Source organism: Beduinella massiliensis (assembly GCF_900199405.1).
GTDB classification, from domain to species: domain Bacteria; phylum Bacillota; class Clostridia; order Christensenellales; family Aristaeellaceae; genus Beduinella; species Beduinella massiliensis.
The window spans coordinates 3,535,475-3,592,221 of sequence record NZ_LT963430.1 but is presented as its reverse complement, the minus strand read 5'-3'; the positions used below and the strand labels follow the sequence as shown (position 1 = coordinate 3,592,221).

At 63.4% G+C, this 56,747-nt stretch carries 52 protein-coding genes and 1 riboswitch (2 of these 53 running past the window's edge); of the genes, 18 read left to right on the top strand and 34 right to left on the bottom strand.

The window, feature by feature from the left end:
• The 15 genes from C1725_RS17225 to C1725_RS17155 all read right to left on the bottom strand — a co-directional run.
• Positions 1–849: the 5' portion of a GNAT family N-acetyltransferase gene (locus tag C1725_RS17225; protein ID WP_346026791.1), read on the bottom strand. It extends 339 nt beyond the left edge of the window; only the first 849 of its 1,188 coding nucleotides appear in the window; its start codon is at positions 847–849; the stop codon falls past the left edge of the window.
• Positions 850–1,021: 172 nt separating this feature from the next.
• Positions 1,022–1,483: a deaminase gene (locus C1725_RS17220; RefSeq protein ID WP_102412919.1), complete on the bottom strand. Its 462-nt coding sequence runs from the start codon at positions 1,481–1,483 to the stop codon at positions 1,022–1,024.
• Positions 1,480–2,355: a DegV family protein gene (locus tag C1725_RS17215; RefSeq protein WP_102412918.1), complete on the bottom strand. Its 876-nt coding sequence runs from the start codon at positions 2,353–2,355 to the stop codon at positions 1,480–1,482. Before C1725_RS17215 ends, C1725_RS17220 begins: the two co-directional genes overlap by 4 nt.
• A gap of 179 nt (positions 2,356–2,534) precedes the next feature.
• Entirely contained in the window at positions 2,535–2,783 is a 249-nt protein-coding gene (gene rpsR / locus C1725_RS17210; RefSeq protein ID WP_102412917.1) for a 30S ribosomal protein S18, read from the bottom strand.
• A 33-nt stretch (positions 2,784–2,816) separates the two neighbouring features.
• Complete coding sequence (locus C1725_RS17205) at positions 2,817–3,257, bottom strand: single-stranded DNA-binding protein (RefSeq protein ID WP_102412916.1); 441 nt, start codon at positions 3,255–3,257, stop codon at positions 2,817–2,819.
• Positions 3,258–3,290: 33 nt separating this feature from the next.
• On the bottom strand, positions 3,291–3,710 hold the full coding sequence (gene rpsF, locus C1725_RS17200; protein ID WP_102412915.1) for a 30S ribosomal protein S6: 420 nt from the start codon (positions 3,708–3,710) through the stop codon (positions 3,291–3,293).
• Between the two features lie 139 nt (positions 3,711–3,849).
• Positions 3,850–4,884, bottom strand: coding sequence for a DUF2087 domain-containing protein (locus C1725_RS17195; protein WP_346026790.1), 1,035 nt, complete (start codon positions 4,882–4,884; stop codon positions 3,850–3,852).
• Positions 4,885–4,979: 95 nt separating this feature from the next.
• Positions 4,980–5,825, bottom strand: coding sequence for a tocopherol cyclase family protein (locus C1725_RS17190; protein ID WP_346026789.1), 846 nt, complete (start codon positions 5,823–5,825; stop codon positions 4,980–4,982).
• 155 nt (positions 5,826–5,980) lie between these two features.
• Positions 5,981–7,096: an N-acetylglucosamine-6-phosphate deacetylase gene (nagA, locus tag C1725_RS17185; RefSeq protein WP_102412912.1), complete on the bottom strand. Its 1,116-nt coding sequence runs from the start codon at positions 7,094–7,096 to the stop codon at positions 5,981–5,983.
• 72 nt (positions 7,097–7,168) lie between these two features.
• A complete protein-coding gene (gene nagB / locus C1725_RS17180) occupies positions 7,169–7,897 on the bottom strand; it encodes a glucosamine-6-phosphate deaminase (protein ID WP_102412911.1) in 729 nt (242 codons plus the stop codon).
• 39 nt (positions 7,898–7,936) lie between these two features.
• Entirely contained in the window at positions 7,937–8,695 is a 759-nt protein-coding gene (locus C1725_RS17175; RefSeq protein WP_102412910.1) for a response regulator, read from the bottom strand.
• A 136-nt stretch (positions 8,696–8,831) separates the two neighbouring features.
• A complete protein-coding gene (locus C1725_RS17170) occupies positions 8,832–10,067 on the bottom strand; it encodes an extracellular solute-binding protein (RefSeq protein ID WP_102412909.1) in 1,236 nt (411 codons plus the stop codon).
• The gene (locus tag C1725_RS17165) at positions 10,064–11,797 is read right to left on the bottom strand and encodes a sensor histidine kinase (RefSeq protein WP_346026788.1); all 1,734 of its coding nucleotides are present in this window, start codon (positions 11,795–11,797) and stop codon (positions 10,064–10,066) included. The genes C1725_RS17170 and C1725_RS17165 overlap by 4 nt, the downstream gene beginning before the upstream one ends.
• A gap of 26 nt (positions 11,798–11,823) precedes the next feature.
• Positions 11,824–12,843 (bottom strand): aldo/keto reductase, encoded by a 1,020-nt coding sequence (locus C1725_RS17160; protein WP_102412907.1) that lies wholly within the window; start codon positions 12,841–12,843, stop codon positions 11,824–11,826.
• A gap of 136 nt (positions 12,844–12,979) precedes the next feature.
• Entirely contained in the window at positions 12,980–14,104 is a 1,125-nt protein-coding gene (locus C1725_RS17155; protein WP_346026787.1) for an aldo/keto reductase, read from the bottom strand.
• 266 nt (positions 14,105–14,370) lie between these two features.
• Here C1725_RS17155 and C1725_RS17150 point away from each other — a divergent pair, with 266 nt between their 5' ends.
• Together C1725_RS17150 and C1725_RS17145 are read left to right on the top strand one after the other, a co-directional pair.
• A complete protein-coding gene (locus tag C1725_RS17150) occupies positions 14,371–15,792 on the top strand; it encodes a hypothetical protein (protein WP_102412906.1) in 1,422 nt (473 codons plus the stop codon).
• Entirely contained in the window at positions 15,789–17,186 is a 1,398-nt protein-coding gene (locus C1725_RS17145) for a glycosyltransferase 87 family protein (RefSeq protein ID WP_102412905.1), read from the top strand. The genes C1725_RS17150 and C1725_RS17145 overlap by 4 nt, the downstream gene beginning before the upstream one ends.
• Positions 17,187–17,272: 86 nt before the next feature.
• Here the strand turns inward: C1725_RS17145 and C1725_RS17140 are convergent, their stop codons facing one another.
• The 5 genes from C1725_RS17140 to C1725_RS17120 form a co-directional block, all read right to left on the bottom strand.
• The gene (locus C1725_RS17140; RefSeq protein ID WP_102412904.1) at positions 17,273–19,204 is read right to left on the bottom strand and encodes an ATP-binding protein; all 1,932 of its coding nucleotides are present in this window, start codon (positions 19,202–19,204) and stop codon (positions 17,273–17,275) included.
• Complete coding sequence (locus C1725_RS17135; RefSeq protein WP_102412903.1) at positions 19,201–19,908, bottom strand: response regulator; 708 nt, start codon at positions 19,906–19,908, stop codon at positions 19,201–19,203. The genes C1725_RS17140 and C1725_RS17135 overlap by 4 nt, the downstream gene beginning before the upstream one ends.
• A gap of 140 nt (positions 19,909–20,048) precedes the next feature.
• Positions 20,049–21,011, bottom strand: coding sequence for a calcium/sodium antiporter (locus tag C1725_RS17130; RefSeq protein ID WP_102412902.1), 963 nt, complete (start codon positions 21,009–21,011; stop codon positions 20,049–20,051).
• A gap of 53 nt (positions 21,012–21,064) precedes the next feature.
• On the bottom strand, positions 21,065–21,460 hold the full coding sequence (locus tag C1725_RS17125; RefSeq protein WP_102412901.1) for an iron dependent repressor, metal binding and dimerization domain protein: 396 nt from the start codon (positions 21,458–21,460) through the stop codon (positions 21,065–21,067).
• A gap of 41 nt (positions 21,461–21,501) precedes the next feature.
• Positions 21,502–23,412, bottom strand: a complete 1,911-nt coding sequence (locus tag C1725_RS17120; RefSeq protein ID WP_346026786.1) for a beta-L-arabinofuranosidase domain-containing protein — start codon at positions 23,410–23,412, stop codon at positions 21,502–21,504.
• Positions 23,413–23,668: 256 nt separating this feature from the next.
• Positions 23,669–23,757: riboswitch (cyclic di-GMP riboswitch) on the top strand.
• Positions 23,758–23,880: 123 nt separating this feature from the next.
• Between C1725_RS17120 and C1725_RS17115 the strand changes: the two genes are divergently transcribed.
• The 9 genes from C1725_RS17115 (at position 23,881) to C1725_RS17080 (ending at position 32,605) form a co-directional block, all read left to right on the top strand.
• Positions 23,881–25,029: a hypothetical protein gene (locus C1725_RS17115; protein ID WP_102412899.1), complete on the top strand. Its 1,149-nt coding sequence runs from the start codon at positions 23,881–23,883 to the stop codon at positions 25,027–25,029.
• Between the two features lie 276 nt (positions 25,030–25,305).
• Positions 25,306–25,824: a hypothetical protein gene (locus C1725_RS19065; RefSeq protein WP_146009287.1), complete on the top strand. Its 519-nt coding sequence runs from the start codon at positions 25,306–25,308 to the stop codon at positions 25,822–25,824.
• Positions 25,825–25,901: 77 nt separating this feature from the next.
• Positions 25,902–26,429, top strand: coding sequence for a hypothetical protein (locus C1725_RS17110; protein ID WP_102412898.1), 528 nt, complete (start codon positions 25,902–25,904; stop codon positions 26,427–26,429).
• 40 nt (positions 26,430–26,469) lie between these two features.
• The gene (locus C1725_RS17105; protein ID WP_102412897.1) at positions 26,470–27,015 is read left to right on the top strand and encodes a hypothetical protein; all 546 of its coding nucleotides are present in this window, start codon (positions 26,470–26,472) and stop codon (positions 27,013–27,015) included.
• Complete coding sequence (locus tag C1725_RS17100; RefSeq protein WP_102412896.1) at positions 27,012–27,464, top strand: hypothetical protein; 453 nt, start codon at positions 27,012–27,014, stop codon at positions 27,462–27,464. Before C1725_RS17105 ends, C1725_RS17100 begins: the two co-directional genes overlap by 4 nt.
• Entirely contained in the window at positions 27,461–29,521 is a 2,061-nt protein-coding gene (locus C1725_RS17095) for an SH3 domain-containing protein (protein ID WP_102412895.1), read from the top strand. The genes C1725_RS17100 and C1725_RS17095 overlap by 4 nt, the downstream gene beginning before the upstream one ends.
• Before the next feature lie 554 nt (positions 29,522–30,075).
• A complete protein-coding gene (locus C1725_RS17090) occupies positions 30,076–31,116 on the top strand; it encodes an ROK family protein (RefSeq protein ID WP_102412894.1) in 1,041 nt (346 codons plus the stop codon).
• A 98-nt stretch (positions 31,117–31,214) separates the two neighbouring features.
• Complete coding sequence (locus C1725_RS17085; RefSeq protein ID WP_102412893.1) at positions 31,215–31,541, top strand: DUF6506 family protein; 327 nt, start codon at positions 31,215–31,217, stop codon at positions 31,539–31,541.
• Positions 31,538–32,605 (top strand): leucine-rich repeat domain-containing protein, encoded by a 1,068-nt coding sequence (locus C1725_RS17080; RefSeq protein WP_346026785.1) that lies wholly within the window; start codon positions 31,538–31,540, stop codon positions 32,603–32,605. Before C1725_RS17085 ends, C1725_RS17080 begins: the two co-directional genes overlap by 4 nt.
• A gap of 47 nt (positions 32,606–32,652) precedes the next feature.
• On the opposite strand, the gene C1725_RS17075 is transcribed toward C1725_RS17080, so the two are convergent.
• The 5 genes from C1725_RS17075 to C1725_RS17055 all read right to left on the bottom strand — a co-directional run bounded on the left by C1725_RS17075 (position 32,653) and on the right by C1725_RS17055 (position 38,237).
• Complete coding sequence (locus tag C1725_RS17075; protein WP_102412891.1) at positions 32,653–33,702, bottom strand: extracellular solute-binding protein; 1,050 nt, start codon at positions 33,700–33,702, stop codon at positions 32,653–32,655.
• Positions 33,699–34,769 (bottom strand): ATP-binding cassette domain-containing protein, encoded by a 1,071-nt coding sequence (locus tag C1725_RS17070; protein WP_102412890.1) that lies wholly within the window; start codon positions 34,767–34,769, stop codon positions 33,699–33,701. Before C1725_RS17070 ends, C1725_RS17075 begins: the two co-directional genes overlap by 4 nt.
• A 105-nt stretch (positions 34,770–34,874) precedes the next feature.
• The gene (locus C1725_RS17065) at positions 34,875–35,675 is read right to left on the bottom strand and encodes an ABC transporter permease subunit (RefSeq protein ID WP_102412889.1); all 801 of its coding nucleotides are present in this window, start codon (positions 35,673–35,675) and stop codon (positions 34,875–34,877) included.
• On the bottom strand, positions 35,668–36,501 hold the full coding sequence (locus C1725_RS17060; RefSeq protein WP_102412888.1) for an ABC transporter permease subunit: 834 nt from the start codon (positions 36,499–36,501) through the stop codon (positions 35,668–35,670). The genes C1725_RS17065 and C1725_RS17060 overlap by 8 nt, the downstream gene beginning before the upstream one ends.
• Positions 36,501–38,237 carry an adenine deaminase C-terminal domain-containing protein gene (locus C1725_RS17055; RefSeq protein WP_102412887.1) on the bottom strand — a complete coding sequence of 579 codons (1,737 nt, stop codon included), beginning with the start codon at positions 38,235–38,237 and terminating at the stop codon, positions 36,501–36,503. The genes C1725_RS17060 and C1725_RS17055 overlap by 1 nt, the downstream gene beginning before the upstream one ends.
• A gap of 229 nt (positions 38,238–38,466) precedes the next feature.
• On the opposite strand from C1725_RS17055, the gene C1725_RS17050 reads away from it, so the two are divergent.
• The gene (locus C1725_RS17050; protein ID WP_102412886.1) at positions 38,467–39,777 is read left to right on the top strand and encodes an amidohydrolase; all 1,311 of its coding nucleotides are present in this window, start codon (positions 38,467–38,469) and stop codon (positions 39,775–39,777) included.
• 246 nt (positions 39,778–40,023) lie between these two features.
• Entirely contained in the window at positions 40,024–41,898 is a 1,875-nt protein-coding gene (gene htpG, locus C1725_RS17045; protein WP_102412885.1) for a molecular chaperone HtpG, read from the top strand.
• 252 nt (positions 41,899–42,150) lie between these two features.
• On the opposite strand, the gene C1725_RS19520 is transcribed toward htpG, so the two are convergent.
• Entirely contained in the window at positions 42,151–42,312 is a 162-nt protein-coding gene (locus tag C1725_RS19520; RefSeq protein ID WP_346026784.1) for a hypothetical protein, read from the bottom strand.
• On the opposite strand from C1725_RS19520, the gene C1725_RS17040 reads away from it, so the two are divergent.
• The 5 genes from C1725_RS17040 to C1725_RS17020 all read left to right on the top strand — a co-directional run bounded on the left by C1725_RS17040 (position 42,311) and on the right by C1725_RS17020 (position 47,279).
• Positions 42,311–43,378 carry a substrate-binding domain-containing protein gene (locus C1725_RS17040; protein ID WP_102412884.1) on the top strand — a complete coding sequence of 356 codons (1,068 nt, stop codon included), beginning with the start codon at positions 42,311–42,313 and terminating at the stop codon, positions 43,376–43,378. The two genes, C1725_RS19520 and C1725_RS17040, sit on opposite strands and share 2 nt — an antisense overlap.
• A 124-nt stretch (positions 43,379–43,502) precedes the next feature.
• The gene (locus C1725_RS17035) at positions 43,503–45,020 is read left to right on the top strand and encodes an ATP-binding cassette domain-containing protein (RefSeq protein ID WP_102412883.1); all 1,518 of its coding nucleotides are present in this window, start codon (positions 43,503–43,505) and stop codon (positions 45,018–45,020) included.
• A gap of 16 nt (positions 45,021–45,036) precedes the next feature.
• Positions 45,037–46,113 (top strand): ABC transporter permease subunit, encoded by a 1,077-nt coding sequence (locus C1725_RS17030; protein WP_102412882.1) that lies wholly within the window; start codon positions 45,037–45,039, stop codon positions 46,111–46,113.
• Between the two features lie 4 nt (positions 46,114–46,117).
• Complete coding sequence (locus C1725_RS17025; protein WP_102412881.1) at positions 46,118–46,345, top strand: hypothetical protein; 228 nt, start codon at positions 46,118–46,120, stop codon at positions 46,343–46,345.
• A gap of 139 nt (positions 46,346–46,484) precedes the next feature.
• Positions 46,485–47,279 (top strand): HAD-IIB family hydrolase, encoded by a 795-nt coding sequence (locus C1725_RS17020; RefSeq protein WP_102412880.1) that lies wholly within the window; start codon positions 46,485–46,487, stop codon positions 47,277–47,279.
• 139 nt (positions 47,280–47,418) lie between these two features.
• On the opposite strand, the gene C1725_RS17015 is transcribed toward C1725_RS17020, so the two are convergent.
• The 8 genes from C1725_RS17015 to C1725_RS16980 form a co-directional block, all read right to left on the bottom strand.
• Positions 47,419–48,060 (bottom strand): hypothetical protein, encoded by a 642-nt coding sequence (locus C1725_RS17015; RefSeq protein WP_102412879.1) that lies wholly within the window; start codon positions 48,058–48,060, stop codon positions 47,419–47,421.
• 88 nt (positions 48,061–48,148) lie between these two features.
• Positions 48,149–50,245 (bottom strand): aldehyde ferredoxin oxidoreductase, encoded by a 2,097-nt coding sequence (locus C1725_RS17010; protein ID WP_102412878.1) that lies wholly within the window; start codon positions 50,243–50,245, stop codon positions 48,149–48,151.
• Positions 50,246–50,279: 34 nt separating this feature from the next.
• Positions 50,280–50,906: a ferredoxin-like protein gene (locus tag C1725_RS17005; RefSeq protein ID WP_102412877.1), complete on the bottom strand. Its 627-nt coding sequence runs from the start codon at positions 50,904–50,906 to the stop codon at positions 50,280–50,282.
• 335 nt (positions 50,907–51,241) lie between these two features.
• Positions 51,242–52,726: an ATP-binding protein gene (locus tag C1725_RS17000; RefSeq protein WP_102412876.1), complete on the bottom strand. Its 1,485-nt coding sequence runs from the start codon at positions 52,724–52,726 to the stop codon at positions 51,242–51,244.
• On the bottom strand, positions 52,716–53,405 hold the full coding sequence (locus C1725_RS16995; RefSeq protein WP_102412875.1) for a response regulator: 690 nt from the start codon (positions 53,403–53,405) through the stop codon (positions 52,716–52,718). Before C1725_RS16995 ends, C1725_RS17000 begins: the two co-directional genes overlap by 11 nt.
• A 23-nt stretch (positions 53,406–53,428) precedes the next feature.
• A complete protein-coding gene (locus tag C1725_RS16990; RefSeq protein ID WP_102412874.1) occupies positions 53,429–54,202 on the bottom strand; it encodes a UBA domain-containing protein in 774 nt (257 codons plus the stop codon).
• A gap of 108 nt (positions 54,203–54,310) precedes the next feature.
• Entirely contained in the window at positions 54,311–55,777 is a 1,467-nt protein-coding gene (locus tag C1725_RS16985; protein ID WP_102412873.1) for a hypothetical protein, read from the bottom strand.
• Between the two features lie 18 nt (positions 55,778–55,795).
• On the bottom strand, positions 55,796–56,747 hold the 3' portion of the coding sequence (locus tag C1725_RS16980) for a glycosyltransferase 87 family protein (RefSeq protein WP_102412872.1). Its footprint extends 545 nt past the window's final position; only the last 952 of its 1,497 coding nucleotides appear in the window; the start codon falls outside the window, past its right edge; it ends in the stop codon at positions 55,796–55,798.

The window sequence follows — 56,747 nt, the reverse complement described above, 5'->3', positions numbered from 1 at the left end:
GCGGATGCCGGCCTTCACGTCGTAGCTTTCGGGCAGCAGCGCAGGCAGCGGGACGCCGTCCAGCAGGGGGATGCGCAGCTTTCCGTATTGCGCAGACAGGCGGTACAAGAATCCCAGCGCATCCGTCAGTCCACGCGGGCGGACGTAGGCGATTTCGCGCACGTTGCCGTTCTTTTCAAACGGACCGGCGTCCTCGGCGGCCAGCACGACGTAGGCGCTGGGGCCGTTTTCGTCCTCGAGCAGATAAGTATATACGCGTTCCTTGTACGCGTCCTTGCCCAAGAGCCGCGTCCAGTGACGGTCCTCGCGCTGAATCGCCAGGTTGCTGTCAAGAAAGTGCGCGTCGAAGACCGCCTTCAGGCCGTCGAGCGATTCGCCCGGGCGAATCATGCGAACCTTTCCGTCATAGCGGAACGCGGACAGCGCCTGGACGGGCAGTTCGTATCCCGTCGTCGTCTGGCAGAGCTCGTAGCCAAACTTGCGATAGTATGCGTGCGAAAAGGGGTACAGGGCTGAAAAGACGACGCCGCTTTCGACCATGCGCCGGAAAGCAGCCTGAAAGATCTGCCGGATTGCGCCGCCAAAGCGGTATTCCGGCAGCGAGGCCACGCCGCCGATGCCCACCATCGGCACCCAATGTCCTTCGTAGCGCATGCGGTATTCCGGCAGCACCATACACGCCGTGAGCACGCCATCATCGTTGAAGTGGCCGATGCAGGGCTCCTGGGGTTCGGAATCCTTTTCGAGCCGCTTTTCCGTCTCTGCGGTGTCCATGGGATAGACGAAGGCCACGCTTTCAAGTCTTTCAAATTCCAGCAGTTCTTCCCGTTGAATCATGCGAACCGGCAAATGATATCCCCTCCATCCTGTATTGATCGATAAGAACACAATACAGGATTGCGTGAGGCGTGTCAATCGGTCTTTGGGATTTTCGGGCGAAAAGAAGCCGCCGTGTAGGCGCATAAAAGCCCCTCGCGACGGCAAAAGCCCTGCCGGATCGCCTTGACGCAGGCAGCCGGCGCTATCTTCTCTTTTCAAAAAAGCGCTTCAATACGTCCGCGCATTCCTCCGCGAGCAGCCCGCCGTAAGCGGGCACCACCGGTCCCGCGAGCGCCGGATCCTCCGTCAGGCGGTAAACCGTGCCCGTACAGCCCGCGGCCGGATCGTCCGCCCCGTACCAGATGAAATCGGGCCGGGCGGCACGGATCGCCCCCGCGCACATGGGGCAGGGCTCCAGCGTGACGTACAGCGCGCAGCCCGTGAGCCGCCAGCTACCCGCCTCGGCTGCCGCGCGGCGCAGCGCCAGAATTTCAGCGTGCGCGGTGGGATCGTTCAGGCCCTCGCGCGCGTTGTGCGCCCGCGCGACGATCCTTTCGCCCCGCGCGACGACGGCGCCCACCGGGATTTCCCCCGCGCGCAGGGCAGCCTCGGCCTCCTTAAGCGCCTCGCGCATCAGCGCCTCGTGCAGTGCCCATTCGTTCATCCGCGGTCGGTGCCCAGGAAGAACAGCGCGACCGTGCCGGGGCCGGAGTGGCTGCCGATGACCGGGCCGATGTCGCTGATGTGGATGGATTCCGCGGGCGTGCCCAAGCGGCTCGTGATCTGCGCGGCGACGAACTTCGCGTCCTCCATGCAGTCGCCATGGCTGATGAAGACCGTCTGCTCCGCGGGCCTTACGGCCAGCTTTTCCATGTGATCGACGAGCGCCTTGAGCGCGCTCTTGCGCCCGCGCACCTTTTCGCGCGCGATGAGGTGCCCCTCGTCGTCCACGTGCAAAACGGGTTTGATGTTCACCAGCGTGCCAAAGAAGGCGGCGGCGGGCGAGCAGCGGCCGCCGCGCTTTAAGAAGTGCAGGTCGTCCACGGTGAACCAGTGCACGAGATGCAGGCGGTTCTGCTCGACCCAGGCGGCGTTTTCCTCGAGGCTCATGCCGTTTTTCCGGTTTTCCAGCGCGTGATAGCAAAGAAGCCCCTGACCGGCGCTGGCGGCCAGCGAGTCCACGACGAAGAGCTTGCCGTCCGGGAACTCCTCGAGCACGGTGTCGCGCGCGATGCGGGCGGAGTTGTACGTGCCGCTCAGCCCTGAGGAGAATGCGATGTACAGCGCCTCCCGGCCCTCCGAGAGAAGACGGCGGAAGACTTCGATGAATCGCTCGGGGGAAATCTGCGAGGTGGTGGACATCGAGCCCGAACGCAGCTTGTCGTAGAATTGCTTGCTGGAGATTTCGCAGTCCGGTACGTTCTCGTAGGTATTCCCGTCCAGGGTAAATTCGAGCGGCAGGACGAGAAAATCCTCGTAGTCCTTATGATAGGCGGGCAGCAGGTCGCTGCAGGAATCGGTGATGATCGTGTACATGGGGAACCCCTCCTTCTAGAGATCGGCGCGGCTACGCCGGAAGCGTAGATGTTAAGTCCCTTATATCATTCGCGATGCAGACGAAAAATCCTGCACACGGGCCGAATCGTTTGGATTGCGAAGCATTGAACGCCGCCGGGCGAACAAAAAAACGCCCTCCCGAGGGAGGGCGCGCGCGATCAGTCGACCGTGTAGGGCATCAGCGCGATGGCACGTGCGCGCTTGATGGCTTCGGACAGCTGACGCTGATGTTTTGCGCAGTTGCCGGACATACGGCGGGGCAGGATCTTGCCGCGCTCGTTCGTGAAGCGGCGAAGGCGATTGATATCCTTGTAATCGATGTACTCGATCTTGTCTACACAGAAACTGCACACCTTGCGGCGCGGCTTGCGGCCGCGCGGACGGCGTGCGCCACGATCTTCAGACATTGCTCATGTCCTCCTTTCCAATTCGTAGGTTCGTCAGAACGGTAGCTCGTCGTCGTCCACCTGCGTGAAGCCGGACTCGCTGGGCGTAAACGCCGGAGCAGAGGGCGCGGCCACGGGCGGCGGAGCGGGACGGTAATCGCCCCCCTCTTGCTGCTGGGGCGAATTGAGAAATTCGACCTCGTCCGCAACGACCTCGAAGGCGCTGCGCTTGGAGCCATCCTGCGCTTCATAGGTGCGCGTCTGAATGGAGCCGCACACGGCGACCTTCCGGCCCTTTGTCAGGTAACGGGAGCAGAGTTCAGCCAGCTGGCGCCACGCGACGATGTTGATAAAGTCCGTCTCCTGCTGGCCGGTCTGCTGATTGCGAAACCGCCTGTTGATCGCGATGGAGAAGGAGCAAACCGAGATGCCGGATTGCGTGGTGCGCAGTTCCGGATCGCGCGTGAGATTGCCAATCAAAAATGCTTTATTCATGCTATCACCCTACCTTCTTTTGCGACGGATGCCTTATTCCTCGACGGGCGCTGCCTCGGGAGCGGCGGGCGCTTCCACGGCGGCCTCCTGCACGGGAGCGACGGGGGCCTCGACGGCCGGCGCCACGAAAGCGGGGCGCACGGGACGCGGCTTGACGCTGCTCTTCTTCTGCAGGAGCTTGACGACCTGCGAACGGATGACGTTCTCGCTGATCTGGAGATTGCGCTCCAGCTCCTTGGGAACGTCGGGACCGGCGTTGAACTGCATGAGCACGTAGTAGCCCTCTACCTTGTAGTCGATGGCGTAGGCCAGACGGCGCTTACCCCATTCGTCCACCTTTTCGATGCTACCACCGTTGGCCACCACCAGGTCGGAGAACTTCTGGATGAGATCCTTGCGGGCGTTCTCCTCCATCGTGGTGTCGATGATGTAGATCACTTCGTACTTATTCATTGTACCTTTCACCTCCTTTTGGACTATGGCCCTGCATCCTTTTGTGCAGAGCAAGGATGTGCCAATTAGGAATTATAACAGAACGACGCGAAAAATGCAACCGTAAGTTCGAGAAAACGCGGAAGAAAAAGGGGGGATTTCAGGCGCGGGACGCGTACTGCGGCGCATCTGCGAAGCGCATCCGCACCGCGTCTTCCAGCTCGTCCAGCTTTTGAAGGGCCTCCTCGCGGCTTTCACACTTCGTGAGGTCCACGGTTTCCACGACCTCCACGGTGAAGTCATCCGGGTGATCCGCGAAGTCGGCCTGCAGCTGCGGGTCGCTGAAGGGGCCGATGGGGCTGTTGCCCCAGCGCATGACGAAGAAGAAATGGTTCTTGACGCTGACCACGTTGGGGCTCTTGCCCAGCAGCAGGCGTCCGGTTCGGCTGTCGCGCACGCAGTAAATGCCCATGGGCGTCTGCGCCTGCTTGTAGGCCAACTTGGCGGCCTTTCTGTCGATAGACATGGGTTCCTCGCTTTCCGGCGCTTCGCGCCAATAGGTGCGGCCGTCCGCCGTGCGGCGAAGCAGCCCGTTGTCCACGAGATAACGGCGTACCAGCGCGTAATCCGGCCAGATGGGTTCGATGATGGCGCGCACCTCGCCGTCGCTGTATTGCCGTCCGGGCGCAAACAGCCCCGCAAAGTGCAGCATCACCTTCGCGCGCTGCGCGTCCTTGGTGGGCATGGAGACGAGACGCCCCTCCTGAAAGTAACGCGAGACGTCGGACTTGAAGTCCTTGGCGCGCGGGGGACGCTGCAGGGTGCTCAGGCCCGCGAGGCGCAGCGCGCACAGGAACAGCCGCGCCTCGCGCTCGCGCTGGCGAAGCTGAAAGCGCTGGTTTCGGAGCGTCGATTCGCTGCAGCCCGTGACGCCCGCCAGCTCCGCGTCGCTCGCGCCGTCGTGCCACAGGCCGATCAACGCGCGCTGCTTGTCCGTCAGGCCGGTAAACGACTTGTCCAGCGAGAGCAGCGCGTGCAGCACGCCGCCGTGCGCCGCCTCTACATGGCGCTGGCTGAGCAGCGCGCTGTCAAATTTTTCGTTGCAGAAGAGACAGGCGTTTCCGTCTCGCAGATATCCCCTGCGCAGCTCGTCGTCGTCTGCGCGGTAGAGCCGCTCCTGCCATTCATGCCGCATAAAATCACATCCGTCTATTAAAATCATAGACATTATAACGCGATAAAAAGGAAATGTCAAGAGATGTCTATGAAAATGATAGACAAATAGAACTGTTAATCCCATGCGCCCTCAAAGCTGGCCTGATCGCTCACGAGGGAAAAGCGCTCGTGGCCGTCCTCGGTGAGGCGGTAAAAGACCCGGCAAGCGGCGCTTTCGCGAATTACGCGGCGCATCACGCCGCCCTGCGGAGCTTGAAGAGGCGCGTCCTGCGCGCGCAGCAGCCGCGCCGTGAGGCACAGTCGTCCCTGCTTAAGGACGACTGCGTGGTTGTCCACCGCTTCTGCGCGCGCGCCGAGGTAGGTTGCCAGCCGGTATTCGCGTCCGTGCAGGTAGACGAAGGCGATGCATCCGGTGAAGCCCAGGCCCAGATAGGGAATGTGGGCGACGGAGAGCATGACGCTTCCGCCCTCAAAGCTGCACTGCGTCCACACGTAGCGCCGTGGAAAGGAGACGCCGCGGTCGCCCTCGATGTACCCCGGGGCAGAACAAAAGCGGTAGGCGCGTCCGTTGAGGGTAAGGCCGCCGTTCACTCGATGCGCCATGCTGATGACCGTGTGGCGGCACTGCATGCGGGGAAAAAAGCGAAAGGGCCCCATGATGTCGTAGCGCGGCGGGGTGACGCTTTGAAAGGAGAGACGGCCTTCGAGGTCGACGCCCTTCGCGTGCGCGCAAAGCGTGCAGCCTTCCCGCGTGAACGTGTTTTCTCCGATGCGAAGCGAGAGGCGGCCCGCGCCCAGCTCCATGTCAGGATAGGGGACGCAGTAGGACGCGCCCGGCGTGACGATCTGCAGGGAAGCGGCCTTTTGTCCGTCCGGGGTCGTATGCAGGGCCGGAATAAAGGCGATAACCGAGTCCTCGCTTTGCTGCTTGACGTACCAGCCTTCAAAATACGCGCGCATCTTCAGCCTCCGCTTTTTTCTTTTAGCTTGACCGTGCGTGCGCGAGGCTATGCGGCGGACGGGAAAACGGGAAATAAAAAAGCCACACGGGCGGCGAGGCGGCTTTGGGTTTTCAAAGCTGCTTCGCCGTGCCCCGCATGGCAGAAGGGAAAGGGTCAGCCGACGGCCCTGAGGAAGTTCCATCCCGCGTCCATCAGCGCGAACCTGGCCGCTTTGCCTGCGGCAATTTCGCCGTATGCGTCGGCGCCTACGCTGCGGGCAGGGGTCGACGTCGCCATGGGGATGACAGCCTCCGGGTCAAGGCCACAGCGGGTGATCATGTTTCGGACAGCCGCGTGCATCGTAAGGGTGGAACCAGCCAGCGCGCCGTTTTCGAGGCGCGCCGCGCCGTCCTGCACGAAGACGTCCTGCCCGCCGAGGCTGTACTTGCCGTCGGGCATGCCGGCAGCCATCATGGCGTCGGTGATGAGGGCCGCCCCGTCCGCCCCTTTGCACAGCGCCGCGATGCGCAGCACGTCCGGGTGCAGGTGGATGCAGTCCGCGATGATCTGCACGAGGATGCGCGGGTCGGAGAGCCCCGCGCCGGGAACGCCCGGTTCGCGGTGGTGCAGCGGAGACTGCGCGTTGAACAGGTGGGTGATCTGCGTCAGCCCGGCGTCCGCCGCGGCATGCACGTCCGCGGCCTTGGCGTCGGAGTGCGCGCAGCAGGAGACGACGCCGAGGCGCTTGAAGTGCGCGATGAGCGAAAGCGCGCCGTCGAGCTCCGGGGCGAGCGTCATCATGCGCACGCAGGAAAAGCCCTCGGTGAGCGCGTCGTACGCCTCGGGCGAGGGGGCCTGCATGTACTCTGCCACCTGCGCCCCCTTGAATCTGGGGCTCAGGTAAGGCGCCTCCATGTGCGCGCCGAGCACCGCCGCGCCGCGAAGCTCCGGGCGCCGCATCACCTTTTCGATGCCCGCCAGCGCGGCGCGGGTATCCTCGCGCCCAGCGCTCATGGTCGTCGGCACGAAGGCCGCCACGCCGGTTTCGCCCAGGTCCCGGCTCATGGCGCGCACCGCCTCCTCGCCCTCCATGCAGTCGTGCGCTTTATATCCGTGAATGTGAATGTCCACAAAGCCGGGCAGCACGTAAGCGCCGCCTGCATCGAGCACCTCTTCGCCCGCACGGGGGGAAAGCGCGCCGGCTTCACAGATCACGCCTTCCGCCGTGCGCACGCTGACGTCCTTGCGCAGCCTGCCCTGTGTGAAGACGATGCCGTTTTGGATGAGCATGTTTTAAACTCCTTTCCCAGGGGCGATATCCCTGAAAGGGATTTTCGGAACAGGGGATCGTCCCGTCCCGCGTTACAGCCTCGCCGCCGCCGCCTCGTCGAGCAGGAACAGGACGGAGGGGTGCGTGCGCAGGATGGAGGCGGGAACCTGCGGATCGACGGGCCCGCGGACCGACCGATAGACCGCGTCCGCCTTGTTTTCGCCGGTCGCGATGAGCACTACCGAACGGCAGGCCATGATGTTGCCGATGCCCATGCTGATGGCCTTGCGCGGCACCTCCGCCTCGCTCTTGAAGAAGCGCGCGTTCGCCTGAATGGTGTTTTCCGCGAGGTCGACGATGTGCGTGCCGTAGGTGAAGTCGCTGGCGGGCTCGTTAAAGCCGATGTGCCCGTTGCAGCCGATGCCGAGCAGCTGCAGATCGATGCCGCCCGCGGCCTCAATGGCCGCGTCGTAGGCCCTGCCCGCCGCGCCGCCGTCGCCCGCGCCGGCCGCGTCCGGCAGGTGAATTGCCTCGCGGCGCACGTTTACGTGGTGAAAGAGGTTTTCGTCCATGAAGGCGTGGTAGCTGCACGGGTTAGCGTAGTCGATGCCGCAGTACTCGTCCAGATTAAAGGTGGTGACCTTTGAAAAGTCGAGCAGCCCCTGTTGGTGCATCGCGACCAGGTCGCGGTAACAGGGCACGGGACTTGACCCCGTCGCCAGTCCCAATACGCTGTCCGGCTTTTTCGTGATCTGCGCGGCGAACAGCATGGCCGCCGCGCGGCACGCCTTTTCGGCGGTTTTGTAAACCTGTACCTGCATATGAATGCTCCTCTCCCGGCCTTGTCCGCCGGATATGAATTACGAATGAATGCCCGACTGGCGGAACTGCGCGGGGGATTTGCCCGTCAGGCGCTTAAACGTCTTGGAAAAATGCGCCACGTCGGAAAAGCCGACGAGCTCCGCGATTTCGTGGATTTTGAGCGACGGCTCCGCGAGCAGCTCCTTGGCGCGCTGCACGCGCAGGGCGTTAAGGATGTCGAAGAACGTCTTGTCCAGGTGCTTGTTGATGAGCTTGCTCAGATGCCACTGGCTGACGTAGACGTTGTCCGCCACGTCGGAAAGGCGGATGTGCTCGGTAAAGTGCGCCCGGATGTACTCCATGGCGGACTGCACCACGAAGCTGCTCGCCTCGTCGCCCGGCGCTTCCTCCGGCGCGGCGGGTTCCTCCGCAGGGGGCGAAAGCTCGCGCAGGCGCTCGGTCATGCACAGGATCGCCTCTTCCAGTTCGTTCATCTTGCTGGGCTTGAGCAGGTAGCGCGTAACGCCCAGGTGGATGGCGCGCTGGGCGTATTCAAAATCGCGGAAGGCCGTCAGCACGGCGATCTGCATGTGCGGGAACTCGCTCTTGAGCGCGGCGATCATCGTGAGGCCGTCCATGTTCGGCATCTTGATGTCGGTCAGCAGGATGTCCGGACGCTCGCGGCGGACGACGTGCACGCCCTCCAGCCCGTCCATCGCCGTTGCCGCGACCTCGCATCCGTACTTTTCCCATGCGATGACACGCTGAAGACCGCTCAGAATGATCTGTTCGTCGTCCACGAGCACGACCTTGAACATTCGCTACGCCTCCTCTCGCGCCGGGGGCAGACCGCCGGACGCGTTTCCCCCTCTAGTTTAGCGCCTGATGGCATGTTCTGTCAAATCTTTCGTGCGTTTATTTCGCATTTACGCCAAAGACGATGGCCCTGTCAGCTTATGGGAAGGGGTTCGCTTCCATGACTTTCTCCCACGCTTCCCGGGCAGAGACCGTCCCATCCGCGACGGAGGGAATCATGGAAAACCAGATCGAGCGCGCCTGGGGGTCCATGCGGTCCTGAATCGGCTTGAACTTGTGGCCTTCCCCAGCCTCGATCATGCGCAGGGACGAGGCGTAGAGCTCCCCGCCGAAGGCGAAGTCGGAGAGGGCGGCCGCGTTTTCGCCGGTCGTCAGGTGAGCGAGCAGGTCTACGGCCGCATCTCGCTTGCCCGGATCGTTCCACGCCTTGCGCGAGACATAAAACCCCATGGACGCGCCGCCCAGAAAGGCGAGCGGGTCCGCGCGCTCGCCGGTTGTCGGGAAGGGGATGACGACGGTGGAATCCCAATTCGCCTCCGGAATGCCGTTGGCAAACCAGGAGCCGTCCACCTGCATGGCGGCCTCCTTGTCGCGGAAGCGCTGCGAGGTGACCGCCTCGGAGGTTGCATTGACGTCCGCGGGGAACGCGCCCATCGCGTAGAGGCGGGCGATGAGCTCCGTGCCCCGTATCCAGGATTCCGGCAGCTCCGCCATACTGCCCGGACTGGCGGTATACTCCTCGGGGCTGGACGCGCTCAGAATCGCCGCGTCCGCAATGTAATGAGGAATGTCCGAGAAGGAAGCGGAGATCGGCGTGATGCCGGCGGCCTTAAACTTGCGGACGGCCTCCTCCAGCTTCGCCCAATCGGTGGGAAGCTCGGCGCCGACCTGGGCAAAGAGGTCGGTATTGCAGAAGAGCCCCTCCCAATAAGGGCGCGTGGAAATCGCGTAGACCTTCCCGTCACGCTCCCTGAGCAGGGGGTCTTCGGGCAGGTTCACGCCGGGATAGGCCGCGTTGATTTCCCCGATGGGGACGACCTTGCCGAGAATCGGCAGGCTGTCGCTCGTGCAGGAGAAGAAAAACAGCACGTCCGCCTCGTTGCCCGCGGCGAAGTCGTTGAGCACCCCGGCCTTGAAGACCTCCGCGCCGCTGGAGGAGCTGTCCTCGACCTTGTTGCCCGTCGCCTCTTCCCAGGACTTGAGCAGGTTTACATACGTCTCAGCCGCCGCGTCGATGCCGGTGAACGTGCTGACGGTTCTGAGCGTGACGCCCTCCCCGTGCGCGGGAAGGGGAAGCGCGGCGAGCAGGGCGCATGCGCAGAGCAGGAGGCGCGCGGCGAACAGGGCGCCCGCCGCAGACTTCTTTCCTATCATGGCTTTTCCTCCTTTGGGTCTTTTGCCAGGGGAATGACGATGCGTGCCAGCGTGTCCCCATGCTCGTCCGGCGAGAGGGTGAGGCGCGCGGAAGGGCCGTAGATGAGCGTGAGGCGCTGGCTGACGTTGCGGATGCCTAGGTGCTCGCTGTGGATGTCCCGGTCGTCGTACGTAAGAAGCGTGCGGATGCGCTCCTGATCCTCCTTCGTGACGCGCCGGCCGTTGTTGGTCACGTCGATGTAAAGAAAGCCGTTTAACGCGTAGACGCCGAGGCGAATCCAACCGCCGCCCGCGGGGCTCAGCCCGTGCTCGACCGCGTTTTCCAGCAGCGCCTGCACCACCATGCGCGGCACGGGAATGGAAAGCAGCGAGGTGTCGATTTCCTTTTGAGCGGTGAGCTTTGGGCCGAAGCGCTGTTGGATGAAGTAAAAGTACGCGTCCGCGACGTTCAGTTCGTCGCTTAAGGGGACGACGCGGTCGCCCGACCTGTCCATGCTGGCGTTGAGCAGCACGCTCAGGGCTTCGATCATGGCGCTGATCGTCTCGCTGCCCTCCATGCGCGACTGCCAGTTGATCATCTCCAGGGCGTTGTTGAGGAAGTGGGGGTTGATGCGGCTTTGCATGGCCTCGATGCGCGCGTCGCGGAGGATGATTTCTTCCTTGTAAGACTTTTCGATCAACTCATGGATGCGAAGGCTCATAGCGTTGAAGGAGTGCGCGAGCTGGCCGATCTCGTCCGAGCCCTGCATGGGTACGGTGACGCCGAGTTCGCCCGCCTCCATGCGGCCGGTGGCCTGGGAAAGCAGGGCCATGGGCCGGGTGATACGCCGGTGCGCGAAGAGCAGAATCGCCCCCGCGATGGGCACGAGCAGCAGCAGAAGCGCCGTCATCAGGCGGCTGAACTGCTCGACCTCGCTGTAGACCACCGACTTGGCGACGCTGACCCGGTAGCCGAACGTGTAATCGTATTGCTGCACGGCGTCCGCACAGTAGATGTACCCCTGCTGCTCGTAGAGGCCTTCGCCCTGCTGCACGGTGACGGCAGGCAGCTCCCCGTCGTAGACGTAGGTGTAGTCGCCGAGCTGCAGGTCAAGCCGCGTGCCGGACCACATCTGCTCGCCCTCCAGGAATGCGGAGAGCAGGCGGTCCATGTTGACGCCCAGCACCAGCATGCCGAAGCGCTCCATGCGCTTGTTGTAGAGGTTGCGCACGAGGTAAGGGACGCCGCCTATATAGGCGAAGTGGCAGCGCGTGTCGAGCGTCTCCCCCAGCGCGAGGACCTCCTCCTGCGCGTTGGCGAGGAATTCCTGCGTGCTGCTGAGCGAATCCGAGGTAGACATGAGCCTGTCCGGGGCGCTGAGCAGAAAGAACGTGGCGAACGTGACCGTGCGCTCCCGCGTGAACTTCTGCTGAATGTAGGAACGGCCTTTGTTGTAAAAGTCCGTAAAATCTCCGCTCGACCGATAGAGGCTCTCGGCATTTTCCAGCGTGTTGTCGTACGTCACGTCGCGGGCGAGCGCCAGCAGCCGGTCGATTTCCTGCAGGCACATGAGCTGCGCGTGCCCTGCGGAAGAGGAGAGCAGCGCTTCCGTCTCCCTGCGCAGGGCGCTGAAAAAGACGCTGCCGAGGTAGGCGCCTAGCACGAGCGTGGGGACGAGCCAGCAGAGCACTGCGATGGCGATGATACGAAAGCGCAATGTCTTGCAGAAAGCGCGAAAGCGCGTAAACATGAAGGGCATCCTCTCTGCCGGGCGGCTTATTTTTGCTGCGCGTACAGCTCGCGGTAATAGCTGAGGTGTCCGGGCAGCGTGTCAAAGGGCTTCAGGCCGTACGGACAGCGCGTCGCGCAGACGCCGCAGTGGACGCAGTCTTCGACGCGCTCCATCCGCTCCTTCCACTCCGGCGTGAGCCATTGGGCGGTGGGGGAACGCTGCAAGAGCTGCGTGATGCGGTTGGCCGTGTCGATGGGAATGTTCGCGGGACAGGGCAGGCAGTACCCACAGCCGCGGCAGAAGGAGCCGGAAAGCGCATGGCGGTCCTCTTCAATGCGCGTACGGAGCGCATGGTCCCAAACGGGCGGCTCCTTTTCCAGCGCCAGAAACTGCGCGAGCTCGCTTTCACGCTGAATGCCCCAGATCGGAACGACGTGGGGGTACGTGCGCAGGAAGGAGAACGGAAGCGCCGCGTCCGTGATGAGACCGCCGGAAAGCCCCTTCATGGCGATAAAGCCCATGCCCACTGCACCGCACTTTTGCACGAGGGCGATGTCGCCCTCCGTGGCCAGGTGGTTGAAGGGGTATTGCAGCGTGTCGTACAGCCCGGAATCGACGGCCTCGTTTGCGCGCTCCAGGCTGTGCTGGGTGATGCCGATGAAGCGGATTTTGCCCTCCGCCCTCGCCTTGAGCGCGGCGTCGTAAAGGCCGTCCTCCCCGCCGGGACGCGGGACGAAGCCCGGGTTGTGGAACTGGTAGACGTCAATGTAGGACGTGTTCAGCGTGCGCAGGCTCGTGTCCAGATCCTTCCAAAATGCGTCCGCCGTCTTCGCGGCGGTCTTGGTCGCAAGGACGACGCGGTCCCGAACGTCGCCGAGCGCCAGCGAAACCTTGTGCTCGCTGTCGCTGTAGGCGCGGGCGGTATCAAAGAACGTGACGCCGGCGTCGTACGCCATGCGGACGAGGCGAGCCGCGTCGCCTGTCTCGAGCCGCTGGATGGGCAGACAGCCAAAGCCCATACGGGTGACGGTCAGATTTGCGCGCTTCCAGGTGATTTTTTCCACCGTAATCAGACTCCTCTTCTTATGAATACAATGATTATACCATGATTGTGGACAAAGGGGGAGCGGGGAAACTTACCGGTTTTACAGATAAAGCGGCCGCCGCAACAATGCGTTGCGGCGGCATATCCCATTTCCTTTACAGGCTTTGCGCAACCTCGTGGATCTTTCGCAGCATGGCGGGGATGTCGATGCCCTGCGGGCAGTTGCGCCTGCACTTGCCGCAGGCGACGCAGTGCGTCTCGCGCGCCGCCTCGTCCAGCTTTGCAAGGCTCTCTTTGTAGGCCTTTGCGTCTCCGTACATGGCGTACAGGTTGTAGCGGGAGAACGCGCCGGGGATGTCCACCCCCTTAGGGCAGTCCATACAATAGCGGCAGGAGGTGCAGGGGATGAGATTCGAGACGTTAAAGGCCTCGGTCGCGCGCGAAAGCGCCGCGCGTTCGTCGTCGCTCAGCGGCGCGAAATCGCTCAGGGTTGCGAGATTGTCCGCCACCTGCTCTTCGGTGGACATGCCGCTGAGCACCGTCATGACGCCGTCCAGCGAGGCGGCGTAGCGAACGGCCCAGGAGGCCATGGAGCGCTGCGGGGCGGCTTTCTTCAAAATCTCCTGCGCTGCGTCGCAGGGCTTGGCGAGCAGGCCACCGCGCACCGGCTCCATGACGATCACCGGCATGCCGCGGCGGCGCAGCACCTCGTAGCTTTCGCCCGCCCGCTGCATCGTCCAGTCCAGATAGTTGAGCTGAATCTGTGCAAATTCAAAGGCCGGGTACTCCTCGCAGAAGGCATCGATGTATTCCGGCGTGTCGTGGCAGGAAAAGCCGAGGTGGCGGATGACGCCCTCGCGCTTCTTTTGCAGCAGGAAGTCGTAGACGCCGTTCGCCTCGAACATCGGCTTGTGTTCGTGGCTGATGTTGTGCACGAGGTAGAAGTCGAAGTACGAAACCCGCAGGTTTTTAAGCTGGTTTTCAAAGATGGCCTCGACATCTTCCCGACTTTTCGCTATCCAGACGGGCATCTTGGTGGCGACGTGGAAGCTCTCACGCGGATAGGCGCTGAGCGCTTCGCCCACAAAGCGCTCGGATTCGCCGTCGTGGTACATGTAGGCAGTGTCGAAATAGTTGACGTCGCCGCAGTATGCCCGGTCGATCAGCTCTCCGGCGCGCGTCCAGTCGATGGCGGGCTTTTCAGGCTCAAGCCGGGGCAGGCGCATGCACCCCATGCCCAGCAGCGAAATTTCTTCACCCAGAAACGAACGTTTTTGCAAAGCAGGTTCCTCGCTTTCTGACAAATTGTATTGGCTTTGAAATATGGCACGCCGCAGCCGCGTGCGCAGGCGCGCGGGGAAGCGTCCGTTTGGAAAGGGAGGCGGGCACAGCCCGCTTTTTACTGTAAACGTCCGCAGCGCGGATGTCAAGCGAAAAGAATGCGCAATTTTTCGGGCTCTTTTCGCAGGAGGCAGGGATTTTGAGGAAGGAACGCGAAAAAAGCAAGCGGCTGTAATCGAATGAAAGAGCAAAGGATGAACGGACGATGACGCTGAAAAAGGACTGGCTGGACGATAAGCTGCGCGGCGGTGTGGACGCAAAGCCGTGCCGGTGGACGATCGCCGTGCTGTTTGCGCTGGCGACGGCGGTGTTCGCCTATTTTGCCTATCACGCGCGCTACGCGACGTTTGACGCTTATAACGAGCGCGACCTGCCTTATCTGCTGCGCACGGTGACGTGCATGTTTTCCTTCGTCTATGCGCTTGCGCTGACGCTGCAGTTTGCGATGCTGAGGCGCTGCGGGGCCAACACGGCGACGTACATGCTCGCGGCGCTGATCACGGGCCTGGGGCTGCTGGGAAAGATTTCGCTGCTCGATTACGTGAGCGACGATTACGACATCTTCCTGAGCGAATGGATCTGGCTGATGTCGGAGGAAGACCTCCTGGGCGCGATGGGACTGTACCTGGGCGACTACAACCCGCCGTACCTCTACATGCTGGCGGTCATGTCGCGCTTCAACGACTTTTCCTATCTTTACATGATTAAGTTCGTCTCCATCGCGATGGACGTGGTGCTCGCCTACTTTGTGATGAAGCTCGTGTCGCTGAAGAGCGAAGGGCCTGTATTTCAGCTCTCCTTCTTCCATCTGGCGCTCTTGCTGCCGACGGTCGTGCTCAACGGCGCGTATTGGGGCCAGTGCGACACGATCTTTACCGCGTTCGCGCTTGGCGGCCTCTACTTCGGGCTGAAAAAGCGCCCGTGCCTCTCCATCGTGTTTTTCACGCTCTCGCTCGCGTTTAAACTGCAGGCCGTGTTCCTGCTGCCGATTCTGCTGCCGCTGTGGAGCGTAAAGAGCTTCCGCCTGCGCCATCTGCTGATTGCCCCGGTAGTATACATGGCGATGATGGCACCCGCGCTGATCGCCGGTAAGACGCTGCATTCGGTGCTCACCTGCTACATGAGCCAGGCGGCCAACTACACGTCGCTCACGATGAACGCGCCCTCGATCTATCAGCTGATGCCGACCGCGAGCTTCCGCGAATTCAACGGCATGGGCATCCTTTTCGCGCTGGCGCTTGTCTTTAGCCTTTGCGCGGTGATGTACCAGAAGAGAAGGACGCTGACCGTGGAGAGCATCCTGCTGTGCTCGATGCTGCTCGTCATCGCCATACCGCTGGTGCTTCCGCGCATGCACGAACGCTACTTCTTCATGGCGGACGTGCTTGCGCTTGCGGTCGTGGCGTACAAGCCGAAGCGCTTTTACCTGCCCCTGGCGGTGGGCTTCGCCTCGTACTGCGCCTATGTCGTGGCGCTGCCGGGCCCGGCGCTGTACAGCCTCAGCTACATGAGTCTTATCATGATCGCGGCGACTGCGCTGGTCGCCTATGACTTGTACAGCCAGCTTCGCTCTGACGAGCGCGCGGGGCACGGAACGTACCTGCTGAAGGAGGAGCTTACGGCATGATGAGGAATCCTCTGGACCGGCTGGACGACGCGCTCCACGGCCTCGCGGATGCGCGACTGAAGCGCTGGCAGCGGTTGGCGCTGCTCGGCGCGATGGCGGCCTTGCTGTTCGGCTTTTTGCTGACGCGCAGTTTTCCGCGTCTGGAGGGAAATCAATTTGTGCAGCTGGCGGCAATCGCTGCGCTATTCACGTTTGTTGGGCTTTTATTCATGCAGGCAGCGCTTTCGAGCATATCGCGCTTCGAGGGAAGCCTGGCGCTTTACCTGCTTGCGGCGCTTGGCTGCGTCATGCTGCTGCTCATGCGGCTATCGATGCTCGAGAAGGAGACGGGAGATTACACGTACTGGCTGACGAAATGGTATACGGAAATGAAGCCTCTCGGATTCGGGCAGGCGATGCGCGCCGAAATCGGCAATTATACGATGCCTTACCGGTACTTTGTTTGGATGATCGCGCAGATTCCCCTGCCGGATCTGTACCTGTTCAAGTTTGTGACGATGCTCTTTGAAGCGGCGCTCGCACGCGAGGTCATGTTGCTTTCGGAGATGAACGCTGGCGAGCCTTCACTGGGACGTTTGCTTTCTATCTATTTTATCACGCTGGCACTGCCGACGGTCGTGTTCAACGGCGCGTACTGGGGCCAATGTGACGCGATTTACACCCTGTTTGCGCTTTGCGGCCTGCGCTTGGCTCTCGAAAACAGGCCCCATCGTGCTGCAATCGGCTTCGGCCTGTCACTGGCGTTTAAATTGCAGGCGGTCTTTCTCTTTCCGATATTGCTCGTCCTGTGGGGAATGAAGCGACTGAAGGTCAAGCACGTCCTGACGCTTGGGGGGGCGTGGCTGGCGGCGATGGTTCCGGCGCTGCTTTGCGGGCGTTCTTTTGCAGGCGTCCTCTCGCCATATTTCTCGCAGATGAACGATTCCATGGAATTGACCCGAAACGCGCCGTCCATCTTTCAGCTGTTCGATTCCTCTGAGATGAATCCCTGGATGTTCTCCAACTGGGGCATCGCGATGGCGCTGGGCGCGACGGTTGTGCTGTGCATGCTGCTCTGGCACTGCCGGGATCGGCTCACGCCGACGCTTGTAATCGACGCGGCATTCCTGATGGTGCTCGTCGTTCCGTTTCTGCTGCCGCACATGCACGAACGCTATTTCTTTATGGCGGACATGCTTTCAATCGTATACTTTGCCGGAAACCGCAGGCGTGTCCTTGCGCCCGCGCTCACCGTGCTGGCGTCCTTGAATTGCTATCTCAGATATTTTCAGGGAGGCAGCGCATTTATGCCGTCCTCCCTTGATTCCCTGCTCATTCTGGCTGTTCTGGTGGGCGTCGGCGCCGAGCTGATGAGGCATCTTCGGCAGCAAGGAGATGCAGAGACGGCCCCGTAGGGATAACCGGCGTCCATCGTTTGCCGCGCAAGTACACCCCGCCTGTTTTCAGCACGACCAGTTGAAAACAAGCGGGGTGTACTGTTTTATGCCAGCCCCTTCGGCTCTTCTTGCACCTTATCCAGGCGCTGCGCGCTTTGCGGAGCGAAGTGCAGGGTGAACATGAAGGCGCTTCCCTCGCCGGGATTGCTCGAGACGCTGAGTTCCTCGCCCAACTGCTTCATGATCTCATGGGCGATGGCCAGCCCCAGCCCCGTGCCCTTGCCCTGATGGGCCTTGTCGGCCTTGTAGAAGCGCTCGAATACATGCGGCAGGTCGTCCGGCGTGATGCCGGGCCCTGTATCCTTCACCGTGACGCGGATCAGGTCCGGCGTGGGCTCGGCGATGAGGTCCACCGTGCCGCCCTCCGGCGTGTACTTCATCGCGTTGTCCAGTATGGCGATGAGCACCTGTTCCGTGCGGTCGGGATTGCCCAGTACGTCCGGCAGCTGATCCGGCGCGTGCAGGCGGAGCGTCTGCCCGTAGTCGTCCGCGTACTGCGCGTAGGTGTCGAACACCGAATGCAGCATGCGCGAGGGGTTAAACACCTGCTTTTCCAGGGAACACGTGCCCGATTGCAGGCGCGACAGCTCCAGCATGTCGCTCACCAGGCGCGACAGGCGCATGGTCTCCCGCAGGATGATGTCGTACAGGTGCTGGCGCTGCTCCTCGTCCCGGACGAGGCCGTCGCGCAGCGGCTCGATCAGGCCGCGCATGGCGGTGAGCGGCGTGCGCAGCTCGTGGCTGACGTTCGCCACGTAGTCGCGCCGCGTCTGCTCCAGGCGTTCGGAGGCGGTGATGTCGCTGAGCACGCCGACCGCGCCCGCGAACCGTCCGTGCTCGCCCTCGAGCGGGGAGACCGAGGCGCGCACGACCGTGTCCCCGAAGTGGATGTTCTTCGCGTGCGGTTCTCCGGTGCGCAGCACCTCGTCGTAGAGGTTCCAGACCTCCTGCGACGCGACGAGCGCGGCGCGGTCCTCACCCGAAGCACCGGGCAGGGAATGGAAGAGCGCCCGCACAGCCGGGTTGGCGTGGGTGACGTTTCCCTGCGCGTCCACGGCGATGATGCCCTCGGACAGGCCGTTGAGCGTGGAGCGCAGGCGGTTGCTTTCCACCCGCAGGGCGGAAATCGTGCGCCCGAGCTCGCTGGAGAGCATGTTGAGCGCGCCGCCGAGCTCCCCGATTTCGCCGGTATCGCCCTCGTCCGCGCGCACGGTGAAGTCACCCGACGCCATCGCCAGCGCGACGTCGCGCATCTGGCGCATGGGGCGCGCGAGACGGATCGCGAGGAAGAAGACCATGGGCAGCATCAGGAACGCGACGCCGAAGATGGAGAGCATCAGGGCGTTCGTCAGGCTGTCCATGCCTGCGACGACCTCGTTCATGGACTGCGCCATGAACACCGCGCCCTGTACCTCCTCGCCGTAGACGATCGGCACGGCGACCGCGACCATGCTGCCGTTTATCAGTTCCGCGCTGTCGTTCGAGTCCGCGGAATCCCCCGCGGCGTTTTTGAGGCTGCCGAGCGGGCTGGAGTTGTTTTTGGCGGCGTTTCGCCGGGTGCTGGAGGACGCGTCCTCCAGGTTGAGGACGCCGATATGCGTGCATTCCTCGCCGGAGAGCACCTGCGGCAGCAGGCTCCAGAGCCCTTCGGGCAGCGTGCCGACGCGGCGTCCGGATTTTTGCTGCGTGCGCAGGATCGTGTCGCCGTTGGTATCCACCACCCAGACCGTGGCGTCCCACTGGGCGGTGTTCGACCCGATGAGCGCGACCAGCAGCGTCGAGGGAATTTTGCCGGAAATGTACTCCGCGAAGTTCTCGGCGATGAACCGCCCCTTGGGCAGCATGTCGTCGATCTTGTTGGCGGCAAAGATTTGCGGGGATACGAGCGAGTAAATCCCTGCCGTGAGCAGCGCGAAGAGCAGGATGGTGGAGATCACCAGCACCAGCGTCCGGCGCAGGAACGAGCTGCGGATCATGCGGTGACCTCGAATTTATAGCCGACGCCGTAGACCGTCACGATCTCCCAGCCGCAGGGCTGGGGACAGCTGAGCTTCTGGCGCAGGCGCTTGATGTGCGTATCGACGGTGCGCGTATCCCCGAAGAAATCGTATCCCCAGATGCGCGAGAGAATCTGCTCGCGCTCAAACACGCGGCCCGGGTGGCTCGCCAGCAGGTGGAGCAGCTCCACCTCGCGCGGCGTGCAGGAGATGGGCTCGCCGTTCAGCTTGACGCTGTAGCGCTCCGGCTGAATCTCCAGGTTGCCGTACGTCAGGGTGGTGAGCGCCTCCTGCTTGTCCGTCTCGCCCGCGTTGGAGGCGCGGCGCAGCACCGCCTTGATGCGCGAGATCACCTCGCGCGGGCTGAAGGGTTTGACGATGTAGTCGTCCGCGCCCATCTCCAGCCCCAGGATGCGGTCGATTTCCTCGCCGCGCGCGGTAAGCATGATGATGGGCAGCTGGCTCTTCCTGCGAATCGCCTGGCAGACCTCCATGCCGGAGAGCCCCGGCATCATCTGGTCGAGCACCATCAGGTCAAACGGGGTTTTATCGATCATCGAAAGCGCCTGCTCCCCGTCGTATGCGTCGGCATGGGTGAACTCCTCCGCGTCCAGGTACAGGGCGAGCGACTGGTGAACGACGGGGTCGTCGTCGCAAATCAGAATATTGGGTGCTTTGGACATGTAAATCACCTCATTCAAATGACTTTACGCCATTCCTGACGTTTAGGATACCACCGCAATGTGACATGGATGTGGCGTCTTAAAGGGAAGATTTTGAAAAAGGGCGAAACAGCCCGAAAGCCGCCGCCCTTCTTGGAAAATCAGGTGAACTGGAAGATGCAGTACGCCGCGTAGACGCAAAGAAGCGAGACGCCCTGCCAGCGGCTGAGCTTGCCGCGCAGCAGCGCGGGCAGCGTCAGGACGGCCATGACGAGGAGCATCAGCGGCAGGTCCACGACGAGGGAGGACGGGCGGCCCAGCACCTGCGCGGCGGTGGGGATGTCGAAGGGCGCGAGCGCCGCGGACGCGCCGGAGACGAGTACGAGGTTGAAGATGTTCGCGCCGATGATGTTGCCGAGGGAAAGCGCGCCGTGCCCCTTGGCCAGGGACGTGATGGCCGTGACCAGCTCCGGCAGCGAGGTGCCCAGCGCCACAAACGTCAGCGCGATGACCGATTCGGGCACGCCGAGCGCCTTGGCGATCAGGGTGCCGTTGTCCACCAGCAGGTTCGCGCCCACGGCGATGACGGCGGCGCCCACGACGAGCATGCCGACGTCCTTCGCGAGCGGCCCCTCCGGCGCGGCGGCGGCGTCGGCCGGCCGCGCAGCGGGCGTCTTTTTCATCTGCAGCACCGTGTACGCCATGTAGAGCACGAACAGCGCGAGCAGGATGAAGCCCGTCATGCGGTCAAAGCGCCCGCGCGTGTAGGCGGGGATGCAGTACGCGACGGCGCAGAGGAAAAACGCGCCGACCGGGGTGACGAGCGTGCGCCTGTCCACTGCGCTGGGGCGGATGGCGATCGTGAGCGCCGCGATCAGGGCCGTGTTGCAGATGACGGAGCCGATGGCGTTGCCATAGGCGATTTCGCCGTGCCCGCCGAGCGCGGAGGTGGCGGAAACCATGACCTCGGGCAGCGTCGTGCCGATGGAGACGACGGTCGCGCCGATGAGCAGCTCCGGCATGTGAAAGCGGTGTGCGATGCCGGTGGCGGCGTCCACAAACCAATCGCCGCCCTTGATGAGAAAGATGAGCCCCACGATGAACAAGAGTACAGGCACGAGCATGCGGTAAGGTCCTCCTCGTTTGAAGTGCCGGTTTACGGCGAATCTCTGCGCCGCTAACCCCGGCGCTTTTCCATTTCATTTTGCACGAAGGCTTCCAGGCGCGCGACGGTCTCGTCGCTGATGACGTGCTCGATGCGACAGGCGTCCGCGTCCGCGATCTCCTCGGATACGCCCAGCACGTCGCAAAGGAAGGTGCGCGTCACCTCGTGCCGCCAGGTGATGCGGTGGGCGTGCTGAACGCCCGCCTCCGTCAGCTCGATGCACTGATACGGCTGCTGCACGACGTAGCCCGCCTGCTTGAGCACGCGCAGCGCCTTGTTGACGCTGACCTTGCTCACGCCCAGGCGCTCCGCCACGTCCACCGAGCGCACGGGCCCCCTGTGGGACAGGTCGTGAATGACGTCCAGATAGCTTTCGGCCGAGATGGTCAGGGGTTCCTGTTCCAACATGAAGATCCCTCCATTCGGGGTCAGCCCCTGCTACGCAAACCTTATGCGACCGGGAACTGACTGATGCGAAGAGCCGCGGCGCCGTAGGGAATCAGCCGCACGCGCACGGCGTCTTCGGGGGATACGGGCGGCGCGATGGGCGGCTGGTCGCAGCTCGCGCCCTGCATGCCCCAGTCCGGCACGGCGACGGCGTCCGTCTCCAGCTCGATGGGGCAGCCCTCGCCAAAGGGCCCCGCCTGATCGGGCTGCGCGCTCTCGTCGAAGCCCGCGCCGCTTACGAGCGCGTAGTTCCAGGCGGATTTTGCGCTCACGGCCCAGTCGGGCGAAAGCGGGCGGTCGCAAAGCGCCGTCCACTCCTCCTCGCACGGCAGCGCGAAGACGAGCGGCCCGCGCTCCACCGCGGCGGAGGCATGGTACCACCGCGTGAGCCGCGCGCTCATGGGCAGGTTGAGCAGCACCACGTCGCCGTCGTGCCATTGGCGGGTGAGCACGGCGAACTCGCCCGGCGCGCAGGGGACGACCTCGCCCTCCACGGCGGCGGTAGCGCCCTCGGCCCACGCGGGGATGTGCAGGTGCAGGGGGAAGGCCGCGTCCTGCGAGAGCGAAAGGGTGATCTTCACCGCGCCGTCGTAGGGATAGGCGCTCTCCACCGAGAGGCGGACGGCGGTTTCGCCCAGGCGGTAGCGGAGCGTGCAGGGGGCGTAGCTCATCGCGGCGAGCCCCCCGTCGCGCGAGAGCATCCACAGGGAGGCGGCGAACTTGGGGAAGCCCTGATGCACGCCGGAAAGCACCCGCGCGTCCTCGTGGGCGGTAAAGAGGTTCGCGCCGTCGCCCGCGTCGTAAAAGGCGCGCTCTTCGCGGCTCACGCGCACCTGGTTCGGCTGCTGCACGCACTGGCAGGCGCGCATGTCCGCCGTGAACGAGGCGGGCAGCGCGTTGAAGGCGAGGCGCTCCAGCGCGTCCGCGGCGTCGGGCGTACCCTGCGCCCAGAGCACCGTCTCCAGCGAGAACATGAGCTCCTGCACCGCGCGCGCGTCCACGCCCTGCGAGGGGTTCGCGCCCGCGAGCAGCGTGTCGCCGGTAAAGCACCCGCAGGCCGTGCCGTGCGCCTTCATGAGCTTGGCCATGCCCGTCTCGAAGGCTTCCTCGTGCTTGCCCGAGCCCGTGAGCACGTAGCTGAGCGCGGGCATGCGCAGCCCCTGCGCGATGGTCGCGGCGCGGGTGGTGCGCTGCAGGTGCGCGTAATAGGAACGTTCGTCGTCCTCCTGCTGAAGAAGCTGCTTCATCTGGGCGGGCGGCGTGTGCTTGTACATGGGGATGCGGTAGGGGAAGGTATGGCAAAAGCGCGTCCAGTCCTTGCCCTGGTCGCACAGGAGCTGGCACAGGTCGAGCAGCGGGCGCTTGCCCGTGACGTTGTAGACGTTCAGCGCGACGTAGAGCGTGTCGGCGGCGCAGGCCGCCTCCTCGGAGGAGAGGGTGTGGTCGCTCAGGTCGTAGAGCAGGAACTTCAGGTAGCGCAGCAGGAACAGCAGCGCGCGCCGTTCGGCGGTCGCGGTGTAGTACTGCCATACGGCCTTGAGCATCACGCCGCGGGCGATGAAGGCGTCCTTCATCTCGGGGCCGAAGGAGCCGTCCTCGCGCTGGCTTTCCATCACCCATTCCACGCGGCGGGCGGCTTCCTCCTTCAGCGCGTCGTCGTCCAGCAGGAACGCGAGCGGCACGAGGCCGTCCAGATAGCGGGCGGCGTGGGCGTTGGCGGGGCCCGGCCCACCCAGCCAGGCGCAGTCGTCCCCGACGTCGGGCAGGACTTCCGGCAGTCTGCCCGTCAGGCCCTGCGCCTGGAGCTGAAGCTGGCGAAGCAGCCATCCCCTGGGGCGGAGCGCGCCCAGCGGCAGCGGGGCGAAGCGGCCCGGCATCAGCGGGGCGCGGTTGAATAGGGTTTTGGCGATCATGGGCGTATGCCTCCAATTCACGATGCGGGGCATCGTATAAAATCAATTTTCAAGCGTCAAATGAAAGACGTATAAAGGGTTGTCTCTTATTATACCCGACTTTGGCCGCGAGGTAAAGCAAAGAAAACGCGGGCGGATTAATACTTTGAACTTAAAATTAAATATTTTTTGATAAGGAATTTTTGACAAATATAAGGAAAGGGATTGACAAAGGTCAATTCCGGGATTATACTAAGCTCAGTTCGAGCAACGTACAATTTCATACCGGCAAACCCGCTGAAAGGCGGCGACGCAAAGCTAAAGGGTCTAACCCCGCGCAGGCGGGCATGACAGCCAGTTGCCAGAGGCGCAAGCCTTTGTCAATCGGCGGGCTGCATTCATATGCAGGTCGGCCCAGTTTGTGTTGCCGTCGCGGGAGATCGATTTCGCGGACGGCTTTTTTGTGTCCGCATGGGCAGGAGGAACAACATGAAGCGGATTTTAGGCGCGGCGCTGCTGGCGCTGTGCCTCGCGGGCGGCCCGGCCCTCGCGGGGGACTCGGTTCCCGCCAAGGGCGCGGCCCCTGAAACGGGGCTGCCGCAGGACGTGCCGGTCAGCTATCCGGCGCTGGAGATGGACGCGGCGGCCACGCAGCTTGCGGCCACGCCCTCGGACGCGGGGCTGGAGCTGGACGAGCGCGCGGTGTCGCCGGACGCGCCCGTCCCGACGGCAAAGCCGGCGCAGACGAAGAAAGCGCCGGTGCGCCCGGGCGACAGGCCGCAGCAGGGCGTGAACAGCATCACGATCCAGACGGTATCGGACATCACGTTCGATTCGCCCTACGCGGAGGGCGAGGTCAACGTCGGCAACCCCGAGGGAAGCCAGGTGAACGTGCAGTACATGCTGCGCATCTCCCTGGCGGAGCTGGAGCGCCAGACCGGGCGCACGGGTTACGACGAGGAGGAGCTCGCGGCGCTTGCCGCGCAGCCGGGCTTCGACCCGGAGACGACCTATATCCCGCTGAGCCAGACGAAGGGCATCCCCCCGGGAAGCGTGGTGCGCACGATGACGCTGGGCACGCTGCCGGACGGCTCGACGATCCCGGCGGGCGACTACAGCGCGCAGATGGTGATGGCGGCTTACGACGCCCTGACCAACCGGCGATCGATGGTGGGCGCGGTGGTGGAGGTCAAGTTCCACGTGCTCAGCGGCGACATGCGGCTGAACTTCGACGCGGACGGCACCTGCGACCTGTACGCCTTCAACCCCGTGACGAGCGCGGGCGACGTGATGTTCGCCATTCAGATATCGCAGCAGGAGCTGATGGACGTATCGGGCGAGGCGCACCGCACGGCGGAGGAAACCGCCGCGCAGCAGGCGAACCCGGCATTCGACCCGGCCTACGAGTTCCTGACGATTTACGAGTCCGACCCGGTGGCGCCGGGCGCGTTCCTCGAGGGACGCGCGGCGCTGAGGACGCTGCCCGACGGGCAGGCGCTCCCCGCCGGTGAATACACCGCCTGGCTGGTGCGCTACGCGTACGACGCGCAGTGGAACAGCTGGCAGATGGAGGACGCGAGCACGCAGCTGACGCTTTCCGTGCCCGAACCCACGGGAAAGGCGGGTGGAATCGAATAGAGGTCATCCGCAGCGGTACGGTTTAGGTTCAGGTTTTGAGCCCAGGCCCAAAAGAAAGAAGAAGGACGCTTTCAGGGCGTTCAAGCGCCCCAAAAGCATCCTTCTGGAATCGTCACAAAAGGTGAACCAAAGTTGACGGCCGCCCCCGGAGGGGGTCGAACGGCGGCGGAAGACACGGCGTAGAATGTAAGGCAAGCAGGACCGAAACGGAGAACGGAAACCCTATTTGAAGCACAGAACGGAACAAAAAAGAATTTGAAAGGTGGATTTTGACTTATGACGAAGAAGAATGTGGCGGCTCTGATGCTCGCGGGCGCGATGATGACCGTGGGGAGCGGCGCGATGGCGGCGGAGAGCGCAACGATTAGCGATACAACAACTGGTTCTGCAGAGGTAGGTGCAACATATACCTCTGCTGAAAAGATTGATATTACTGTTTCCTGGAATACGCCCGAGGCCTTTGCGTTTACGTGGAAAAATGGAGCGTGGATTTATGAAGGTGAAGCAAAGGAAGTAACTTTTAAGGCAACAAATGCAGGCAGTAAAGATAAGAACGTAGCACTTGCAGCAAGTTCTGAGGATAACCCTAACCTAGCTTGGATCACTGCAACTCCTATAACAGTGAATGGTGCTAACCCTAATGTTGAAAGGGGTACAACGGACGCACAACCTGTTGCCGGGTTTAATTTAATGGTTGATAATAAAAAGTTGCCCGACATTACTGAAAACTCGAATGACCCTGTTAATGCTTCTATAAAGTTTGATGTTACGATTAGTGACGTAAGTGTAGAATGAATAGACAGACCAATAATTAGCCGCGCCGCATAAGCGGCCGGCCTTTTTCACATTTTTCCCGAAAGGAGGCCTCGTCCATGCGCAGACCCCTTCCCGCGCTGCTCGCGCTGTCGCTGCTGCTTCCCGCGCCCGGCGCGCGCGCGGACTTCTTCGGCGCGCCCGTGGAGCTCTACGCGCCCGCGGCGGACGAGGCCGCCCGAACGGATGACGGCGTGCCCGCCGCCCGGCTCTCGGACATCGCGGTCGAGCAGGAGCCCGCGCCCGCGTTCGGCTTTCGGTGGAACACCCAGACGTATGAATGGGAGCCCACGCACGAGCGCACCTGGTCGGCCCTGACGCTGCGAAACGGCGGCGAGGCCGAGGCCCCTCTCTCCCTCTCCTACGCGGTGGCGACGGCGGAGGCCGACGGCGCGGACGCGGAGGGGCTGCTTCGGGTGCTGGGCCTCTCCGGCACGCCGGACGAAGCGCCGCAGGAAACGCTTTTGGTGACCGTGCCCCCGAACGACGCGGTGACCGTGTACCTGCGCTACGAGGCGCGGCCGCCCGCATCGGGCGGCGACGCCAGCCTGCGGCTGGACGTGACGGTCACGTACACCCTGCAGTAACATCACGCGGCGGCTGCCCCGCCGGAAGGACGGAATCGCGATGTCAAAAAAGCGCAAATGGCTGCCCTGGGCGCTGGCGGCGCTCGCGCTCGCGGCGGCCTGTGCCGCGTGGCTGGGCTTTCGGGCCCTGCGTCCCGCGCCGCCGGAACCCGCTTACATGCCGCCGCCCATGGAGGAGGCCGCCGTGCCGCTCACGGATTGGAACGCGCCGCAGGGCCTGCCCACATTGCAGACCGATACCTACGCCTTTTCCATCAACCCGGAGCCCGCGACGGGGCCGGACGGCCTTTGCGGCGTCTGGCTCGCCAACCCGGAGGGAAACGCGGTCTACCTGATGCTCGACGTGCGGCTGGAGGAAAGCGGACTGCTCATCTACCGCAGCGGCCTCGTCGCCCCGGGCACGGGCCTGGGCGAAATCGGCCTGGCGCGGGAGGCGGTGGACGCCCTGCGGCCCGGCGAAAACGGGGTGCTGCTGACGGTCTATTCCTTCGCGCAGGAGGGCTACACCAGCATGGGCGAAGCGCCGCTGCGCACGGTGCTCAGGTATCAAGCGGACGAATCCGGCGCGGAGGAGGAAGCGGCATGAAGAGAGGCGTGGCGGCGCTGGCCGCCCTGGGGCTGCTGTTTTCCGGCCCGGCCCGGGCGGAGGGCATCTCGGTGGCGGTGAACGCCCGGTTTGTCCGCAGCGCGAGCGCGGAAACCACCTGGAGCGCGGTCTATACGGACGAGGACGGCAACCCGGTGGACGAACTGCACTGGACGCGGCTTTGCCTCACCGCGACGCTCACGAACGCGTCGAGCGAGGACATCGACGTGCGCTGGGCGCTGGAGGACGAGGCGCCCGGCGTGCAGGCGGACGCGGCGGCCCGGCCCGACGGCGGGGAGCCGGATGCGCTGGACACCGCCTATCCCGTGGCCGTGGGGGCGACGCGCACGTTCGTGATCGCCCTGCGGCGCGACGCAGAGATGGCGCTGCCGGAGGACGGGTTGCACATGGTCTACGTCATATCGCCCGCGGAGGAGGAAACGCCATGAAAGGACGAAAGGCCGCCGCGCTGACGCTGGCGCTGGCGCTGCTGCTGGGGCCCTTCCACCCGCCCGCGCGGGAGCGGGGGGCGCGCGCGGAAGCCGCCGCAGCGCCGCCGCCCCGCGCAGACGGGGAGCTGAACCCCACGGCGACGCCGGAGCCCACGGTCACGCCGGAGCCCACGGTCACGCCGGAGCCCACAGTCACGCCGGAGCCAACGGTCATTCCGGAACCCACGGTTACGCCGGAGCCTACGGTTACGCCGGAACCCACGGCGACACCGGAACCTGCGGCCACGCCGGAGCCCACGGTTACGCCGGAAGCGCAGGAGGAAACAGCGGCAACGCCTGAACCGACGTCCGATCCGGACGACGGGGAAGCGACGCCTGCGCCTGAGGCGACGGACGAGCCGACAGCGGAAGCGACGTCCGCGCCTGAGGCGGCGGAAGCGACGCCTGCGCCTGCTGAGACGAAGGAACCGGCGGCGGAAGCGACGCCTGCGCCTGAGGCGACGGACGAGCCGATGGCGGAAGCGACGCCCGCGCCTGAGGCGACGGACGAACCGGCGGCGGAAGCGACGCCCACGCCTGCTGAGACGGAGGAGCCGACGGCGGAAGCGACGCCCGCGCCTGAGGCGACGGACGAGCCGACGGCGACCGAGGAGCCTGCGCCGACGCCTGCCGCGACGGCGGAACCGGTGCTGTATACGGGCAGAATCACGGTGCAGGGAAAGTCCGCGAACGTGCGTGCGGAAGCGGATGCCGCCTCCGAGCTGGTGGGGCGCATCTGCGGAGGCGAAGCGATCGAGATTCTGGGCGAAGCGGAGGGCTGGTATCTGGTGCGCGGCGAGAGCCTGGAGCGCAGACAGATAACAGGCTACGTGAAGGCGAAGTTCGTCGCCATAGACGGCGGGAGCCAGCCGGAGGAGCCCGAGGCGACGGAAGCGCCGGCGGCGACGCCGGAGGCAGAAAGCGGGGCGGAAACCCCGACGCCCGCAGCCCCCGTGAAGACGCCTGACCCGGAATCGGAACCGGCGGCGACGCCGGAGCTCACGCCGGAACCCACCGCAGCGCCGGAGCCGACGGAAGCGCCGACGGCGGAACCGGCGCTGTATACGGGCAGAATCACGGTGCAGGGCAAGTCCGCAAACGTGCGTGCGGAAGCGGACGCCGCCTCCGAGCTGGTGGGGCGCATCTGCGGAGGCGAAGCGATCGAGATTCTGGGCGAAGCGGAGGGCTGGTATCTGGTGCGCGGCGAGAGCCTGGAGCGCAGGCCGATCAGGGGCTACGTGAAGGCGAAGTTCGTCGCCATAGACGGCGGGAGCCAGCCGGAGGAGCCCGAGGCGACGGAAGCGCCGACGGCGACGCCGGAGCTCACGCCGGAACCCACCGCAGCGCCGGAACCGACGGAAGCGCCGACGGCGGAACCGGCGCTGTATACGGGCAGAATCACGGTGCAGGGCAAGTCCGCAAACGTGCGTGCGGAAGCGGACGCCGCCTCCGAGCTGGTGGGGCGCATCTGCGGAGGCGAAGCGATCGAGATTCTGGGCGAAGCGGAGGGCTGGTATCTGGTGCGCGGCGAGAGCATCGAGCGCAAGCCGATCAGGGGCTACGTGAAGGCGAAGTTCGTCGCGCCGGACGGCGAGGGTCTGTCCCAGCCCAACGCGGCAGACGATCCTGCGGAGACCGAAGCGCCGCCCGTGGAGGACGTCGCAGGCCTCGAAGCAGACGCCATGCCGGAGCTGCCCTATACCTGGGATGCGCAGGCGGGCGCGTGGCGCTCTGAGGCCCTGCCGCCGACCCGGGCCGTCATTTATTGCGCCAACCGCACCGCGGAGGCAACCCCGCCGCTCTGCATGCGCACGGACGAGCTGGAAGCGCTGGACGCGGGGGGCTGTTATACCGTGCGCTGCGAGCTGGCGGCGGACGCGGATCGCTTTTCCCTGGAGCCCGGCGAGGTGCGCCCCGTCGCGGTCCTCATCTACGAGGGGACGGGAGAACTTGCGGAGAACCCGGAGGGGAGCGTGCTCGGGCTCGAGCTGCGGGTGGAATACGCCGTGCCGTAATGCGCGCGGACGTCCGGAATAAGTCCGGACGTCCGCTTTGGCCATCGACTTTGTCGATGGCCTCGTGCAAAATGAAGAATCATTTTGCACGAAGGATACGGGTGATGTTTTCCTCCGCAAATGCTGCGCATTGACGTGCAGCGAGCGAAGCGAGTAGGGCCGAGGACAGCGCGGAGCGCTCCGCAGGCCCGTACTCTGCGCCCTTTGGGCGCAGGGCGTCAACGGAAAACGCCCCGCCCGACAAGGACGCGAAGCGTCTAGGCGCGAGGACAGCGCAGAGCGCTCCGCAGCGCCGTACCCTGCGCCCGAAGGGGCAGGGCGCAGCAGGCAAAGCCGGTCGATACGATTCCCCATGAAGGGGAAGCTTCCCCTTCATGCATCCCCTTTTACAAGACGATACTTTGTCAACGGTCGCGCGGACGTCCGGAACAAGTCCGGACGTCCGCTTTTTGTATAGGGCCCTGCGCGGTGGATTTCGTTGACAGGTGGGCATAAAACGGCTATACTTAGATCGGAAACTTATAAAAGATTCTGATGAAACGGAGGGGGAGGCCGTGGACGCCCTGAACGCGAAGCCGGGCCTGCTCAAGCAGGCCAACCTGACCGAAATCCGATGCTTCCTGCGGGAGAAGGGGACGGCTACCCGCGCCGAGATCGCGGAGGGAACGCGGATCAGCGGCACCACCGTCCGGGCGCTGCTCTGCGAGATGCTGGAGGACGGCGAGATCGAAAGCGTCGGCCGCGACGCGTCGAGCGGGGGGCGCAGGGCCGAGCGGTACGGGCTGCGGCGCGACCGGTACTACGGGGCCGCCGTCTGCATCGCGGAGGGGAAACTGCACGGCCTCCTGGTGGACGTCTACGGGCAGGTCATCGAATCCGTCCTGCTGGACGCGCCGGAGGAGGAGGCGCCGCGAGCGGTCTTCGACTTTTTGGACGGCGTGACCGCGAGGCATGAGATCCGCGCGATCGGCGTCGGCGCGCCGGGCGTCGCGGACGGCGACGGCTTTCTGCGCAAGCGCGCGCAGGAGGACGCGCTGCATCGGGTGGACATCGGGCGGGCGCTCCGCGAGCGCTACGGCCTTCCGGTGGTGCTGGAAAACGACCTGATCGCGACGACGCTGGGCTTTGGGCGCTGTTACGCGCGGGAGTTCCCGGAGGAAGACCCGGAGCATGCGAACATGGCGTACCTGTACTTTGAACCGGGCTGCGTCAGCGCGGGCTTTATCGTGGGCGGCCGGATCGTGCGCGGCATCAACCGCTTCGCGGGCGAGATCGGGCTCGTCCCGATGCTCGACGAGCGCCCGCTGGACGAGTGGATGGCCGAGCCCATGGACGACGCGCGGTATATCGCCTGCGTGACGCACATTGCCGGTTGGGTCTGCGGCATGCTCAACCCGCAGTACGTCGCCCTGGGTGGACCCGGCCTGCGCAGGGATTGCGTCGCGGCCGTGGGCGAAGGGCTTTCCGCGCTGCTGCCGGGGCCCATGCAGGCGGAAATCCTATACGCCAGTGACCGCTGGCACGACTATCGCGACGGCATGGCCTATCTGACGGCGCAGAAGATGATGAACCGGGTGAAGATCGTCAAGGCATAGGCGGAGTTTTGCCGGTTCGCTTGCTTCTTTTGGGGCGAATGCCTATAATGGAACCACGTGCGGTCGGCGGGTGCGCCCCGCCGGAAGGAGGACGCGGCATGAAGTTTGCCTTTTTGCTCATGGGGGACTTTGACGCGAAGGCGGACCGCGCCTGCCTGCGCGGCAGGGACGTGCGGTGCGTCGGCGTCGGAGGCCTGGAAGAAGCGTGCGACGTGGCGCGCGGGCTTGCGGACGAGGGATTTAGCTGCATCGAGCTGTGCGGCGCGTTCGGCGAGGCGGGCGCGCGCAGGGTGATCGAGGCGACGGGCGGCGCGGTGGCGGTCGGCTACGTGGTGCACCTGCCGGAGCAGGACGCGCTGTTCAGCCGGGTGTTTGGAGAAAACCGCGCCGAAGTCGCCGCAAAAGAAAGGAAAGAATGTTCATGAAACGAAAACTGTTCTGTCTGGCGGCGCTGTTGGCCGCCCTCTGCCTGACGGCGGCGGTCGCCTGCGCGGGGGATTTCGACGTCCGGGACGGCGTGCTGGTCCGTTACAGCGGCCCCGGCGGGGAGGTCACCCTCCCGGCGGACGTGCGCGTGATCGGCAGGGAAGCCTTTGCCGGGTGCAAAAAGCTCACCGGCGTCACGCTGCCGGAGGGCGTGCAGGAGATCGGCCAGGAGGCCTTCCGCGACTGCGACGAGCTGCGCTATGCCGTGCTGCCCGAGGGCCTGCGCGTAATCGGGGAGAACGCATTTGGCAACTGCAAGGAGCTGCGGGAGGCGGTCATCCCCTCGAGCGTCGAATCCATCGGGCCGGAGGCGCTGTGGAACTGCGAAAAGCTCGCGTCCGTCACCGTGGCGGAGGGGAATGCGGCCTATGCCAGCCGCGACGGCGTCCTGTACGACCGGGACTTCACCACGCTCGTGCTGTATCCCGCGGCGAAGCCCGACAGGACGTTCGCCCTTCCGGACACGGTGCGCATCATCGGCGCGGCGGCGTTTGGGCCGAACGAGACGCTGCGGGAGGCGACGATCCCGGAGGGCGTCACGGAAATCCGCGAAAAGGCCTTCAAGTATTGCGAAGCGCTCAGGAGCCTCGTAATCCCGGACACGGTGACGCGGATCGGGACGGAGGCCTTCAAGTACTGCGAGGACATGGAGAGCATCGTGCTCTCCCGGAACATCACCGAAATCCCGGACGCCGCGTTTAAGTACTGCGAATCGCTGCGGCGGATCGACGTGCCGGACGGCGTGATGCGGATCGGGGACATGGCCTTCAAGTACTGCGAGTCGCTTCGGAGCGTCGGCGGCTGCGGCGGGGTGACGTCCATCGGCAGCGACGCGTTCAAGTACTGCGAATCGCTGGAGGAAATCGAGCTCCCCGCGTGCGTGCGGGAGATCGACATGGACGCCTTCAAGTACGCCTGCGCGTCGCTGACCGTGCGCGGCGAGGGCGGTTCCTACGCCGAGAAGTACGCGAAGGAGCACAGACTGGCCTTTTCGGCGCTCTAATCCATAGCAAAAAAGGGGGATGCGCGCGCATCCCCCTTTTGCTGCCGTCAGATCGCGACTTCCTTCTGGAAGCGCTCGATCCACTCGGCCTTGTGATCGTTCAGGTAGTTCCAGTCAAACGCCTTGAGCGCGCTGATGGCGTCCTCGCCATAGGCTAGGTACTGCCGGGCTTCGTCGGACATCGTGGCGTTCTTGCTGGTCGGGGCCTCGCTGAGCACGTCCGCGACCTGGCTCTGAATCTCGTCGCTGAGCAGGTAGTTGACGAAGAGCTGCGCGAGCTCCGGGTTCTTGCAGTCCTTCACGACGTTGACCGTCGCGGCGGCGGAGAAGCTGCCCTCCTTCGCGTCGACCCACTTGACGTTCAGGCCCGCCGCGGTGAGGGTGGGCATGTTCATGTCCATGAAGACGGAGACGGCGATTTCACCGGTGGTGAAGGCGGTCTGCACGTCGGAGCTGGTCATGTAGAACTGGGCGATGTTGTCCTTGTGCGCGGCCATCAGCTCGAAGGCCGGGTCCACGTTCTCCTGGCTGCCGCCGAGGCTGTCGGCCAGCGCGACCAGCAGGTACGGGCCCGCGGTGCCGGACATGTCCGGGATGGAGACGAGGCCCGCGTACTGCTCGTCGGTGAAGAGTTGCTCGTAGGAATCGGGGGCCGCGACGAGGTCTTCGTTGTAGATGATGCCGTAGCGCACCAGCGAATAGCAGGGGCCGTAGCCGTCCGCGTTCTTCGCGAAGTCGTAGAGGTTGTCGAGGTTGGTGACGACGGACGCGTCGATCTTCTCGAACAGGCCCATCTCGTTGCCCGTGGCGGCGAAGTTTTCGGTGAGCAGCGCCACGTCGATCTCCGGGTTGTTCTTCTGCGCGGTGATCTTGTTCAGGCGGTCGGCGTTGCCGCTCGTCTCGTCGATGATGACGGTGCAGCCGGTCGCTTCCTCAAAGTCCTTGGCGAGCTCCTTTACCTGTGCGGCGGTCCAGCCCCAGGTGGCGACGACGAGTTCCTTGCCCTGATACGCCTTTTCCGCGTCGGCGGAGACGGAGGTCAGGCCCAGCGCCATCACCGCGGCGAGCAGGATGGCAAGCATGCGCTTCATGTTCATGGTTCAATCTCCTTTTCGTTGTCGTGATATATGAGCAGCTTGTCCGCGGGCAGGCCGACGAAGACCTGCATGCCGCGCTCGAAGCTGGCATCATCGTGAAGGCTCGCGTAGAGCAGGTTTTCAAAGACGCCGCCGATCTCCAGGCGCGTGGCGTTGCCCTTGTAGACGGCGCTTTCTACCGTGCCGGCGAGCAGGCCGGGCGCGGGCGAGCGCCGCACGTTGACGAACTCCGGACGGATGGCGGCCCTGACCGCCTCGCCCTGCGCAAAGCGGGCGCGGTCCGCGGGCAGGATGGGCAGGCGGCCCGTGCCGGTGAGCAGGAAGTCGCCCTCGCCCACCACCGCGGGGATGAAGTTGGAAATGCCCATGAAGTCCGCGACGAACAGGTTCGCCGGGCGCTCGAAGACCTCGCGCGGGGAGCCGATTTGCAGCAGCCGGCCGGCGTTCATGACGATGACCCGGTCCGCGAGGGAAATCGCCTCTTCCTGGTCATGGGTGACGATGATCGTGGTGATGCCCGTTTCGCGCTGGATGCGCTTGATTTCAAGCTGCATTTCCACGCGCAGCTTGGCGTCCAGGTTGGAGAGCGGCTCGTCCAGCAGCAGCACCGAGGGCTCCGTCACCAGCGCGCGGGCGAGCGCGACGCGCTGCTGCTGGCCGCCGGAGAGCTCGCGCGGATAGCGGCGCTCCAGCCCGGAGAGCTTGACGAGGCCGAGGATGGTGGAAACCTTCTTCTCGATTTCGGCCCTGGGCAGTTTCTTGAGCTTGAGGCCGAAGGCGACGTTGTCGTAGGTCGTCATGTGCGGGAAGAGCGCGTAGTTTTGAAAGAAGATGCCGACGTTGCGCTTGTAGGCGGGCAGATTGCCGATGTCCTTGCCGTCCACGAGCACGCGGCCCTCGGTCGCCTCGGTGAATCCGGCGATCATGCGCAGCGTGGTGGTCTTGCCGCAGCCGCTGCCGCCGAGCAGGGCGACCATTTCCCCCTCGGCGACGGCAAGGTTCAGGTCGTGTACGGCGGTGAAGTCGCCGAAGCGCTTTGTCAGGTGGGAGAGCTCCAAAGAGGCCATCTTGTTCCTCCTATCCGTAGTGCCGCCTGCGGGACGCGCCCCGGCGGAAATTTCAAATGAAGGTGGCGGCCCGACCCGGCCGGTGGGGGTTGCGCGAAAGCGCCGTCAGTCCTGCTTGATGAACATGTCCAGGCCCATGAAGCGTTCCAGCAGCAGGATCGCCGCGAAGGAGAAGAGGATCAGCAGCGTGGAGACGGCGGCCAGCGTGGGGTCGAAGGAAAATTCCATGTAGTTCATGATGCGGATGGGAAGCGTCATGAACTTGGCGGAGCTGAGCAGGCCCGCGAGCACCACCTCGTCGAACGAATAGAGGAACGAGAGCAGCGCGCCCGCCGTGACGCCCGGCTTGATGAGCGGGAAGGTCACATGGCGGAAGGTCTGCCAGGCATTCGCGCCCAGGCCCGCCGCCGCGTCCTCCAGCGTCCAGTTGAAGGAGGCGAGCACCGCGAGCGTGTTGCGCACGATGTAGGGCAGCACGATGACGACGTGGCCCAGCAGGATCTTCGCGAAGGCGGGGATGCCGCCGATGGCGCTGGTGACGTTGAGCAGTACGAAGGCGAACGTGATCGAGGGAACGTACATGGGCGAGGTGAAGAAGGTGACCAGCGCCTCGCGCCCCCGGAAGCGATAGCGGCTGACGGCCAGCGCCGCCGAGACGCCCAGCACGATGTCCACGAGGGTGGCGAGCGCCGCGACCTCCATGCTGTTCACGAAGCCGCTGACGAAATTGGTGGAGGAATCGAAGATTTTCGCATACCATTCGGTCGAAAAGCCCTTGGGCGGGAAGGTGACGATGGGCGTCGGGCTGAACGAGGCCAAGATGATGACGAGCAGCGGCGCCATCAAAAACGCGTACACCAGAACCGTCACGACACGGGAGAGCAGGCTGACCTTGCCGTCACGCATTTTTGCCACCTCCCAGCCTGCGGGTATAGCGGTCCGCGGCGAAATTGGATACGAGCAGGATGACGAGGATCACGAAGAGCAGGATGTAGCTGATCGCGGAGGCGAAGCCCCAGTTGAAGTTGACGTTGACCTCCTGAAAGACCATGGTGCTCATCATGCGGAACTTCGTGCCGCCCAGCAGCTTGGGGGTTACGTAGGAGGTCATCGAGAGCGTGAACACCAGGATGCACCCGGAGATGATGCCCGGGGAGCTGAGCGGCAGCGTCACCTTGAGAAACGTCTTGAAGGGGCTCGCGCCCAGGCTGTGGGCCGCGTACTCGACGTTGCGGTCGATGCTCTGAATGACGCTGGTGATGCCCAGAATCATGTAGGGGGTGAGCAGGTGCACCAGGCCGATCAGTACCGCCGTGGGGGTGTAGAGGATGCTCAGCGGCTTCTCGATCAGCCCCAGCGCGCGAAGCAGCTGGTTGAGCAGGCCGTTCTTGCCCAAAATGACCATCCAGCCGTAGGAACGGACGACCGCGCTGACGAGGAAGGGAAAGACCGTCATGATGATGAGCAGGTTCTTGATCCGCGATTTCGTGCGCGCGAGAAAGTAGGCGGCGGGGTAGCCCAGCAGCAGGCAGATCAGCGTGGTCTGAAGCGAAATCTTCACCGTAGTCCAGAGGATGTTCAGGTAGAAGGAATCCGTGAGGAATTTTTGATAGTATTGCAGCCCGTCGGTTCTGAGCGTGCCTACGAGGATGTAGACCATCGGGGCGATGAAGAGCACGAGCAGCGCCAGCACCGTAGGCAGCGCGAGATAAAACGCCTGATGTTTGCGCATCACATTTCCTCCTCCGAGACGATCAGGGGCAGCATTTCCTTTTTCAGCACGTCCACCAGCCCCTTATCGGTCAGCTTCACGCAGGGGGAGACGGCCAGCGGCATCAGCGTCATGAAGGTAAGCGCTTCTTCGTGCGGCAGCCCCGTCTGCCGCACGGCGGAAAGGAACGCTTGAAGCCTGGGCGCGAGCGTAGGCAGGTCTTCCTCGCACAGCAGCCCGGCGATGGGCAGCGGGATCAGGCAGAGCACCTGCCCGTCCTTGACGGCGCAGACGCCGCCGCCCGCCTCGATCAGCGCGTTGGCGCACAGCAGCATGTCCGCGTCGTTTGAGCCGTAGACCGTGAGGTTATGGCAGTCGTGCGCGTAGGTGGTGCCCAGCGCGCCGCGGAAGCCCTCCATGTGCGAGAGGAAGCCGAGGGAGCGGCTGCCCTGCCCGTGGCGGCAAAAGACCGCCATCTTCGCATAGGGGCCGTTTTGCAGCACGCCGCCGCGCACCGGCACGTCGCCCTGCTCCAACACCGTGCGCGACGTCTTTCCGTCCTGCGCGATGAGGCGGACGCGCGCGCGCCCTTCCTGAATCGAGGCGCGAATCGTGAAGTCCGAAGGCGTCAGCGGGGAGAGGCGCATCGTGCGGTAGGCGGAATCGGGAAAGCGGGTCTGGGGAATGTCCACGGCCATATGCCCGTTTCGCGCGACGACGCGGCCCGCGCAGAGCACGACGCTGGGCTGCACGTCCAGCAGGTCGGGCAGCAGCACGATGTCCGCGCGCCTGCCCGGCGCGATCGCGCCCACGCTGTACTGGCGCAGGCGGTCGGCGGCGTTGATCGTGACGTAGCGGTAGCACAGGAGCGGACGAAGGCCCAGCGCCATGGCCTTTCGCATGACGGAATTGAGGTGCCCCTCGGCGCAAAGGCGCGTCAGCGGCACGTCGTCGGTCACGAGCATGACGCGGTTTTGCACGTTCAGCCTGTTCAGCGTTTCCATGAGCTCGCGGGTGAGGAAGCGCTCCTGAATCTGCACGCACATCCCCAATCGCAGCTTTTCCAGCACCGTCTCCGGATCCATGTAGGTGTGGTCGCAGTCGATCCCCGGCGCGGCGAAGGCCTGAAGGTCCGCGCCGTGCAGCGCGGGCACGTGACCGTCGAGCGGCACGCCCGCCTCGCGCGCAGCGCGGCAGATCGCGAGCATCCTATCGTCCCCGGCCGCGACGCCGTTGAAGTCCATCACCTCGCCCAGCCCCAGCACGCCGGGCAGCGCGAGCATGCGGCGCACAGCCTCCGCGTCCACGTCGGCGCCGGAGGTTTCAAAGCCCGGCGCGCTCGGAACGGTCGAGGGGGCCATCAGGTGCACGGTCAGCGGAAGCTTCTCGCAGGCGAGAGAGAGCAGCGCCACGCCTTCCTCGCCCAGCACGTTGGCGATTTCATGCGGGTCGGCGCACACGCTGGTCGTGCCCAGCGGCAAAATCGCCTGCGCGAAGTGCGCGGGCGTCATCATGCTGCTTTCCAGGTGCATATGGCTGTCGATGAAGCCCGGCGCGGCGTACATGCCGCCGCCGTCGAGGGTTTCCTTCGCGCGGTGCTCCGAAATCGGCGGCCCCGCGTAGGCGATGTCGCCGTCCACGATGCCGATGGAGGCCTCGTAGATTTCGAGCGTCATGACGTTCACAAGGCGGATGTTCGTGATTAACAGGTCGAAGGGATGCAGGCCACGGCTGGCCAACCCAATTTTTGCATTCATTGCGCGCTCCTATCAGGGAAGTTAAAGATAAATCCGAACGATTAAATCGTATCCTATTCTAAACGTTCTGTCAATAGGCGGCGCGAAAGAAAACGGCTCTCGTTTTCTGGAGAAATCGGTCGAAAAGGAATGCCGTTTTTTAGGGGTTTGGCTTTATGCGGGGACACGCTTGCTTTTGGCGGCGCAGGCGGGTATAATGCTTTCGATCCTACAGAAAGAAGGGCGGAACATGACAAAGGAAGAGCTCAAGCAGCGCGTGCTGGAGCGAATTGACGCGCGCAGGGACGAAATCATCGCCATCGGCGAGCAGATCTTTCACAACCCCGAATTGGGTTTTAAGGAATACAAGACCGCGCGGCTGGTGCGCGATACGTTCGACAGCCTGGGACTGGCGCACGAGGACGGCATCGCCCTCACCGGCGTAAAGGCCGAGGCAAAGGGCGGGCAAAGCCGGGCGCGCGTGCTCGTCATGGGCGAGCTGGACGCGGTCGTGTGCCCGCTGCACCCCTGCGCGGACCTTGAGACGGGCGCGGCGCATTCCTGCGGCCATAACGCCCAGATCGCGTCGATGCTGGGCGCTGCGATGGGCCTTGCGCCCTTCATGCGGGAACTGGACGGCGACGCGGTCTTCATGGCGGTGCCGGCGGAGGAATACGTCGAGCTGGAATACCGCGAGCGGCTGCGTCAGGATGGAAAGATCGAATTCTTTGGCGGCAAGCAGGAATTCATCCGCCTGGGCCAGCTGGAGGGCATCGACGCGGGCATGATGATTCATTCGCACGCCGGGGTCACGGAGCGCAAATTCCTCATCAACTGCGACAGCTCCGGCTTTCTGGGCAAGATCGTGCGCTACCACGGGCAGGAAGCGCATGCGGGCGCGGAGCCGTTCGCGGGGGTGAACGCGCTGAACGCGGCGGCGCTTTCGATCATGGCGATCAACGCGAACCGCGAGACGTTCAGGGACAGCGACCGCATCCGCGTGCACCCGATCATCACCAAGGGCGGCGACCTGGTGAACATCGTCCCGGCGGACGTGCGCATGGAGACCTACGTGCGCGGGCGCACGATCGAGGCGGTCGTGGACGCCTCCGACAAGGTGGACCGCGCGCTGCGCGCGGGGGCGATGGCGGTCGGCGCGACGCTGGACATCGTGCAGACGCCCGGCTATCTGCCGATGCTTCAGGACCCGGAGCTGAATCGCCTGTTCGCGGAAAACAGCGAGGCGCTGTTGGGCGAGGGCGCGAACCTCTACGGCTACGAACTGATGGGCGCGACCGACGCGGGCGACGTGAGCTCCGTCGTCCCCTTCATGCACATCTCCACCGGCGGCTACGACGGCACGGCGCACAGCAAGGACTTCACCGTCTGCGACAAGGAGATGGCCTACGTCATGCCCGCGCGCGCGATGGCGATGACGGTGGTGGATCTTCTGTGGGACGGCGCCCGGAAGGCGCGGGCGATCCGCGCGGATTATACCCCCAGGTTCACGCGGGAGTCGTACGTTGACTTCTGGCGGCAATATAATAAGGAAACGCATTGAACTACGGCGCGTCAGGCGGCATTCGCCTGGCGCGTGTTTTTTGATCGCGGAGGCAGTTGCATTTCCGGTCGGTGCGCAGCAAATGATCTGAGCAGCGCGCCGAGAGCGCAGGGACGGCAGACTGACCGTCCCTGATTCTGTTAGCACTCTTAATGGTTGAGTGCTAAAAAGTGCTTGACATGCGCGCCGGAGGGGACTACAATAGGGCCCGTAAGGAAAATTTTCTGACCAGGGGAGGTTCTATATATGGAAAAGAAGACCGGAAGCGTATCGATTCATGCGCAGAATATCATGCCCGTCATCAAGAAGTGGCTGTATTCGGACAAGGATATCTTCATCCGCGAGCTGGTGAGCAACGGCTGCGACGCCATCACCAAGATGAAGATCGCCAGCGGCGAGCAGGAGGGCTACGAGGTGCACGTCGAGGTGGACGCCGCAAAGAAGCAGCTCCGCTTCATCGACAACGGCATCGGCATGACCGCCGAGGAGGTCGAAAAGTACATCGGACAGGTAGCCTTCTCCGGCGCGGAGGAGTTCCTCAAGCAGTACGACGACAAGGACAAGGACGGCGGCATCATCGGCCACTTCGGCCTGGGCTTCTATTCCGCGTTCATGGTATCCTCCAAGGTGACGATCGATACCCTCTCCTATCAGCCGGGCGCCGTGGCCGTGCGCTGGGTGAGCGAGGACGGCATGGAATACACCGTGGAGGGCAGCGACTGGAACCGGCGCGGCACCTGCATCACCCTCGACATCGCGGAGGGCGAGGAGGAATTCGTGCGTCCCTACCGCGTGCGCGAGGTGCTAGACCGTTACTGCGCCTTCATGCAGACGCCGATCTTCCTGGACGAGATCAAGCCTGAGGAAGAGAAGAAGGAAGAGGATCCCAAGGCCGAGGGCGAGGACGCGGAGCCGGAAAAGGAGCCGGAAGCGCCTAAGCCCATCAACGACACCCACCCGCTGTGGCTCAAGAACCCCTCCGACTGCACGGAGGACGAATACAAAGCCTTCTACCGCAAGGTGTTCCGCGAGTACGAGGACCCGCTCTTCTGGGTGCACCTCAACGTAGACTATCCCTTCAAGCTCAAGGGCATCCTCTACTTCCCCAAGCTCAAGCAGGACTTCGGCGGCATGGAGGGCCAGATCAAGCTGTTCAGCGGCCAGGTGTTCGTCGCGGACAACATCAAGGAGGTCATCCCCGAGTTCCTGATGCTCCTCAAGGGCGTCATCGACTGCCCCGACCTGCCCCTCAACGTCTCGCGTTCGTTCCTGCAAAACGACGGCTACGTGCGCAAGATCAGCGGGCATATCACCAAGAAGGTGGCGGATCGCCTGACCGGCATGGCGGGCAACGACAGGCCCTCCTTTGAGAAGTACTGGCCGGACATTCATCCCTTCATCAAGTACGGCTGCATGCGCGACGAGAAGTTTAACGAGCGCATGAAGGACGTGCTGCTCTACAAGACCGTGGACGGACGCTTCCTCACGCTTTCGGAGTACATCGAGGCCAACAAGGAAAAGGCCCCGGACAAGGTGCTCTACACCACGGACGAGAGCCGCCAGGACGCGATGATCAAGCTGTACCGCGACCAGGGCATCGACGTGGTGGTGCTCGACACGCCCATCGACGTAAACTTCGTTTCCTTTATGGAGTATTCCGGCCAGAAGGACGGGAAGCTCAAGTTCTGCCGCGTGGACGCGGATCTGTCCGCCCTCAAGGAGGAGGGGGGCGAGGCGCCCGCTCTGGACACGGACAAGCTGACGAAGCTGTTCCGCGAGGCCACGGGCAAGGCGGAGCTGAAGGTGGAGCTGCAGGCCCTGCGCGACGCGGAGCTGCCCGCGATGCTGCTGGAGGACGAGCAGACCCGCCGCTTTAAGGACATGTCGCGCCTGTACGGCGAAAAGGGCTTCTCCCTGCCGGACGACTGCACGCTGGTGCTCAACAGCAAGAACCCCGTCGTCGCCGCCCTTTCCACGGGCGAGGAGGGCGAGCGCCAGAGGATGATCGCCAGCCAGGTGTACGACCTGGCGGAGCTGTCGCGAGCGCCGCTTTCGCCCGAGCAAATGACCGCCTTCCTCAAACGCTCGATGAAGCTGTGCGAGCTGGCAGCGGAAAAATAAAAAAAATTTCTTTTAAAACGAAGCCGCGTGATTTCCGCAGCTTCGTTTTTTATGTCCAATACAACGTGGCAGAAATTTGGCGAATTGTGACAGGAATGCGGCGGAAAGATGGCACAAGAGCTACGATAAAGCCGAGAGGATTTAGTTGACTTTTTCCAAAACTGGTGTTATGATATGTCCGTCGGGTGTGGAAAAAATAGACACCAAGGGTATCTCATTGCTAAACCGGCGTCGAGAAATGAATCTGTTTTGTTACATGGCCCAAAAAGAAAACAGCGGACGCTTTAAAATATCAAAAAAGCTCCAAAAGCGTCCACTAAACGGGAAATCACGATATAGGGGACCGGCTTTTCCTGATTTTTGCGCGGAGGCAACCGCGTGAAAATAAAAAAACCTAAAGGAGATTTTAGCCATGAAAAAGATCCTTGCTCTGGTATTGGCGCTGAGCCTGGCGCTCGGCCTGGGCGCTACGGCGCTGGCCGAAGGCGACGCGTACGTGTTCTGGTATACGTTCAGCGACGTGTATCTTTCCAGCGTGCGCGCGGCCCTGAACGACGCGATGAAGGGCGCGAACATCGCGTTCGTGGACAACGACGCGAACGCTACCCAGGCGACGCAGACCGACCAGATTTCCACCGCCATCGCGAGCAAAGCGGGCCTGTTGGCCGTGAACATCTGCGAGACCGGCGCAGACGGCATCGCGCAGAACGTCGTGGACATGGCGAAGGCCGCGGACATCCCGCTGGTGTTCTTCAACCGCTCCGTGTCCGAAGACATCGTCAAGAGCTATGACAAGTGCGTGTTCGTCGGCACCAACTACGAAGAGGCCGGCATCATGCAGGGCAAGATGATCGGTGAGTACGTCCTGGCGAACTACGACGCGCTCGACCTCAACGGCGACGGCGTCATCAGCTACGTCATGTTCAAGGGCGACGAAGCCAACCAGGAAGCCATCGCGCGCACGAAGTACGGCGTGGAAGACGCCAACAAGGTGCTGGTCGCGGCGGGCAAGCCGGAGCTCAAGTTCTACGACGAGAGCAACGACAACAAGTACCTTGTGGATCAGAACGGCACGTGGTCCAACCAGGCGTCGTTTGACTACATGCAGACCATCCTCGCGCAGTACAACGAGGCGAACGGCAACATGGTCGAGCTGGTCATCGCCAACAACGACGACATGGCGCTGGGCGCTGTGAACGCGCTGCAGAACGCTGGCTACAACAATGGTCAGGAAGGCGCCAAGACCATCCCGGTGTTCGGCGTCGACGCGACCGATACCGCGAAGGACCTGATCGCCTCCGGCTACATGACCGGCACCATCAAGCAGGACGCTATCGGCATGGCGGACGCCATCACGACGATCGCGGGCAACCTGATGAACGGCAAGGACATGTTCGAGGGCCTCAACGAGGCGTACGTGGTAGAGGACGGCTGGAAGGTCGCGATCCCGTACGGCGTGTACACCGGTGAGGGCAACTGATCCCCTCATAGTTCAATAACGTGCAGCGCGCGGAGGGGCATAGCCCCTCCGCGCAGTTTCAGGCTGGGGCTAATGCAAATGTGCATACACGAAATTCATCTCCCATGGAAGGAGAGAAGCGCAGATGGAAGGTAAGACCGATCAGACGCCGCTGCTTCGGATCGAGGGGATCAGCAAGACGTTCCCCGGCGTCAAGGCGCTGGACAGGGTCTCCCTGACGGTAAAGGCGGGCACGGTTCACGCGCTGATGGGCGAAAACGGCGCGGGCAAGTCGACGCTGATGAAGTGCCTGTTCGGCATGTACGTCAAGGACGAGGGGCACTTTTTTTTAGAGGGCAAGGAAATCAACTTCAAATCGTCGCGCGAAGCGCTCGACAACGGCGTGGCGATGGTGCATCAGGAGCTCAACCAGGCGCTCAAGCGCAGCGTCATGGACAACATCTGGCTGGGGCGTTACCCGAAGATGAAGGGGCTGCCCTTTGTGTCGGAAAAAAAGATGTACGACGACACGATGGAGATCTTCAAGGAGCTGGACATCGCCGTCAATCCCAAGACGATCATGAGCGCCATGCCGGTATCGCAGCGGCAGATGGTGGAGATCGCCAAAGCGGTCTCCTTCCATTCCAAGGTCATCGTGTTCGACGAGCCGACGTCGTCTTTAACGGAGCAGGAAGTGGAACACCTGTTCAGGATCATCAACATGCTCCGCGACAGGGGCTGCGGCATCATTTATATCTCTCATAAGATGGAGGAAATCCTCCGGATTTCGGACGAGGTCACCATCATGCGCGACGGCCAGTGGGTGGCGACAAAGGCGGCGAACGATCTGACGATGAACGAAATCATCCGCCTGATGGTGGGCCGCGAGCTGACAAACCGCTTCCCGCCCAGGGATTTCGAGGTGCAGAAAAAGACCGTGCTCAAGGTCAAGGACCTGTCGGCCACGTATTCGCACCTGAAGGACGTCTCGTTCGAGCTGAAAAAAGGCGAGATCCTCGGCGTCGCCGGGCTGGACGGCTCGGGCCGCACGGAGCTGTTGGAGAACCTCTTCGGCAGCGCCACGCGCAGGAGCGGCGAGATTTTCATGAACGACAAGCGGATCGGGAACCGGTCGCCCAAGGAATCCATCTCCAACGGCTTTGCGATGGTGACGGAGGAGCGGCGCGCGACGGGCATTTTCGGCATCCTGAGCATCCGCGAAAACACGGTCATCACCTGCCTCAAAAAGTGCCGCGCCGGGAAGGTATTCCTCAGCGACAAGAAGATGGCGGAAAAGACGAAGTGGTCGGTTCAGGCGATGAGCATCAAAACGCCTTCGCAGTCGACGAAAATCCGTTCGCTGTCGGGCGGCAACCAGCAGAAGGTGATCTTCGGACGCTGGATGCTGACCGAACCGGAAATCTTCCTGCTGGATGAACCTACGCGCGGCATCGACGTAGGCGCAAAGTTCGAGATCTATCAGCTCATCATGAACATGGCCAGGGAGGGGAAATCCATCATCATGGTATCCTCCGAAATGGCGGAGCTGCTGGGCGTTTGCAACCGCATCCTGGTCATGTCCGGCGGCAGGCTGGCGGGCGAGGTAGATGCCGAAAACACGACCCAGGAAGAGATTATGACGCTGGCGGCAAAGTACGCTTAAGGGAGGCCGGACACACATGATTGAAAACAAGACCGCCGCAAAGAAGAGCGGCATTTCGCAGCGCATGGCGGAGTTCGGTGCGCTGGATACGCGAGACAAGTGGCGCTATATAGGCAACTGGCTGCTGGACCATGCGATGATCATCATCATCCTGCTGATGGTCATCTACATTCAGGTGCAGCGCCCGGCGTTCCTGCAAACGGCGTCGATCGTCAACATCATCACGCTGACGGCCTCGCGCCTGCCGATGGCGCTGGGCATCGCGGGCGCGATCATCCTGACGGGCACCGACCTTTCAGCGGGCCGTGCGGTTGGCCTGACGGCGTTCGTTTCCGCGATCCTGCTGCAGAAGACGGACATCGCCAGCAAGTTCCTTCCGAACGTCGGCACGCAGCCGCTGGCGCTGGTGCTGCTGGCGGCCCTGGCAATCGGCGGCATCGTGGGGCTTGTCAACGGCTTTTGCGTCGCGAAATTTAAGCTGCATCCGTTCATCGTGACGCTGTCCACACAGCTGATCACGTACGGCACGTACCTGACGCTTTCAGGCGCGAAGCAGATTTCCAACCTCGACGAGAGCTATACCACCGGGTTTGTGACCAAGGTGATGATGAAGATCGGAACGACCTCCGTCATGAGCTACGTCGCCTTCGCGGTCGTCGTCACGGCGATCATGTGGGTGATCTGGAACAAGACGGCGTTCGGCAAGAATATGTTCGCCGTAGGCTCCAACGAGGAAGCGGCCAAGGTTTCCGGCGTCAACGTGACGCTGACGATCATCGCGGTCTTCGCGCTGGCGGGCGTCACCTATGGCTATACGGGCTTTGTCGAGGCAGCTCGGCTCGGCGCGTCGACGGGTACGCTGGGCCTCAACTACGAACTGGACGCCATCGCGGCCTGCGTCATCGGCGGCGTGTCGTTCGTCGGCGGCATCGGAAAGATCAGCGGCGTCATCCTGGGCGTGTTCCTGATGCAGTTGATCATCAGCGGCATGACGTTCCTGGGCATCAGCGGCAACACCACCTACATCATCAAGGGCCTGGTGATCCTGGTCGCCTGCGCGATCGACATGCGCAAGTACCTCACCAAGAAGTAAGGCCATGGACGAGCAGGAAAGAGACATCGAGGCGCGGGAAGCACAGCTTCGCGCGCGCGAACAGGAGCTGGACGAGAAGGAGCGGGAACTGAGGGCGCGGGAAGAAAGCCTGAAGACGAGGGGACGGGGCGGCCTGTACGACAAGGTCAACATCCCCATTCCCGTTCTCAACGGCATCATCCTCGCGCTGCTGGCACTGCTCGCCGCGCTGTTCGTATTCGGGACGAAGTAAACGGAGGCGCCTCCCGCCGGGGAGGCGCCCTTTTCGTCGGCTTCAGGCAGGATTTCCGCGCGCTTACGACGAACAACAAAAACCGCACGATTGGACGGGGACGGCCGCCGTGCGCAATTTGACGCGTTGGAGAGACAATATGGAACAGAAGATGATCTTTTTTGATATCGATGGCACGCTGATCGACGACCGTACGGGCCTGATTCCGGACAGCACGCGGACGGCGATTCAGCGGGCGCAGCAGCGGGGGCACCTGCTCTTTGTGAACACGGGCCGGACGATCTGCAACATCGACCCGGACGTTCGGGCGCTCGGGTTTGACGGATACGTCTGCGGCTGCGGCACGCACGTCGAGCTGCACGGCGAGAACCTGCTTGCCCGCGAGTTGGGGCACGACGAGTCCGTGGAGCTCGTGCGCGCGCTGCGGGAGCTGCGGATGCCGGCCTTTTTCGAGGGAAGCGGCGATATCTACGGCGATCCAGAGATGGCCGGACGCTACGCGGAGCTGGATGCGGCGATGCGGATGTTCCGCAGCCGTGGGCTCGGCGCGCCCGTCAAGGCCGAGGACCCGAGCTTTGCGTTCAGCAAGTTCTACATTTATGTGCAGCCGGAAAGCGACGTAGAGGGCTTTCGCGCGCACATCGACGGGCGCTTTGACTGGATCGAGCGCGGCGGAAACGAGGGTGAGATCGTGCCGCACGGCTTTTCCAAGGCCTCCGGCGTCGACCTGCTGTGCGCGAAGCTGAATATCCCGCTCGCAGACTGCTTTGCGGTGGGCGACAGCGCGAACGATCTGTCGATGCTGCGCCATGTGCCCGGCAGCATCGCGATGGGCGGCAGTGCGCCCGAGATCATTCCACATTGCGCCTACGTGACAGGGCGCGTCCTGGAGGACGGCATCTACAAGGCGCTCGCTTACTTTGCGTTGATATAAGCGGCGTTTTGAACAGGGACTGTGGAAAACATACGGACTTTCTTTTGTTTTACAGGGCGAAAAAGACTTCGGACACGCTATCCGAAGCCTTTTTTGCGTCTTTGCGACCTTTTCGGGGGAAAACTTGTGGATAAACGGCTTAAAGCCACATGCGCTTGTCCTCGCTCATCTCTACGAGGGAGGAGGCATAATTCCGGGAAAGGAATTGCGTGGAGAAAATGTAGAGGTTTTTCTGCCCGCTTTCATAGAGCTGGATGTCTTCGTATTCCGACTGGCGCGACATCTTCTCCAGCATTCGCTTGACTTGAATTTCGGTAAAATGATAGGGGAATTTGGAAAACGTGTCAATCGCCGTCGCCCGGGGATACGTCTTGGATTCATAGCGGACGACCTCGGCGATGATCCGGGGCAGGTCGTTTTCCTGGGCCAGCGCCACGTTCTTGACGTAGTTATGGGCCAGCTTCGGGTAGGTATAATAGTACAGGTCCTTCGCGCCCTTGTACACGCAGATGTCCTGATAGTCCGCCTGCTCCCGGACCTCGTCCATCAGGGCGGCGGTGGCGTCTCTTTCCATCTCAAGCTGCGCACAGAGCTCCGTCAGCGTCAGGTACTCAAGCGCCTGCGCTCTTTCACGGACGGAGGCCGCGCAGACCTCCCACGAAAGCTTCCTGGCTTCGAGCGCCTGTTCCTCGGGCGTCAGTTCCCGCGCCTCCGCCGGCGCGTCGTCCTGCGCGCCTGCCATCTCGTCCGCCGGCGCGTCGTGCTTTTCCCTGTCCGTCATGGCGATCACCTCCAAGATATAGAACGAATGAAGGGGAAGGACGCTTCCAAAGAAGCGCCCCTCCCCCAACAGGCTTGCGGTGCGGAAATCAGGCGGGCAGCAGGCCGGCCGTCTCCAGCTCGTCCGCGAGATCCTTCAGATCGAACTTCTCCAGCGTGGCGCGGGTCGGGATGCCGGTGGCCTTGTCCCAGCCCCACTCCTCGTAGTACAGGTCCAGGGCCTTCTCCCAGTCCTCGCGCTCCAGCTTGGTGGTGCCTTCGGTGAAGGCTTCCTTGTCGGGATCGCGGTCGAACACCCAGTCGCTGACGCCGTCGTGATCCGCGCGCAGGTTCTTGGAGTTCATCTCCAGCGCGGTCATGGCGCGCTGCAGCTGCATGATGCGCTCGCCGACGAAGTCCAGGCTCTCCTCGGTCCACTCCTCGCCGGTGACGGCGGTGAGCAGCTTGGCTTCCAGCGCGGTATCGCCCTTGTAGTCGCGCTCCTTCATGGGGGAGAAGGTCATCGGCCATACCCAGTTGCACAGGGCAAGGCTGTCGTGCACGTTGTTGCGCACGATGGCCCACTTGGCGAACTTGGCCTTGGCCGGGTTCATCGGGGTGTAGCTCGCGCTCTTGTCGGCGCAGCCCTCGCCGAACTTCTCTTCCAGCACGCCCTTTACGATGTCATAGGGCAGGCCGTTGCCGAGGCAGTTCTGGTGGGTGTGGCACATGGAATCGCGGTTGAACACGATGTTGATGAGGCCGCCGACCTGGCCGAAGGACTCGCTGGAGTGATGGCGAATGTAGCCCTTCTTGAAGTTGAAGTACGTGCCGGTCGCTTCGTTCCAGAAGGAATCCGGCAGATCCCATTCCTTCGCGGTCCACAGAGAGCCCATGCCGAGCACGCGGCCGAATTCGCCCTTCTTCGTGGCGATGCGGCTGATCATCTCGTTGGCCCACAGCGGATCGCCCGCCTCCATCAGATCCCACGGAATCTCGGCGTACTCCTCGGCGGAGAGCTTCTGCTTGAAGATGTCGTTCTTCATGCAGTAGGAGAACGTGTAGTCCAGGTCGCCGTAGCCGCACCACACGCCGTAGTCGTCCATCAGCCACTCGCAGTGAGAGCCGAGCGTCAGGCCGCCGTCGCCCTCGTCCACAAAGTCCTTCACGTGGCCGTTGTAGAAGTCGTTTGCGCGCATCAGCGTCATGCAGGTGGCGGTGTTGTCCTGCGTGCCGTATTCCTTCAATGCGTCGAAGTGCAGGTCCGGGAAGCAACGGATCGGGCAGGAATGGCAGCCGCCGTTCTTCACGGTGTGCTTAAAGGCCACGTCGCCCATGAAGAAGTTGATGGTGTGGTTGCGCATGCCCACGGCGTTGATGTCGCCGGGCTTCTGCTCGCCGGTGTCCAGCGGGCCGCCGATGGCCTCGCCCCATTCCTTGCCGGGGCCGCCCTGCCAGCGGGTGCTGCCTACGAACTCGTTCCAGCTCTGCTGGGTGGCGGGCTGCACGTGGTTGTTGTTCGCGCCGATGAGCTCCCTCAGCTGATACTGCTGCAGCTCGATGGTGGTCTTCGGGTCGGCCACGGCGACGGACTTCGTGCCGTGGATGACGATGGCCTTCAGGTTCTTGCTGCCCCACAGCGCGCCGGAGCCGCAGCCCGCCGCGTGGCACATGGAGTTGACGATGATGGAATCGTTGACCAGGTTCTCGCCCGCCGGGCCGATGGCGCAGACGCAGAATTCGGGGCCCGCTTCTTTGTTCAGGATTGCGGTGGTCTCGCGGGTGCCCTTGCCCCAGACGCCGGAGGCGTCCTCGAAGGTGACCTCGTCGTTGAGGATCTTGACCCAGGTGGGCGCGTCGGCCTTGCCCTCGACGATGATGGCGTCGTAGCCCGCGAACTTGATCTGGGGGGCCATGTTGCCGCCCATGTGGGCATCGACGATCGTGGGCTTTTCCGTGAAGGCGGACATCAGCGAGACGCTGGTGCGCCCGGAGCAGGCCGCGCCGGTTCCGGCGAGCGTGCCCGCGGCGATGACCATCTTGGAGGCCTCGTCCTGCGGGTGGGTGCCGGCGGGCACTTCCTCGTAAATGATCCTGTTGGCCAGGCCCTGGCCGCCCAGGTAATCCTTGCAATACTTGTTATCTTCGATGGTGGCGGTCTTCGCCGTCATGTTCAGGCGGAGAATTTTGCCGGTCCAAGCATACATACTGTTCTACCTCCTATTTCGATTGTCGGCGGGATCATTCCATGGCGGCGGCGACGTCTTCCCACTTGACGATCTTGAGGGCGCCGCAGGGGCAGTTCTCCGCGCAGAAACCGCAGGAAACGCACTTGGTGGACTTGTTCGTCTCGGGATCGATGGTGGGCATGTGGTACGGGCAGGCAGCGACACAGGCGCCGCAGCCGACGCACTTTTCCTGATCGATCACGCGCACGCCGTCCGACTCGCGAACGGAGATGGCGCCCATGGGACACGCCTTGAGGCAGGCGGGATCCTCGCACTGATGGCAGGTGTCGGGCGTGTAATCGAAGGAGCCGAACACGCCGCCCTTCTCGCCGTCGTTGCCGTGGTAGTAGTTGCGCAGCACCTTCACGCGGCTGATGTAGGGCATGACCTTGCCGTCGTTGATCAGGGAGCAGTTCATTTCGCAGCGCTGGCAGCCCGTGCAGCGCGCGCCGTTGGCGACGAGCACGCCGTCGGCAGTCGCCAGCACGCTCACCGCGCCCGACTCCACCTCAGCCTTGGTCACGCCGAACAGGTTCAGCAGGCTGGTCGAAAGGGCCAGGCCCGCCATACCCTTGCCGGATACCTTCAGGAATTGGCGCCGGGTCATTGCCTTGTCAAAGATGCGCTTTTTCTCAGACATAGTTTTTCCCTCCTATAAAGATTCCGGGTCCTCTACCTAGAGGAGAAATGAAACACGAAGACACAAAAAACAGAGCCTTCCCCGCCGCCCTCAAAAAGGATAAATCTATCCCTTTATTTGAAACGGCAGAGAAGCTCCTTCGCAAAACGGCAGGTGCGGCGATTGCTCGCCGCGCCCAATGGTACAGGGGGCCCGATGGGTCCATTGTACGCGGAGCCTTGTGTTTTTTGTATGTTTATTTTATCACAAATTGATGTCGAGGGCAATATCTATTTTTGCTTTGGCTGCCGCGGGGCGGGTTGTGGGGCAAAAAGTGAGCCGCGCTTTTGCGCGGCTCAGCCGACCCGGGGCAGCAGAATGGTGAACGTCGAGCCCTTGCCGACGGTGGAGCGCACGCGCACCTTGCCGCCGAGGCTGAGCACGATGATCTTGAGGATGGAGAGCCCCAGGCCATGGCCCGGCGTCTCGCCGGACCGCGCGGCGTCCGCGCGGTAGAAGCGGTCGAAGATCGCGGAAAGCTCGCTGCCGGAGATGCCGACGCCCGAATCCGTGACAGAGAGGGCGACGCTCTCCGCGCTGGCCGCGCATTCGATGGTGATGACGCCGCCGTCGGGCGTGTACTTGACCGCGTTGTCCACCAGGATGCGGACGGCCTGCTTGAGCGCGCCGCGGTCCGCGTTCACGACCGCATGATCCAGCTTGCCGGTGCGAACCGTGTGCGCGGCGGTGATGATTTCCGTCTCCTTGATCGACTCGTCGATCATGTCGCGCACGTCGAACCGCTCCGGCCTAAGCTTCAGCGTCTTCTTGTCGTGCCGGGCGAGGAAGAGCAGCTTTTCCACCAGCTCTTTCATGCTCTGCGTTTCGCTGATGATCGCGGAAATGGCCTCGTCGCGTACCTGCGGGTTATCCTTGCCCCAGCGATCCAGCAGGTTCGCGTAGCCCTGTATGACGGCGATAGGGGTGCGCAGCTCGTGCGAGGCGTCCGAAACGAACTGCTTTTGCCCATTATAGGCCAGCTCGATGCGGTCGAGCATCTCGTTGATGACGACCGCCAGATCCTTGAGCTCGTTTTTCGTGCCCTCCACGTTGATGCGCCGTCCCAGGTCGTTGACGGAGAGCTTCTGGGCAAGGGCGGTGATCTCGTCGATGGGCTCGAGCACCTGCGCGTTGATGCGCCGTCCCGCAGACATGAAGCGCAGCGCCCGCAGCACGTCCAGCGCGAGCAGCACGGCCACCAGCATGCCCAGCGCCGCCACGTGCCAGGCCACGTCGTAGGTCACGTACAGGTCGCTCACGCGATAGGTCAGCTTCAGGTGGTGCCGCCCCTCCCAGGAAAGGCCGGAAAAGCCGCCGAAGAGATTCCCGACGTAAAGCTGATGGGCGGGGCGGTCGGGGGAAGCGACGACCGTCACCGCGGGGACGGCGCTCTGCGCGCCGTGATACACGTTTTCCGCCGCGTCGCGGGGCAGGACGTACATTTCAAGCCCGACCGCGAGGATGAGGCATAGCAGCAGCTCCGTAGCGCACATGGACAGCAGCAGGCGCGTGTAGTTCCAGGAGATGCGCAGGCTGAGCGACAGGCGGATGTTGCTGACCGCCTGCACCGCGACCCGGTGCGTGCGGCCGCTGATGCGGTTGAAGAGGTTATCCTCGCCGTAGACCGCCATGCGCTTGTTGTAGGTGTATTGCTTGCGCGCGGCCTTCTGGGCGCGCTTTCGTTCCTGCTTGGCGATGCGAATCCGCGCGCTTCGCTCCCGTTTTTGCCGCCGCCGTTCCCGCTTCTTCTCCGCCTTGACGGCCTTGCGGTTACTCTTCATAGCGCAGCATGTACCCCACGCCGCGCACGGTGTGCAGGTACTTTACCCCCGTCTTTTCATCGATCTTGGTACGCAAATAGCGGATGTACACGTCCACGATGTTCGTGTCACCCGCATATTCATAACCCCACACGTCGTTGAGCAGCATGTCGCGCGTGACGACCTGCCCCGCGTGCTCCATGAGGTAGCACAGGAGGTCGAACTCCTTCTTCGTGAGCGCGATGGGCTCGCCGTTATAGGCGACCGCATAGGACTTCTTGTCCAGCGTGAGCCCGCCCGCGCGCAGGGTGCTGCTCTCCGCGCCGCCGCCCTGCCCGCGCGCGCGCCGCTTGAGCAGCACGCGGATGCGGGCGAGCAGTTCCTCGATCGCGAAGGGTTTTGTCATGTAGTCGTCCGCCCCCATGTCCAGGCCCATGACCTTGTCGGACACGTCGTCCTTGGCCGTCAGCATGATGATGGGGATGTCGCTCTCCTGGCGCACGCGGCGGCAGACCTCGATGCCCGACAGGCCGGGCAGCATCAGGTCCAGGACGATCAGGTCCGGCTGCCAGTTCAGCGCCCTTTCCAGGCCGCTGCGGCCGTCTCCGCTGGTTGCGACGGTGTAGCCTTCGTGCATGAGTTCCAGCTCCACAAAGCGGGCGATCTTCGTTTCATCTTCGACGATCAGGATCTTGGGCATGGTTCCGTCCTTTCAGGCATGGCTCAGCCGATGGTGATTTCGTTTTCCTCGCCGTCTTCGGGCGATTTTTCAATGGGCTCGCCGGCGTGGGGCGCAGCGTCCTCTGCCGGGGTTTCGGCCTTGGGCGCTTCCTGCGCGGGGCGGACGTCGAATTCCTGAACGACCTCGCCGTAGGGCGCGTCCTCCGCTGCGGGCGTCTCGTAAGTGTTCGCCGTTTCCTCCGGCGCCTGCTTCGCGCTGTTGCGCACGGTCTCGGCCGTGCTCTTGGCCGCTTCCGCGAAGCTGTCCGCGGTCTTGCGGATGTTTTCCGCCGCGTTGTCCACGATGTTGCGGATCTCTTCCTCGACGCTGCCGTCTTTGCGCGCGGTCTTGAGGTTGACGCGGCAGCCGAGCACGAACATGAGCAGGATGCTGGGGATCATCACGTGCGGAGCGAAGAGGAAGACCAGGAGCACGAAGAGCACCGGCAGGTTGGCGATCGTGCCTCCGTCCTTGGTGACGATGAAGTTCGTGTGCAGGAACGTGGAGAAGATGCCGTGCCAGTCGGCGTCCCGGCCCTTCGGCGCTTCGCGCTTTGCGGAGCTGCGGCCGAACTCCGGTTCCGGCTTCTGTGCGCGCGCTTTGGGGCGGGGCGCACCGCTTCGGGGCGCGGGACGGATGCGTCCGCGGCGCTCTAGATCGACCAGGCAGCGCGTCAGGTCGCCGTTAAAGCGCTCCAGCACTTCCAGCGCCTCTTCGTAGGTCAGGTAGGCCTTTTCGCGCAGGTACTCGATTTGTTCCACCGTATAGTTTGCCATAAAATGGACTCCTCCTTGTCTGTTGGGCATTCCTTTAGCGTGCATCCATCATACCATGGGGCGGAAAGACGCGCTTTGGAACGGCCTTACAGATTCATGAGAATTGCATTAGATTCTATCCCTCGCGGCGGGGCGAAGTTCCGGCAGCTCCCTTGCGCGCGGGGCCACCTGCGCGGCAAAGTCGCGCCCGACCTGAAAGAGCGAAAGCACGTTCATGCCCATGGCGAGGGTGAGCGGGACGACGTACTGCCCAGTCAGGGACGGGACGTAGGAGAGGAATGCCGCCCCCATCACGAGCACGGCGACGCGGATGCGTTTTTCGTAGCGCAGCGCGTACAGCAGAGAAAACGACGAAGCGAGGTAGAAGCTGCGCGGATTCATGCCCGGCAGAATCATGGGCACGAAGACGGACGCCATGAGCGCAACCTGCCACAGCTGATCCTTTGAAACGGCGCGCCGGAGCCTCCGGCACGCGGCAGCGGCGCCCAGCAGCACGACGACCGCCGCATACACGCCCGCCTGGAAGATACGGTCGATAGCCTCCTGCGTGTACCACTTGCTGCTCTCCGCGGGCTCGATGCCTTGGACGAATTGCAGAAAGCCGTACTGTTCGCGGTAGCGCAGGTTGGAGGCGGGAACGAACTGATAGAGCGTGGGCGCGCAGTTTTGCAGCTGCGCGGCGGAATCCGCGAAGAGACGCGCGGGGCCGACGCCCTCAAGCGCCGCCGCGGGGGAGGAAAGGAACGCCATGGGCAGGGCGGCGGCGAGCAGCGTAAGAAGCGCCGCGCCCAGGTGGGAGGCCTTCAGGCCGTGATGCGGCCAGAGCAGCAGAAGCGGCAGCAGAAACAGCGCTTCGGGCGACGCGGCGTAGGCGAGCGCGAACAGCACGGCGCACAGCGTCCTGCGCTTTTGCAAAAGCGCGAGGAGCGAGAGCACGACGAGCAGCGCGCACAAAGCGTCCCATCGGCCCCAGTAAGCGCTCGTGAGCCACGTCAGGGGATTGTAAAGCACCGCGAGCATCGCGAACGTGCCGCGCCGGCGATCGACGAAGCGCTCCACCAGCGCGCAGAGCGCGAACGCGAGCGCGAAGTCGCAGGCGATCGCCACGTACTTGAACAGATACAGCTCGCGTATCGGAACCCTGGCGATCAGGGCGAACAGATAGGTGCCGATGAGCCCGTAGCGGCCCACACCCTGCGGCGCGGCGGCGAGGCCGTCCTGCGAGAGGGCCTCTACGAACGCCCGCATGGGGGCGTAGTCGGGGACGATTTGGCTGAGCGTCGTCGTGCGCAGCAGAAGCGCCGCTGTCAGCGCGCCGTAGAGAAAGAGGAAGTCGAGCCCTTTCGCACCGCGCACGAAGATGACGTATCCCATACCAAGGGGCAGCAGGGCGTAGACGAGGACGATCAGCAGGCGGCGCGCTTCCCAGGTCTCGATGTAGTAAAGGTTCGCGAGCGGGCCCGTGCTCACGCTGATCACGGCGAGGGCGGCGGCCGTCAGCAGCGTGAGCAGCATCTGCAGCGCGCGGCGGCGGCGTTCGCCAAAGGCGATAAGGCCCTGTAAGATGTTTTGCATAGCGTATCCTTTCGTCTGTCACACGCGCTCAGGCGTGACGGCGTCGGCCCCGGCGCCGTCGGCCCCGGCAAACGACTGCTGCGCGCGCATGTCCTTCAGGATGTCGCGCGCGATGAGCGCGAGGGCCGCGATGTTCATGACGGCGGCGGCGAGCATCGGCACGCCGCGCGCGCGCGTCAGGAAGGGCATGTAGCTGGCGAACGACGCGCCGATCACGAGCATGGGCACGGCGGCGCGCCGCGGGTAGCGCACGCCGTACAGGAGTGAAAACATGTCCGCCATGTAGAAGTAGCGGTCGTGCATCTTCGGCAGCACCATCGGCAGAAAGAGCGCGCTGAACGTCGCCATGCGCCAGACCTGGCCGTAGGAAATGAACCTGCGGCGCTTCCACAGGAAGTAGACCACCGCGATGACGACCAGCGCGGCGGCGATCAGCGTGGTGTTTTGCAGCCACTCCATGCTCGCCCGGTCAAACGACCACAGCGCCAGCCCGTCGCCGCCGCTTTCCGGGTCCGCGAACAGGAAGCGGAGCCAGGGCCACTGAGGCGCGTTGGCGATTTCATACTGCGGGAAGAACTGATAGAGGTTGGGCGCGTTGTACGTCAGGCGGTCCGTGTACTGCCCCATCGACTGATGGGCGTAGATCGTGAGCGCCGAGAGCAGCGAACGCCCGGCCAGCAGTGCGGGCACGATGGTGAGCAGGTAGACCGCCGGGAACACCACCGCGTGGCGCCACTTGTACTTCCTGTGCAGAAGGCCGAAGAGCACCATCGGAAAGAAGAAGATCGTCTGCAGCTTGAACGCGAAGGCGACGGTGAGCAGCGCGACCGAGAGCACGGGACGGTCCGAGAGCAGCGCATAGAAGCAGGCCACCACGAAGAAGACGTAGAGCGCGTCGCACTGTGCCCAATAGGCGCTGTTCCACCAGACCGTAGGGATGACGAGCACGAGCAGATAGACGAGCAGGCGG

Excerpts from the sequence above, each read along its gene's own strand:
- C1725_RS17070 (WP_102412890.1), bottom strand. The coding sequence starts at position 34,769 with ATGGCCTCTTTGGAGCTCTCCCACCTGACAAAGCGCTTCGGCGACTTC.
- C1725_RS17110 (WP_102412898.1), top strand. The coding sequence starts at position 25,902 with ATGCGCAGACCCCTTCCCGCGCTGCTCGCGCTGTCGCTGCTGCTTCCC.
- C1725_RS17100 (WP_102412896.1), top strand. The coding sequence starts at position 27,012 with ATGAAGAGAGGCGTGGCGGCGCTGGCCGCCCTGGGGCTGCTGTTTTCC.
- C1725_RS19520 (WP_346026784.1), bottom strand. The coding sequence starts at position 42,312 with ATGGCTAAAATCTCCTTTAGGTTTTTTTATTTTCACGCGGTTGCCTCC.
- C1725_RS17120 (WP_346026786.1), bottom strand. The coding sequence starts at position 23,412 with ATGATCGCCAAAACCCTATTCAACCGCGCCCCGCTGATGCCGGGCCGC.
- htpG (WP_102412885.1), top strand. The coding sequence starts at position 40,024 with ATGGAAAAGAAGACCGGAAGCGTATCGATTCATGCGCAGAATATCATG.
- C1725_RS17035 (WP_102412883.1), top strand. The coding sequence starts at position 43,503 with ATGGAAGGTAAGACCGATCAGACGCCGCTGCTTCGGATCGAGGGGATC.
- C1725_RS16995 (WP_102412875.1), bottom strand. The coding sequence starts at position 53,405 with ATGCCCAAGATCCTGATCGTCGAAGATGAAACGAAGATCGCCCGCTTT.
- C1725_RS17105 (WP_102412897.1), top strand. The coding sequence starts at position 26,470 with ATGTCAAAAAAGCGCAAATGGCTGCCCTGGGCGCTGGCGGCGCTCGCG.
- C1725_RS17220 (WP_102412919.1), bottom strand. The coding sequence starts at position 1,483 with ATGAACGAATGGGCACTGCACGAGGCGCTGATGCGCGAGGCGCTTAAG.
- C1725_RS17030 (WP_102412882.1), top strand. The coding sequence starts at position 45,037 with ATGATTGAAAACAAGACCGCCGCAAAGAAGAGCGGCATTTCGCAGCGC.
- C1725_RS17060 (WP_102412888.1), bottom strand. The coding sequence starts at position 36,501 with ATGCGCAAACATCAGGCGTTTTATCTCGCGCTGCCTACGGTGCTGGCG.
- C1725_RS19065 (WP_146009287.1), top strand. The coding sequence starts at position 25,306 with ATGACGAAGAAGAATGTGGCGGCTCTGATGCTCGCGGGCGCGATGATG.
- C1725_RS17010 (WP_102412878.1), bottom strand. The coding sequence starts at position 50,245 with ATGTATGCTTGGACCGGCAAAATTCTCCGCCTGAACATGACGGCGAAG.
- C1725_RS17080 (WP_346026785.1), top strand. The coding sequence starts at position 31,538 with ATGAAACGAAAACTGTTCTGTCTGGCGGCGCTGTTGGCCGCCCTCTGC.
- C1725_RS17015 (WP_102412879.1), bottom strand. The coding sequence starts at position 48,060 with ATGACGGACAGGGAAAAGCACGACGCGCCGGCGGACGAGATGGCAGGC.
- C1725_RS17065 (WP_102412889.1), bottom strand. The coding sequence starts at position 35,675 with ATGCGTGACGGCAAGGTCAGCCTGCTCTCCCGTGTCGTGACGGTTCTG.
- C1725_RS17000 (WP_102412876.1), bottom strand. The coding sequence starts at position 52,726 with ATGAAGAGTAACCGCAAGGCCGTCAAGGCGGAGAAGAAGCGGGAACGG.
- rpsR (WP_102412917.1), bottom strand. The coding sequence starts at position 2,783 with ATGTCTGAAGATCGTGGCGCACGCCGTCCGCGCGGCCGCAAGCCGCGC.
- C1725_RS17005 (WP_102412877.1), bottom strand. The coding sequence starts at position 50,906 with ATGTCTGAGAAAAAGCGCATCTTTGACAAGGCAATGACCCGGCGCCAA.
- C1725_RS17145 (WP_102412905.1), top strand. The coding sequence starts at position 15,789 with ATGATGAGGAATCCTCTGGACCGGCTGGACGACGCGCTCCACGGCCTC.
- C1725_RS17205 (WP_102412916.1), bottom strand. The coding sequence starts at position 3,257 with ATGAATAAAGCATTTTTGATTGGCAATCTCACGCGCGATCCGGAACTG.
- C1725_RS17195 (WP_346026790.1), bottom strand. The coding sequence starts at position 4,884 with ATGCGGCATGAATGGCAGGAGCGGCTCTACCGCGCAGACGACGACGAG.
- C1725_RS17040 (WP_102412884.1), top strand. The coding sequence starts at position 42,311 with ATGAAAAAGATCCTTGCTCTGGTATTGGCGCTGAGCCTGGCGCTCGGC.
- C1725_RS17050 (WP_102412886.1), top strand. The coding sequence starts at position 38,467 with ATGACAAAGGAAGAGCTCAAGCAGCGCGTGCTGGAGCGAATTGACGCG.
- C1725_RS17175 (WP_102412910.1), bottom strand. The coding sequence starts at position 8,695 with ATGTTCAAGGTCGTGCTCGTGGACGACGAACAGATCATTCTGAGCGGT.
- C1725_RS17150 (WP_102412906.1), top strand. The coding sequence starts at position 14,371 with ATGACGCTGAAAAAGGACTGGCTGGACGATAAGCTGCGCGGCGGTGTG.
- C1725_RS17095 (WP_102412895.1), top strand. The coding sequence starts at position 27,461 with ATGAAAGGACGAAAGGCCGCCGCGCTGACGCTGGCGCTGGCGCTGCTG.
- nagA (WP_102412912.1), bottom strand. The coding sequence starts at position 7,096 with ATGCTCATCCAAAACGGCATCGTCTTCACACAGGGCAGGCTGCGCAAG.
- C1725_RS17075 (WP_102412891.1), bottom strand. The coding sequence starts at position 33,702 with ATGAACATGAAGCGCATGCTTGCCATCCTGCTCGCCGCGGTGATGGCG.
- C1725_RS17085 (WP_102412893.1), top strand. The coding sequence starts at position 31,215 with ATGAAGTTTGCCTTTTTGCTCATGGGGGACTTTGACGCGAAGGCGGAC.
- C1725_RS17215 (WP_102412918.1), bottom strand. The coding sequence starts at position 2,355 with ATGTACACGATCATCACCGATTCCTGCAGCGACCTGCTGCCCGCCTAT.
- C1725_RS17165 (WP_346026788.1), bottom strand. The coding sequence starts at position 11,797 with ATGTTTACGCGCTTTCGCGCTTTCTGCAAGACATTGCGCTTTCGTATC.
- C1725_RS17025 (WP_102412881.1), top strand. The coding sequence starts at position 46,118 with ATGGACGAGCAGGAAAGAGACATCGAGGCGCGGGAAGCACAGCTTCGC.
- C1725_RS16985 (WP_102412873.1), bottom strand. The coding sequence starts at position 55,777 with ATGCAAAACATCTTACAGGGCCTTATCGCCTTTGGCGAACGCCGCCGC.
- C1725_RS17190 (WP_346026789.1), bottom strand. The coding sequence starts at position 5,825 with ATGCGCGCGTATTTTGAAGGCTGGTACGTCAAGCAGCAAAGCGAGGAC.
- C1725_RS16990 (WP_102412874.1), bottom strand. The coding sequence starts at position 54,202 with ATGGCAAACTATACGGTGGAACAAATCGAGTACCTGCGCGAAAAGGCC.
- C1725_RS17055 (WP_102412887.1), bottom strand. The coding sequence starts at position 38,237 with ATGAATGCAAAAATTGGGTTGGCCAGCCGTGGCCTGCATCCCTTCGAC.
- C1725_RS17170 (WP_102412909.1), bottom strand. The coding sequence starts at position 10,067 with ATGATAGGAAAGAAGTCTGCGGCGGGCGCCCTGTTCGCCGCGCGCCTC.
- rpsF (WP_102412915.1), bottom strand. The coding sequence starts at position 3,710 with ATGAATAAGTACGAAGTGATCTACATCATCGACACCACGATGGAGGAG.
- C1725_RS17140 (WP_102412904.1), bottom strand. The coding sequence starts at position 19,204 with ATGATCCGCAGCTCGTTCCTGCGCCGGACGCTGGTGCTGGTGATCTCC.
- nagB (WP_102412911.1), bottom strand. The coding sequence starts at position 7,897 with ATGCAGGTACAGGTTTACAAAACCGCCGAAAAGGCGTGCCGCGCGGCG.
- C1725_RS17130 (WP_102412902.1), bottom strand. The coding sequence starts at position 21,011 with ATGCTCGTGCCTGTACTCTTGTTCATCGTGGGGCTCATCTTTCTCATC.
- C1725_RS17020 (WP_102412880.1), top strand. The coding sequence starts at position 46,485 with ATGGAACAGAAGATGATCTTTTTTGATATCGATGGCACGCTGATCGAC.
- C1725_RS17135 (WP_102412903.1), bottom strand. The coding sequence starts at position 19,908 with ATGTCCAAAGCACCCAATATTCTGATTTGCGACGACGACCCCGTCGTT.
- C1725_RS17125 (WP_102412901.1), bottom strand. The coding sequence starts at position 21,460 with ATGTTGGAACAGGAACCCCTGACCATCTCGGCCGAAAGCTATCTGGAC.
- C1725_RS17115 (WP_102412899.1), top strand. The coding sequence starts at position 23,881 with ATGAAGCGGATTTTAGGCGCGGCGCTGCTGGCGCTGTGCCTCGCGGGC.